General features: G+C 63.0%; 57 protein-coding genes and 2 riboswitches (1 of these 59 cut by a window edge). Of the genes, 19 read left to right on the top strand and 38 right to left on the bottom strand.

Annotated elements, in window-relative coordinates:
* Positions 1-374 carry the final stretch of a patatin-like phospholipase RssA gene (rssA, locus tag BN1119_RS03065; protein WP_041993660.1) on the top strand. The gene continues 505 nt to the left of window position 1, outside the view, so the window shows 374 of its 879 coding nt (coding positions 506-879); its start codon lies off the left edge, out of view; it ends in the stop codon at positions 372-374.
* Positions 375-455: 81 nt separating this feature from the next.
* Here rssA and BN1119_RS03060 read toward each other — a convergent pair whose 3' ends face one another.
* Positions 456-722: a helix-turn-helix domain-containing protein gene (locus tag BN1119_RS03060; protein ID WP_041993657.1), complete on the bottom strand. Its 267-nt coding sequence runs from the start codon at positions 720-722 to the stop codon at positions 456-458.
* 256 nt (positions 723-978) lie between these two features.
* Here BN1119_RS03060 and BN1119_RS03055 point away from each other — a divergent pair, with 256 nt between their 5' ends.
* From BN1119_RS03055 to BN1119_RS03040, 4 genes are all read left to right on the top strand, one after another.
* Positions 979-1,575 carry a hypothetical protein gene (locus tag BN1119_RS03055; RefSeq protein WP_041993654.1) on the top strand — a complete coding sequence of 199 codons (597 nt, stop codon included), beginning with the start codon at positions 979-981 and terminating at the stop codon, positions 1,573-1,575.
* Positions 1,576-1,864: 289 nt separating this feature from the next.
* Positions 1,865-2,899 (top strand): porin OmpA, encoded by a 1,035-nt coding sequence (gene ompA / locus BN1119_RS03050; RefSeq protein ID WP_041993651.1) that lies wholly within the window; start codon positions 1,865-1,867, stop codon positions 2,897-2,899.
* A gap of 398 nt (positions 2,900-3,297) precedes the next feature.
* Complete coding sequence (ompA, locus tag BN1119_RS03045) at positions 3,298-4,326, top strand: porin OmpA (RefSeq protein WP_041993648.1); 1,029 nt, start codon at positions 3,298-3,300, stop codon at positions 4,324-4,326.
* Between the two features lie 236 nt (positions 4,327-4,562).
* Complete coding sequence (locus BN1119_RS03040; protein ID WP_041993647.1) at positions 4,563-5,630, top strand: OmpA family protein; 1,068 nt, start codon at positions 4,563-4,565, stop codon at positions 5,628-5,630.
* Between the two features lie 73 nt (positions 5,631-5,703).
* Here BN1119_RS03040 and BN1119_RS03035 read toward each other — a convergent pair whose 3' ends face one another.
* Entirely contained in the window at positions 5,704-7,398 is a 1,695-nt protein-coding gene (locus tag BN1119_RS03035; protein WP_041993644.1) for an NAD-dependent malic enzyme, read from the bottom strand.
* Positions 7,399-7,475: 77 nt separating this feature from the next.
* Positions 7,476-8,321, bottom strand: coding sequence for an AraC family transcriptional regulator (locus BN1119_RS03030; RefSeq protein ID WP_374704026.1), 846 nt, complete (start codon positions 8,319-8,321; stop codon positions 7,476-7,478).
* Between the two features lie 152 nt (positions 8,322-8,473).
* On the opposite strand from BN1119_RS03030, the gene BN1119_RS03025 reads away from it, so the two are divergent.
* Together BN1119_RS03025 and BN1119_RS03020 are read left to right on the top strand one after the other, a co-directional pair.
* On the top strand, positions 8,474-9,853 hold the full coding sequence (locus BN1119_RS03025) for an MATE family efflux transporter (RefSeq protein ID WP_041993641.1): 1,380 nt from the start codon (positions 8,474-8,476) through the stop codon (positions 9,851-9,853).
* Between the two features lie 116 nt (positions 9,854-9,969).
* Entirely contained in the window at positions 9,970-10,218 is a 249-nt protein-coding gene (locus BN1119_RS03020) for a YciN family protein (protein ID WP_041993640.1), read from the top strand.
* 45 nt (positions 10,219-10,263) lie between these two features.
* On the opposite strand, the gene BN1119_RS03015 is transcribed toward BN1119_RS03020, so the two are convergent.
* Positions 10,264-11,379, bottom strand: coding sequence for a GGDEF domain-containing protein (locus BN1119_RS03015; protein WP_041993638.1), 1,116 nt, complete (start codon positions 11,377-11,379; stop codon positions 10,264-10,266).
* Positions 11,380-11,623: 244 nt separating this feature from the next.
* On the opposite strand from BN1119_RS03015, the gene BN1119_RS03010 reads away from it, so the two are divergent.
* Together BN1119_RS03010 and BN1119_RS03005 are read left to right on the top strand one after the other, a co-directional pair.
* Positions 11,624-13,015 (top strand): nucleobase:cation symporter-2 family protein, encoded by a 1,392-nt coding sequence (locus tag BN1119_RS03010; protein WP_041993635.1) that lies wholly within the window; start codon positions 11,624-11,626, stop codon positions 13,013-13,015.
* A gap of 96 nt (positions 13,016-13,111) precedes the next feature.
* On the top strand, positions 13,112-13,813 hold the full coding sequence (locus BN1119_RS03005; RefSeq protein ID WP_041993632.1) for a lipoyl protein ligase domain-containing protein: 702 nt from the start codon (positions 13,112-13,114) through the stop codon (positions 13,811-13,813).
* 87 nt (positions 13,814-13,900) lie between these two features.
* Here the strand turns inward: BN1119_RS03005 and BN1119_RS03000 are convergent, their stop codons facing one another.
* The gene (locus BN1119_RS03000) at positions 13,901-15,277 is read right to left on the bottom strand and encodes an alanine/glycine:cation symporter family protein (RefSeq protein WP_041993629.1); all 1,377 of its coding nucleotides are present in this window, start codon (positions 15,275-15,277) and stop codon (positions 13,901-13,903) included.
* 106 nt (positions 15,278-15,383) lie between these two features.
* A riboswitch (glycine riboswitch) is annotated at positions 15,384-15,492 on the bottom strand.
* A gap of 506 nt (positions 15,493-15,998) precedes the next feature.
* On the opposite strand from BN1119_RS03000, the gene BN1119_RS02995 reads away from it, so the two are divergent.
* The gene (locus BN1119_RS02995) at positions 15,999-17,150 is read left to right on the top strand and encodes a type III PLP-dependent enzyme (RefSeq protein WP_041993626.1); all 1,152 of its coding nucleotides are present in this window, start codon (positions 15,999-16,001) and stop codon (positions 17,148-17,150) included.
* Positions 17,151-17,217: 67 nt separating this feature from the next.
* Here BN1119_RS02995 and BN1119_RS02990 read toward each other — a convergent pair whose 3' ends face one another.
* From BN1119_RS02990 to BN1119_RS02960, 7 genes are all read right to left on the bottom strand, one after another.
* Positions 17,218-18,183 (bottom strand): calcium/sodium antiporter, encoded by a 966-nt coding sequence (locus BN1119_RS02990; RefSeq protein ID WP_041993622.1) that lies wholly within the window; start codon positions 18,181-18,183, stop codon positions 17,218-17,220.
* Positions 18,184-18,328: 145 nt separating this feature from the next.
* Positions 18,329-18,802 carry a peroxiredoxin gene (locus tag BN1119_RS02985; RefSeq protein WP_041993620.1) on the bottom strand — a complete coding sequence of 158 codons (474 nt, stop codon included), beginning with the start codon at positions 18,800-18,802 and terminating at the stop codon, positions 18,329-18,331.
* A gap of 69 nt (positions 18,803-18,871) precedes the next feature.
* Positions 18,872-19,360: an NUDIX hydrolase YfcD gene (yfcD, locus tag BN1119_RS02980; RefSeq protein ID WP_041993618.1), complete on the bottom strand. Its 489-nt coding sequence runs from the start codon at positions 19,358-19,360 to the stop codon at positions 18,872-18,874.
* Between the two features lie 150 nt (positions 19,361-19,510).
* Positions 19,511-20,254: an amino acid ABC transporter ATP-binding protein gene (locus BN1119_RS02975; protein ID WP_041993615.1), complete on the bottom strand. Its 744-nt coding sequence runs from the start codon at positions 20,252-20,254 to the stop codon at positions 19,511-19,513.
* Between the two features lie 12 nt (positions 20,255-20,266).
* Complete coding sequence (locus BN1119_RS02970; RefSeq protein WP_041993613.1) at positions 20,267-21,361, bottom strand: amino acid ABC transporter permease; 1,095 nt, start codon at positions 21,359-21,361, stop codon at positions 20,267-20,269.
* Positions 21,362-21,428: 67 nt separating this feature from the next.
* A complete protein-coding gene (locus BN1119_RS02965) occupies positions 21,429-22,616 on the bottom strand; it encodes an amino acid ABC transporter permease (RefSeq protein WP_041993610.1) in 1,188 nt (395 codons plus the stop codon).
* A 63-nt stretch (positions 22,617-22,679) separates the two neighbouring features.
* On the bottom strand, positions 22,680-23,699 hold the full coding sequence (locus tag BN1119_RS02960) for an amino acid ABC transporter substrate-binding protein (protein ID WP_041993608.1): 1,020 nt from the start codon (positions 23,697-23,699) through the stop codon (positions 22,680-22,682).
* Positions 23,700-24,073: 374 nt separating this feature from the next.
* Between BN1119_RS02960 and BN1119_RS02955 the strand changes: the two genes are divergently transcribed.
* Positions 24,074-24,289: a DUF1107 family protein gene (locus tag BN1119_RS02955; protein ID WP_041993856.1), complete on the top strand. Its 216-nt coding sequence runs from the start codon at positions 24,074-24,076 to the stop codon at positions 24,287-24,289.
* Between the two features lie 55 nt (positions 24,290-24,344).
* On the opposite strand, the gene BN1119_RS02950 is transcribed toward BN1119_RS02955, so the two are convergent.
* The 15 genes from BN1119_RS02950 to BN1119_RS02880 form a co-directional block, all read right to left on the bottom strand.
* Positions 24,345-24,662 (bottom strand): DUF2845 domain-containing protein, encoded by a 318-nt coding sequence (locus BN1119_RS02950; protein ID WP_041993606.1) that lies wholly within the window; start codon positions 24,660-24,662, stop codon positions 24,345-24,347.
* Entirely contained in the window at positions 24,647-25,660 is a 1,014-nt protein-coding gene (locus tag BN1119_RS02945) for an ABC transporter permease (protein ID WP_041993604.1), read from the bottom strand. Before BN1119_RS02945 ends, BN1119_RS02950 begins: the two co-directional genes overlap by 16 nt.
* A gap of 28 nt (positions 25,661-25,688) precedes the next feature.
* Entirely contained in the window at positions 25,689-26,570 is an 882-nt protein-coding gene (locus BN1119_RS02940) for an ABC transporter ATP-binding protein (RefSeq protein WP_041993601.1), read from the bottom strand.
* A gap of 116 nt (positions 26,571-26,686) precedes the next feature.
* Entirely contained in the window at positions 26,687-27,298 is a 612-nt protein-coding gene (locus BN1119_RS02935; protein ID WP_041993599.1) for a BamJ family beta-barrel-assembly machinery protein, read from the bottom strand.
* Between the two features lie 201 nt (positions 27,299-27,499).
* A complete protein-coding gene (locus tag BN1119_RS02930) occupies positions 27,500-28,222 on the bottom strand; it encodes a copper homeostasis protein CutC (protein ID WP_041993597.1) in 723 nt (240 codons plus the stop codon).
* A 43-nt stretch (positions 28,223-28,265) separates the two neighbouring features.
* Positions 28,266-29,168: an ROK family protein gene (locus BN1119_RS02925; RefSeq protein WP_041993595.1), complete on the bottom strand. Its 903-nt coding sequence runs from the start codon at positions 29,166-29,168 to the stop codon at positions 28,266-28,268.
* A 106-nt stretch (positions 29,169-29,274) separates the two neighbouring features.
* On the bottom strand, positions 29,275-29,733 hold the full coding sequence (locus tag BN1119_RS02920) for a GNAT family N-acetyltransferase (protein WP_041993853.1): 459 nt from the start codon (positions 29,731-29,733) through the stop codon (positions 29,275-29,277).
* A gap of 41 nt (positions 29,734-29,774) precedes the next feature.
* Positions 29,775-30,581: a M48 family metallopeptidase gene (locus tag BN1119_RS02915; RefSeq protein ID WP_041993593.1), complete on the bottom strand. Its 807-nt coding sequence runs from the start codon at positions 30,579-30,581 to the stop codon at positions 29,775-29,777.
* Between the two features lie 145 nt (positions 30,582-30,726).
* Positions 30,727-31,701 (bottom strand): PstS family phosphate ABC transporter substrate-binding protein, encoded by a 975-nt coding sequence (locus tag BN1119_RS02910; RefSeq protein ID WP_041993591.1) that lies wholly within the window; start codon positions 31,699-31,701, stop codon positions 30,727-30,729.
* A 184-nt stretch (positions 31,702-31,885) separates the two neighbouring features.
* Complete coding sequence (gene phoR, locus BN1119_RS02905; RefSeq protein WP_041993589.1) at positions 31,886-33,196, bottom strand: phosphate regulon sensor histidine kinase PhoR; 1,311 nt, start codon at positions 33,194-33,196, stop codon at positions 31,886-31,888.
* A 122-nt stretch (positions 33,197-33,318) separates the two neighbouring features.
* Positions 33,319-34,008 (bottom strand): phosphate regulon transcriptional regulator PhoB, encoded by a 690-nt coding sequence (gene phoB / locus BN1119_RS02900; protein WP_041993586.1) that lies wholly within the window; start codon positions 34,006-34,008, stop codon positions 33,319-33,321.
* Between the two features lie 95 nt (positions 34,009-34,103).
* Positions 34,104-34,520 carry a VOC family protein gene (locus BN1119_RS02895; protein WP_041993581.1) on the bottom strand — a complete coding sequence of 139 codons (417 nt, stop codon included), beginning with the start codon at positions 34,518-34,520 and terminating at the stop codon, positions 34,104-34,106.
* 154 nt (positions 34,521-34,674) lie between these two features.
* On the bottom strand, positions 34,675-35,397 hold the full coding sequence (locus tag BN1119_RS02890; protein WP_041993578.1) for a MaoC family dehydratase: 723 nt from the start codon (positions 35,395-35,397) through the stop codon (positions 34,675-34,677).
* 409 nt (positions 35,398-35,806) lie between these two features.
* Positions 35,807-36,742: a 23S rRNA (adenine(1618)-N(6))-methyltransferase RlmF gene (gene rlmF, locus BN1119_RS02885; protein ID WP_041993575.1), complete on the bottom strand. Its 936-nt coding sequence runs from the start codon at positions 36,740-36,742 to the stop codon at positions 35,807-35,809.
* A 158-nt stretch (positions 36,743-36,900) separates the two neighbouring features.
* Positions 36,901-37,389 (bottom strand): C40 family peptidase, encoded by a 489-nt coding sequence (locus BN1119_RS02880; RefSeq protein ID WP_041993573.1) that lies wholly within the window; start codon positions 37,387-37,389, stop codon positions 36,901-36,903.
* 274 nt (positions 37,390-37,663) lie between these two features.
* On the opposite strand from BN1119_RS02880, the gene BN1119_RS19610 reads away from it, so the two are divergent.
* Both BN1119_RS19610 and BN1119_RS02870 read left to right on the top strand, forming a co-directional pair.
* Positions 37,664-38,380, top strand: a complete 717-nt coding sequence (locus tag BN1119_RS19610; RefSeq protein WP_244463668.1) for a 4'-phosphopantetheinyl transferase family protein — start codon at positions 37,664-37,666, stop codon at positions 38,378-38,380.
* Positions 38,381-38,395: 15 nt separating this feature from the next.
* Entirely contained in the window at positions 38,396-39,244 is an 849-nt protein-coding gene (locus tag BN1119_RS02870; RefSeq protein WP_041993571.1) for a tetratricopeptide repeat protein, read from the top strand.
* Between the two features lie 189 nt (positions 39,245-39,433).
* On the opposite strand, the gene BN1119_RS02865 is transcribed toward BN1119_RS02870, so the two are convergent.
* Together BN1119_RS02865 and ribB are read right to left on the bottom strand one after the other, a co-directional pair.
* Positions 39,434-39,676 (bottom strand): Lpp/OprI family alanine-zipper lipoprotein, encoded by a 243-nt coding sequence (locus BN1119_RS02865; RefSeq protein ID WP_041993569.1) that lies wholly within the window; start codon positions 39,674-39,676, stop codon positions 39,434-39,436.
* Positions 39,677-39,899: 223 nt separating this feature from the next.
* Positions 39,900-40,553: a 3,4-dihydroxy-2-butanone-4-phosphate synthase gene (gene ribB, locus BN1119_RS02860; RefSeq protein ID WP_041993565.1), complete on the bottom strand. Its 654-nt coding sequence runs from the start codon at positions 40,551-40,553 to the stop codon at positions 39,900-39,902.
* 102 nt (positions 40,554-40,655) lie between these two features.
* Positions 40,656-40,803, bottom strand: a riboswitch (FMN riboswitch).
* Between the two features lie 183 nt (positions 40,804-40,986).
* On the opposite strand from ribB, the gene purU reads away from it, so the two are divergent.
* The gene (purU, locus tag BN1119_RS02855; RefSeq protein ID WP_041993563.1) at positions 40,987-41,823 is read left to right on the top strand and encodes a formyltetrahydrofolate deformylase; all 837 of its coding nucleotides are present in this window, start codon (positions 40,987-40,989) and stop codon (positions 41,821-41,823) included.
* 82 nt (positions 41,824-41,905) lie between these two features.
* On the opposite strand, the gene BN1119_RS02850 is transcribed toward purU, so the two are convergent.
* Together BN1119_RS02850 and cls are read right to left on the bottom strand one after the other, a co-directional pair.
* Entirely contained in the window at positions 41,906-43,174 is a 1,269-nt protein-coding gene (locus BN1119_RS02850; RefSeq protein ID WP_041993560.1) for a DUF945 family protein, read from the bottom strand.
* 75 nt (positions 43,175-43,249) lie between these two features.
* Entirely contained in the window at positions 43,250-44,731 is a 1,482-nt protein-coding gene (gene cls / locus BN1119_RS02845) for a cardiolipin synthase (RefSeq protein ID WP_041993558.1), read from the bottom strand.
* A gap of 96 nt (positions 44,732-44,827) precedes the next feature.
* Here cls and BN1119_RS02840 point away from each other — a divergent pair, with 96 nt between their 5' ends.
* A complete protein-coding gene (locus BN1119_RS02840) occupies positions 44,828-45,370 on the top strand; it encodes a YceB family lipoprotein (RefSeq protein WP_041993556.1) in 543 nt (180 codons plus the stop codon).
* Here the strand turns inward: BN1119_RS02840 and BN1119_RS02835 are convergent.
* A complete protein-coding gene (locus BN1119_RS02835; RefSeq protein WP_041993553.1) occupies positions 45,365-45,814 on the bottom strand; it encodes a GNAT family N-acetyltransferase in 450 nt (149 codons plus the stop codon). The genes BN1119_RS02840 and BN1119_RS02835 overlap by 6 nt on opposite strands.
* 283 nt (positions 45,815-46,097) lie before the next feature.
* Here BN1119_RS02835 and BN1119_RS02830 point away from each other — a divergent pair, with 283 nt between their 5' ends.
* Entirely contained in the window at positions 46,098-46,769 is a 672-nt protein-coding gene (locus BN1119_RS02830; RefSeq protein ID WP_041993550.1) for a lytic transglycosylase domain-containing protein, read from the top strand.
* Between the two features lie 66 nt (positions 46,770-46,835).
* On the opposite strand, the gene aqpZ is transcribed toward BN1119_RS02830, so the two are convergent.
* From aqpZ to BN1119_RS02815, 3 genes are all read right to left on the bottom strand, one after another.
* Positions 46,836-47,525: an aquaporin Z gene (gene aqpZ / locus BN1119_RS02825; RefSeq protein ID WP_041993547.1), complete on the bottom strand. Its 690-nt coding sequence runs from the start codon at positions 47,523-47,525 to the stop codon at positions 46,836-46,838.
* A gap of 282 nt (positions 47,526-47,807) precedes the next feature.
* On the bottom strand, positions 47,808-48,329 hold the full coding sequence (ruvC, locus tag BN1119_RS02820; RefSeq protein ID WP_041993544.1) for a crossover junction endodeoxyribonuclease RuvC: 522 nt from the start codon (positions 48,327-48,329) through the stop codon (positions 47,808-47,810).
* 117 nt (positions 48,330-48,446) lie between these two features.
* Positions 48,447-50,120 (bottom strand): sigma-54-dependent Fis family transcriptional regulator, encoded by a 1,674-nt coding sequence (locus BN1119_RS02815; RefSeq protein ID WP_041993542.1) that lies wholly within the window; start codon positions 50,118-50,120, stop codon positions 48,447-48,449.
* A gap of 236 nt (positions 50,121-50,356) precedes the next feature.
* Between BN1119_RS02815 and exaC the strand changes: the two genes are divergently transcribed.
* Positions 50,357-51,874, top strand: coding sequence for an acetaldehyde dehydrogenase ExaC (gene exaC, locus BN1119_RS02810; RefSeq protein ID WP_041993539.1), 1,518 nt, complete (start codon positions 50,357-50,359; stop codon positions 51,872-51,874).
* Between the two features lie 51 nt (positions 51,875-51,925).
* Here the strand turns inward: exaC and BN1119_RS02805 are convergent, their stop codons facing one another.
* Positions 51,926-52,720: an AraC family transcriptional regulator gene (locus tag BN1119_RS02805; protein WP_041993537.1), complete on the bottom strand. Its 795-nt coding sequence runs from the start codon at positions 52,718-52,720 to the stop codon at positions 51,926-51,928.
* A gap of 96 nt (positions 52,721-52,816) precedes the next feature.
* Between BN1119_RS02805 and BN1119_RS02800 the strand changes: the two genes are divergently transcribed.
* Entirely contained in the window at positions 52,817-53,704 is an 888-nt protein-coding gene (locus BN1119_RS02800) for a DMT family transporter (RefSeq protein WP_041993534.1), read from the top strand.
* Between the two features lie 145 nt (positions 53,705-53,849).
* Here BN1119_RS02800 and BN1119_RS02795 read toward each other — a convergent pair whose 3' ends face one another.
* Together BN1119_RS02795 and BN1119_RS20815 are read right to left on the bottom strand one after the other, a co-directional pair.
* Positions 53,850-54,611, bottom strand: a complete 762-nt coding sequence (locus tag BN1119_RS02795; RefSeq protein ID WP_244463667.1) for an aldo/keto reductase — start codon at positions 54,609-54,611, stop codon at positions 53,850-53,852.
* Positions 54,612-54,643: 32 nt separating this feature from the next.
* Entirely contained in the window at positions 54,644-54,832 is a 189-nt protein-coding gene (locus BN1119_RS20815) for an aldo/keto reductase (RefSeq protein WP_244463666.1), read from the bottom strand.
* A gap of 99 nt (positions 54,833-54,931) precedes the next feature.
* On the opposite strand from BN1119_RS20815, the gene BN1119_RS02790 reads away from it, so the two are divergent.
* Positions 54,932-55,189 (top strand): helix-turn-helix domain-containing protein (locus BN1119_RS02790; RefSeq protein ID WP_041993531.1); only part of this gene is annotated, 258 nt, incomplete at its 3' end.

Here is a 55,189-nt window from a genome sequence, read left to right as displayed (position 1 = left end):
CCATGGGGGCCGAGGTGGTGATCGCCGTCAACCTCAACACGGATCTGCACCAACCCTGGGGCCAGGAACAGGAGGAGGTCTTGCCTGCCCAGAGCAAGCTGTTCAGTCAGTGGTTCAATCGCAGCGAAGGCCCGACCCCGCCCGGCATGTGGAACGTGATGAGCAGCACCCTCAACATCATGCAGGAGCGGATCACCCGGGCCCGCATGGCGGGGGATCCCCCCGAGATCCAGCTCTGCCCTCGCCTGGGCGGCCTCTCCATCATGGACTTCCACCGGGCGGCCGACGCCATCGAAGAGGGGGAAGCCTGCGTCGAGCGCAACGCCCATCAGCTCAAGGATGAGCTGACCCGGCTCGGCCTGCTCTCCCCCTGAGGACGGCACCGCGCAGGGGAAACACGGACAAAAAAATGCCGCCCCTGGGGGCGGCATTTCTCACTGGAACGTTCTCAAGGCTCAGCCTTTGGTGAGATCGTCCGGACCAATCTGACCAATCTCGGCGACTTTCTTGTCGGCCAGCAGCCAGAGAGTGAACTTGTGCAGTTCCGGGTGATGAGCCAGGGCAACCAGGAAGGCGCCACCGACTTCACGGTAACCGAGTTCATAGTTTTTCAGGGTGGTGGGGGGAACACCCAGCAGATCGGCAAACTTGGGTCGGCTCAGGCCGACGGCTTCACGGATCTGGCGGATCTTCTTGCCAACAGTGTCAATGTTTGAATTCATAGTGGTTCCATACTCCGTATGGCGGATTGACTCCGCCTTATTTTTCGCGACGACTCGTAGTCAAGTGTATCAGTTTTGGACGGACTCGTTATGGTCGAGTCTCTATCTTATATACGCCTTCTGGCGACAACCCTTAAAAACCTCGGGGATGGTAATCGCTCAATCGCCCGAGGTAAACAGTCTCGAAAAGAAACCTTTATGGAGGCCCGATGAATCCTCCGTATAATCCCAGCACTACCCATAAAGAGTAATAAACATGGCGTTTCCCGGCATCATCTCCCGCCTCCACCCAAGTACCCGCCCCCAGGATCTGGCCCTGCAACTGCAACAAGGCCAGCACTATCGGGCAGAAGCTCTGCTGCTGCCGGCCACCATGACGGCACACGCCGCCGAGATATTGCAGACCCTGCCAGAGCGCATCAGCCTCTATCTGACCCAGCCAGAGCCGGGGCTTCCCCTGCGCAACCATGACGGCATCATGACAGGTGAAGGCCTCTTGACCCTGCAAGATGGGCGCGCCATGCCCCTGGCCAGCGAACCTGGACGAGGGATGCTGGTTCCCGAGTCCGGCCTGCGCGACATGGCACGCTGGCTGGAAGCCGGCCATCGCCACTTCGTCTGTCCCGCCGCCGTGCAGCCGGTCGCCCGCGCCATTCTCAACATCTGGCCCCTCGACCCCTACCTGGCCAAACATTTTTTGCTCAGCTTCACTCCCCTGCTCGACACCGCCACCGAGCAGGAACTGCTCGCCGTATTGTCAGCCCGTCTGGAGCCCGCCAGCCCTTGCTCCGCCTGGGTTGGGTCCTATATGAAGCTTGAAAAACGACTGCACAGGACCTACTTAGACCACTAAATCCCGACCCTGAACCGCCCCTGAAGCAAGCGACACAAATTGGCTCACCCCTGTTTTGTGAGCTTGATCATGGTTTGAAATGGGAATAAAGTGCGCATCGTCATCGGATTGACACCCTTTTTTGGTGGGGAAAATGTGTGCAAGCACACCCCGCTGGTTCATGGATGAGAGAGATCCTGGAACACGGGATCCCTGTCAGACTCCTTGCCATCGTTGGCAGAGCCTGCAGCTTACATAAATCAAAAAGTGCGAAGCACGTGACAACGTGTTGCTCAACGAGGATATATTTATGATGAAAATGGCCCCTTCCCTGATTGCCATCGCCATGGCAACCCTGGGTGCTACTGCTGCCCAAGCCGCTGACAACGATCTGTACCTGGGTGTTGGTGCCGGTGCTGCTCACATCAACGGTCTGAACAAGATCGATGGCGTGAAAGACGGTGAAGAAAACGCTGCTGCTGCCAACGCCTTCGTCGGTTACAACTTCACCGAAAACTTCGGCGCCGAGCTGGGCTACCAGTACGCCGGTCGTGGCAACACCAACGGCTCCCGTTTCGAAAACCAGGGCGCAACCCTGTCTGGTATCGGTCGTCTGCCGGTTGCCAAGGACCTGTCCATCTTCGCTGAAGGCGGTGCCTACTGGGCTCACACCGACGGTCTGGAAACCAGCGACACTCGCGTTTCCCCGCTGGCCGGCCTGGGTCTGACCTACAAGCTGAACGATGCCCTGGATCTGCAGGCTCGCTACCGCTACATGTGGAATGTCTCCGACATCTCCACCTCTGCTTACAACACGTCTGGCGACAACTACAAAGACAACCAGAGCATCGGTACCGTGGAAGTGGTTTACCACCCGTTCCGCACCTCCTATGTTGAGCCGGTTGCTGCCCCTGTCGTTGAAGAAGCCGCTCCTGCTCCTGTCATGGTTGAGAAGAACTTCACCATGAGCTCCGACGTGCTGTTTGCCTTTGGCAAATCCACTCTGAAGCCGGAAGGTGTTGAAGCCCTGAACGGTCTGTACCAGCAGATCATCGACGCTCAGCCGAAAGATGGCAGCGCCGTGGTTGTCGGTTACTCCGACCGCATCGGTTCCGACGCTTACAACCAGAAGCTGTCCGAAGCCCGTGCCCGTACCGTTGCTGACTTCCTGGTCGGTAAAGGCATGGCCGCTGGTAAAGTCGCCATCGAAGGTCAAGGCGAAGCCAACCCGGTCACCGGCACCCAGTGTGACGGCATCAAGGCCAAGGCTCAGCTGATCGCCTGCCTGGCCCCGGATCGTCGTGTAGAAGTTCGCGTTTCCGGCGTACAGGAAGTTCAACAGTAATCTCCACGAGATACTGATCAAAGGGGACGCATCGCGTCCCCTTTCGCTTTTTGGGGCCAGATTGCGACACCTCTTGTCGGAACGCCTCCGCCAAATCCCCTCCAATGCCCCCCTGTTGCCCCCTCGGATGCCGTCTATCTGTTCGATAACTTGATCAATGCGAGTCAAAAGAATACAGTTATTCCGCTTCTAAGGTATTGGATGAGTTATTAAAAGTGTCTCTACCGGTTAGTTGTCCACGGCTGCCTTTGGTGCCGTGAGTAGCCAGGAGTCCTTCATATTCGTTCATGCCATCCGTGCTACAACACGGAGATATGCCATTCGGGCTTTGCTCGGGTGAACAGCATATGACTAAGAGTGCGCGCCAATGGCACGGCAAACTCAACGAGGATATAACGATGAAAATGAAAGTGGCACCGACCCTGATTGCCCTGGCCCTGGCGGCCGCGGGCAGCACCGCAGCTCAGGCTGCTAACAACGACTGGTACACCGGCATCGCCGCCGGTTGGGCCTATACCCACGATCTGGAAGATTTTGGCAAGAACGCCGATGTGGACAAGGACGCTACCGCGCTGAGTCTGTTCGGTGGTTATAACTTCACCGAAAACTTCGGGGCCGAACTCGGCTATCTGTACGCCGGCAAGGCGGGCATCGATGGCGTCGATTTCACCAGCAAGGGCGCGACCCTGTCTGGTATCGGCCGTCTGCCCCTGGGTGATATCTTCTCCGTCTTTGCCGAGGGTGGTGCCTATGTGTTCCACGCCAACGGCAATGGCCAGAGCGACAACGGCATCGCCCCCCTGGCCGGCCTGGGCCTGACTGCCAAGCTGTCCGACCTCATCGACGTGCAGGCTCGCTACCGCTACATGTGGGACGTGGGTGACGAGAACAAGACCGGCAGCGACAACATGATCTGGGAAACCGACATGAGCGTGGCCACCCTTGAGCTGGTGCTGCACCCGAACCGTACCTCCTATGTCGCGCCGGTCGCCGCCCCCGTGGTCGCCGAACCCGAGCCCGTCATCGTTGACAAGAGCTTCTCCCTGAGCTCTGACGTGCTGTTTGCCTTTGGCAAATCCAGCCTCAAACCGGAGGGGATGGATGCCCTGAACGGCCTGTATCAGCAGATCGTCGAGATCCAGCCCAAGGATGGCAGCGCCGTGGTCGTCGGTTACACCGACCGCATCGGCTCCGACGCCTACAACCAGAAACTGTCTGAAGCGCGCGCCCGCACCGTGGCCGACTTCCTGGTCGGCAAGGGCCTGCCCGCCGGCAAGGTCGCCATCCAGGGTCAAGGGGAAGCGAACCCGGTCACCGGCAGCCAGTGTGATGGCATCAAGGGCAAGAACGAGCTGATCGCCTGCCTGGCACCGGATCGCCGCGTCGAAGTGCGCGTCACCGGTGTACAGGAAGTGCAGCAGCAGTAATGTTGCGTGTCTGACCCAGGTTCATCAGAAGAGGAGGCCCAGATGCCTCCTCTTTTTTATTGCCCCGTCTGCACCTGACCCTGGGTCTCCTTGCACCCGGGCCCCCTCCTCCCTTCCTGGGATCCGGCTCACAGGACACGCTGCCAGATGGGTACCAGGCCACGCAAAACCAGAGGGGGTGGCTATAACTAGATGGTGCGTAACAACTTTTGCACAACAACAAAAGAGGATAAGCGATGAAACCAAGCCTGTTATCCGCACTGATTGCCGTGGCTCTCACATCAGCTGCCAGCCTTCCCGTCCAGGCCAACGACTGGTATCTCGGGGGAGGTGGCGGCGTTGCCATCGGCCATGATATCGGCGATCTCGGCAAGGATGTCGACAAGAACGATACCGCCTGGAGCCTGTTCGCCGGGTACAACTTCAACGAGAACTTCGGCGCCGAGCTCGGTTACCTCAACACCGGCGACTGGCAGGTCGACAACGAGCAGTTCAGCAGCCAGGGGGCCACCCTGTCCGCCATCGGTCGCCTGCCGATCGGGGATGTCTTCTCGCTGTTTGCCGAGGGGGGTGCCTACCTCTATCAGGTGGACACCATCAATGGTTCCGACAATGACTATGCCCCGCTGCTGGGACTGGGCATGGGCGCCCGGCTGACCGACTGGCTCGATCTGCAGGCCCGTTACCGCTACATGTTCCGGGTCGGCGACGATGTCGACAACGGCAAGCTGGGCAGTGGCACGGATCGCTGGGTGACCGATGTCAGCGTCGCCACCCTGGAGCTGGTGTTCCACCCGAACCGCCATGCCTATGTGGCCCCCGTGGTCGCCCCCATGGTCGCGGCACCCGAGCCCGTCATGGTCGACAAGCGCTTCTCCCTCAGTTCGGATGTCCTGTTCGAGTTCAACAAGTCCTCCCTGCGGGCCGAGGGCAGCAGCGCGCTGGCGGATCTCTACCAGCAGATAGTCGCGGTCAACCCCAAGGATGGCCAGATCACCGTCATGGGCTACACGGATCGCATCGGCTCGGATGAGTACAACCAGACACTGTCCGAAGCCCGCGCCCAGACGGTGGCCGACACCTTGATAGGCATGGGCCTGCCGGCGGACAAGGTCGCCATCCAGGGCATGGGTGAAAGCAGCCCGGTCACCGGCACCCAGTGTGACGGCATCCAGGCCAAGAGCGAGCTGATCGGCTGTCTGGCGCCGGATCGCCGGGTCGAGGTGCGTGTCACGGGCATCCAGTCCGAGCAGACACCGGCCCCGGTGACGGCGGCGCCTGCCACCGAACCCATGGATGGCTGATCGGGCACTGTCCCTTGCGTTGTGCAAATGAAAGAAGGGATGCCGAGGCATCCCTTCTTGCTTGCCCTCCCCGTCAGAAGGAGGTGCGACGATAGCGCCGGTACTCCGGGCGCCAGAAGTTCGCCTCTATGGCCTTGTCGATCACCTCGTCCGGGGTCTGCACCGCCTTGCCCTGCAGCATGGCGGTCTTGGCCACCATCTTGGCGATGTAGCGGGACACCTCGTGGATATCCGCCAGATCCGGCAACAAGGATCCCTCCTCTCCCTTGACCAGGGGCGAGCACTCCGCCAGGGCGCGGCTGGCGGACATCAGCATGGCATCGGTCACCCGCTTGGCGCCGGAGGCGATGACCCCAAGACCTATCCCCGGGAAGATGAAGGAGTTGTTGCACTGGGCGATGACGTAACGCTTGCCCTTGTACTCCACCGGTGCGAACGGGCTGCCGGTGGCCACCAGCACCTGACCGTCGGTCCAGCGGATGAGATCCGCCGGCGTCGCCTCCACCCGGGAGGTGGGGTTGGAGAGGGGGAAGATGATGGGGCGGGCACAGTGCTTGTGCATGGTCTTGACCACCTCTTCGGTGAACAGACCCGGCTGGCCTGAAACCCCGATCAGGATGTCGGGGCGGCCGTGCTCCATCACCTCCAGCAGGGAGATGTTGTCCCCCACCGGCCAGTCGGCGATCCGCTCCACCGGCTGGGAGAGACGGCGCTGGAAATCGAGCTGGTTGGGGATCTTGTCGGTGATGAGGCCGAAACGGTCCACCATGAAGACCCGGCCGCGCGCCTGGGCATCCGTCAGCCCTTCGGCCTTCATCTGGGCCACTATCTGCTCGGCGATGCCGCAGCCGGCGCTGCCGGCGCCGAGGAAGGCGACCCGTTTCTCGGAAAGCTTGGCCCCCGAGGCCTTGCAGGCGGCGATGAGGCTGCCGAGCGTCACCGCGGCCGTGCCCTGGATGTCATCGTTGAAGCAGCACAGTTCGTCCTTGTAGCGATTGAGCAGCGGCATGGCATTGCTCTGGGCGAAGTCTTCGAACTGCAACAGAATATCGGGCCAGCGGCGTTTGACCGCCTGGATGAAGGCGTCGACGAACTCGTAATACTCCTCCCCCGAGATGCGCGGATGACGCCAGCCCATGTAGAAGGGATCGTTCAGCAGCTGCTGGTTGTTGGTGCCGACATCCAGCACCACCGGCAGGGTATAGGCCGGCGAGATGCCGCCACAGGCGGTGTAGAGGGAGAGCTTGCCGATGGGGATGCCCATGCCGCCTATGCCCTGATCCCCCAGGCCCAGGATCCGCTCGCCATCGGTCACCACTATCACCTTGACGTTCTGCTTGGTGGCGTTTTGCAGCATGTCATCGATCCTGTCCTTGTCGGAATAGGAGATGAAGAGGCCACGGGCCCGGCGGTAGATGTTGGAGAACTCTTCACATGCCTTGCCCACGGTCGGGGTATAGATGATGGGCATGATCTCGGTCAGGTGATCCCGGATGAGCCGATAGAACAGGGTCTCATTGGTGTCTTGAATGTTGCGCAGATAGATATGCTTGTCCATATCGTTGCCAAACGCCATGAACTGGCGATAGGCACGTTCCACCTGCTCTTCTATGGTCTCTATGTTCTGGGGCAGCAGACCTTCCAGGTTGAAGTTGCTGCGCTCCTCGCTGGTGAAGGCACTGCCCTTGTTGAGCAGCGGGGTCTCCAGCAGGGCGGGACCGGCGTAGGGGATATAGAGAGGACGTTTCTGATTATTATCTTCAAACATGGATCGGGTACCTTGACGATGACCTGGACAAAGGAGTCCGCCGATCCTAGGGGCTTGGGCCAACAATTTCAAAGGGTTTACACCTCCGTTGCCACAGGTTTGCGACCCAGTCGGCGAAAGGCCCCCGGGGTCTGACCAGTCAGACGGCGAAAACGGTTCGCAAAGTTGGCGCCATCGCTGTAACCGACCCGGCTGGCCAGCTCATTGAGGGGCCAGTCGGTATAGAGCAATAGCTGGCGCGCCTTCGCCATGCGCAGCCCGGTCAGCCAGGCCATGGGCCCCATTCCGAAGCCCTGCTGACAGAGGCGGTGCAGGTGGGGAGGCGAGCAGGCCAGCAGGCTGGCGAGCCGGGCCACCGTCCAGGGTTCATCCAGCCGTCCCTCCACCAGACGTTGCAGGTGTTGCAGCCGATCGAGAGAGGAGCCCCGCGTCTCCCGCCGCAGCACCCGATCCAGCAGGGCCAGCAACAGGGAGAGCAGCTGGGGTTGCAGGGTGGAGCGGCTCCCCTCCCTGTGCATCAGTTGCAGCAGATGGTGCAGCGACTCCCCCTCGTCACTGACCCGGCAGCCATGGCCCAGCCGGTGCAGATGGTGCCAGCGCGGCACATCGTCGAGCAGGATCCAGCTGATGCGCCAACTGTCGCCATCCAGCCGAAAGCCGCCGGGCAGGGCGGCGGGCAGAAACACCAGGGCCCCGGCCGGGATGGGGCTCTCCCCCTGCTCGGTCAGCAGGACGCCCCCCTCGCTGTGACTGATCAGCAGGATGTGAAAGGCGGGGCAGTTGCGCTGGATCAGGTAGTGCTCCCGCAGCTCCGACAGACCGGTCAGGAAGATGCCGGCCTCCCCCAGCAGGGGCAACCCCTCCCGTCCCAGCATCCGCTCCTCGCAGGCCGGGGCAATCTCCAGACACTCACGGGCAAACATCTTGCGCCTCCCAATCGATGCGATGTCGAAAATGAATCGACAATGGATAGTTTTGCACAAAGAAGACGATAGCCGCTCACAGCGGTCATTTCAGCAACAGCGCCTATGATACCGGCTATCTACTTTGGCTTTCCAGCACCCGGTTAACAGCGATGAACTATTGGCAAGCGATTTTCAAACAAACCACCGACAAGGCGTTCATGGGCAGGCTGTGGCGACTGGCCCTGCCCGTCTCCCTGCAATCCATGATGTTCTCCCTGCTTGGCCTCATCGACATCATGATGGTGAGCCAGCTGGGGGCGACCGAGGTCGCCGCCGTCGGCTTGGGAAACCGGGTCTTCTTCTTCAACCTGCTGGTGATAGCCGGCCTCTCCGGCGGCGTCTCCGTGCTGGCGGCGCAATACTATGGTCGCGGTGACATGGGCGGAGTACGCCGGGCCCTCACCCTGGCCCTGCTGGGATCCCTGCTGGTCAGCCTGCCCTTCGCCCTGCTCTATACCTTCTCCCCCGGCAGCGTGCTCGGCTTCGCCAGCCAGGATCCCGTGCTGCGCCCCCTGGCGGATCACTACCTGATGATCACCGGGGCCACCATCCTCTGCACCGCCCTGGTGGTGCCCCTGGAGGCGGCGCTGCGCTCGGTGGGCAACGCGGCGGCCCCGACCCGGATCGGGATCATTGCCATCATCGCCAACGTCATCCTCAACTATGCCCTCATCTTCGGCCACTTCGGCTTCGAGGCCATGGGAGTGGCGGGCTCGGCCTGGGGCACCACGCTGTCGCGCCTGCTGCAAACCGCCCTGCTCATCGGTTATGTGATGCACAAGGAGGGGCGCCTGCTGCCCCGTCGCCCCGACTGGCTGCTGGCCCTCTCCCACAGGGAGGTGCGCCGCTTCGTGCTGATCGCCCTGCCCCTGCTGCTCCACGACGGGCTCTGGGCCTTCGGCATGCTGCTCTACGGCTTCCTCTATGCCCACCTGGGGGTCGATTCCCTGGCCATCATGACCACCCTCGGGGCCCTGGAGGGGATCCTCATCTCCCTCTTCTTCGGACTGGCGGTGGCCTGTGCCACCCTGCTCGGTCACCGCCTCGGTGCCGAGGAGTACGAGGCCGCCTGGCAGGAGTCCCAGCTGCTGCTGATGCTGGCACCGCTTGGCGCCCTCCTGGTCGGCCTCTTCGTCTGGTTCATGCAGGCGCCCCTGCTGCTCTGGATTGGCAACCTGCCCGCCGACCTGCTGCCCGAGGCCGGCCAGGTGCTCGGCATCCTCTGTCTGGGCATGCTGATCAAGGTGTTCAACATGGTGGGGATCGTCGGGGTGCTGCGCTCCGGGGGCGACGTCAACTACAGCATCCTCATCGACATCATCGCCATGTGGTGCATAGGGCTGCCGCTGGCCTGGGTCGCGGTGAGCTGGCTCGGCTGGCCGCTGACCTGGGTCGCCGCCGTGGTGCTGCTCGAGGAGGTGAGCAAGATGTGGCTGGTCCAGCGCCGGGTGCGTCGCCGCCGCTGGCTGCGCAACCTGGTCATCAACTAGGTTGCGCCACGGGCACAAGTTGCAGCAAATCAAAGAGTGGCCGGGCTCCCCGGTGTATGCTGATGGCCGATACTGTGACGGGCGGCCCCAGGGCGGCCCAGGTTAGGAGAGAGACGATGCAGACACAAAGAGAGACCCTGAGTCAGGAGGCCCTGCTCACCCTGGCCAACGAGCTTATCCGCAGCCACGAGGATTTCATCCACGGCATGCGCGCCGACGCCGTGGAGCAGCGCGGGGACGTGCTGGTGTTCAAGGGGGAGTATTTCCTCGACCAGGATGGCACACCCACCCCCAAGACCATGGCGGTGTTCAACATGTTCAAGTACCTGGCCCACCGGCTCTCGGACAAGTACCGACTGGCCTGACGGCAAGAGGGGATGCCATGGCATCCCCTCTCCATCCCGCCCGCCTCAGGCGACCCGCGCCGCCGCGGCCTCCGGCCCCACCACGCAGTTGCGGCCCGCCACCTTGGCCTGATAGAGCCGCTCGTCGGCCCGGTTGAGCAGGCTCTCCACCGACTCGGATGGCTGCATCATGGCCACCCCTATGCTGACGGTCACCTCCAGCAGCTCCTCGCTGGTCGGACTCTTGATGAGACGCGCCTCCACCGCGAGCCGCAGCCGCTCGGCAAACTCCCTCGCCTGTCCGGCCCCCTCGCAGCGAGGCAGCAGGACGGCAAACTCCTCGCCGCCGTAACGCCCCAGCACCATGCCCGGCTCCAGCTGCTCCGCCAGGCTGGCGGCCACCTCCTTGAGCACCGCATCCCCCGCCAGGTGGCCGAAGGTGTCATTGATCCGCTTGAAGCGATCGAGATCGAGCAGCAGCAGGGCAAAACCCTGCTGCTGGTAGAGGAAGCGGGCGCGGGCCTGCTCCAGCCGTTTCATCAGCAGGCGCCGGTTCATCATGCCGGTCAGCTCGTCGGTGGTGGATTCCCGATAGAGCTGCAGCAGCATATTGAGCTGGCCGCACTGCACCCAGGCACTGGCCAGGGCAAACAGGCAGAGCAGCCAGACCTGATCCAGGGTGGCGCCACCGAGCAGAGGCTGGCCCAGCAGCAACCAGTTGCCCCCCAGCATGGCCAGCAGGATGCAGGCCGCCAGTTGCAGGCTGAGGGAGAGGGGCACGGGGAAGATGGCAAACAGGCTGATGAGCAGATAGGGAAAGGCGCTGTAACCGGCCTGCAGCGGCTGATCCGGTCCAAAGCTGGCCAGACAGAACAGGGAGAACAGCATCATCACCGTCATCAGGTAGCCGAGCGCCAGCTTCATCCGCTCCCGGCGAAAGTGGATCAGGTAGGAGAGCGGGATCAGGGGGGAGAGGGCCAGCAGGCAGAAGGCCCGCGCCTTGATCAGCTCACCGAACTGCGCCTCGTCCAGGGTCAGCCAGTCCACCAGACCCCAGGCGGGAATGCCGACCATCAGCAGGCAGGTGAGCAGTCGCAGCCTGACCGTCATGAACCCCATCCGGGTCAGGGTAAAGTCTTCCGAGTGGGCGCGGGCACTCCAGAACTCCGACAACTTCAGCATCCAGCGTCTCCAGATCGCAAAGAGGGGCTCATTTTACGCCGATGCGCGGCAAAAAACCCGGGTCATCCCGCGATTTTTACCGATCGGGCCGGACGCAAACCGGCGGATCATATTACTGGCACGCAAACGTTTCAACCTCGCGACAAATAAACCCGTTGAGCGCCATTTGCCGCTGGATCTCCCCCCTTCAGTCACTACAATAGCCGCCAAAATTTCTCCCCACTCCCAGCACACAGAGGTATTTATGGAACAGGCTGTTCCCCAGCGCGCGACCGACCAGTCCGAACGACGCCCCCATCCGGATCTGGTCTACGGCATCAACGAGGTGCCTCCCCTGCCCCAGACCCTGTTCGCCGCCCTGCAACACATGCTCGCCATGTTTGTCGCCATCATCACCCCGCCCCTCATCATCGCCAATGCCCTCGGCCTGCCCGCAGACGACACCCGCTACATCGTCTCCATGTCCCTGGTCATGTCCGGCATCGCCTCCTTCATCCAGACCCGCCGCCTCGGCCCCGTCGGCTCGGGACTGCTGTCGGTGCAAGGCACCAGCTTCAACTTCCTCGGCCCCATCATCGCCTCCGGCCTCGCCCTCAAGCAGGCAGCCATGCCCACCGAGGATCTGCTCGGCACCCTGTTTGGCACCATGCTGGTGGCCGCCCTCACCATGGTGGTGCTCAGCCGCTGCCTGCATCTGGTGAGCCGGATCATCACCCCCCTGGTGACCGGCATAGTGGTGCTGCTCATCGGCCTGACCCTGATCAAGGTGGGCCTCATCAGCATGGGGGGCGGCTATGGCGCCCTGGCCGACGGCAGCTTCGCCAGCCACTCCAACCTCTTCCTCTCTTTGCTGGTGCTGGGCCTCATCGTGCTGCTGCAACGCAGCCACAACCCCTGGCTGCGCCTCTCCGCCATCATGATCGCCATGCTGGTCGGTTACGGCGTCGCCCTGCTGATGGGCAAGGTACAGGCCCCTGTCCTGAGCGGGCCCCTGCTGATGATCCCGGCGCCGCTGCGCTATGGCCTCGGTTTTGACTGGCAACTGTTCGTGCCGCTCGCCATCATCTTCGTGGTGACGGCGCTCGAAGCCATCGGCGACATGACGGCCACCTCGGATGTCTCGGGGGAGCCGGTCAGCGGCCCCCTCTACATGAGCCGCATCAAGGGCGGCGTGCTGGCGGATGGCTGCAACTCCATGCTGGCGGCTCTCTTCTCCACCTTCCCCATGTCCACCTTCAGCCAGAACAACGGCGTCATCCAGCTGACCGGGGTCGCCAGCCGCCACGTCGGCCTCTTCATCGCCGCCATGCTGGCCCTGCTCGGCCTGTTCCCGGCGGTGGCGAGCCTGGTGCAGCAGATCCCCGAACCCGTGCTCGGCGGCGCCACCATCGTCATGTTCGGCACCATAGCCGCGGCGGGAGTGCGCATCATCTCCCGCGAGGAGCTGGACCGCCGCGCCCTGATGATCCTCGCCGTGTCGCTCGCCATGGGGCTGGGGGTGGCGCAGGTGCCCGAGGTGTTGCAGCACCTGCCCGAGCTCGCCAGGAGCGTGCTCTCCTACGGCGTCGCCACCGGCGGCCTCACCGCCATCCTGCTGAACCTGCTGCTGCCAAAGCGCGCTGGCGCCCAGGCCTGACCCCTCAATGAACCGGTAAAGCCCCGCCGTGCGGGGCTTTACCTCTCCTCCCGTCGCGGGTACTGTGCTTGCCAGCCCAAGCGTCAGGATGCCTTCATGCCTTATACCCTGCTGCCCCCACCTCCCGCCCACCAGACACCCGACCAGATCCTGGCCGAGGAGCAGCGCTGGCTGCAGGTGTGTGCCCGCGACACAGTGGCCCGTGCCCATCTCTGGCAGGGGCCCCAATGCCTCATCGTCACCCGCAAGGACACCCGGCTGCCCCGCTATCAGGCGGCCTGCGAGCGGCTTGCAAGGGAAGGCTGGCCTGTGTTTGTGCGCGACAGCGGCGGCACCGCCGTGCCCCACGGTGCCGGCATCCTCAATCTGTCGCTCATGCTGCCCCGCACCAGCACGGATCTTGGCCACTACTACCGGCTGCTGGGGGCCCCGCTGCTAGGTTTGCTGGCGCAATACGGCCTTGCGGGGAGCTATGACTTCGTGCCCGGCTCCTTTTGCGACGGCCAGTACAATCTGGTGATCGGAGGTCGCAAGGTGACCGGCACCGCCCAGCGCTGGCTGGCGCCGGGCCAGGATCACGCAGGCGCCGTGCTGGCTCAGGCCATGGTGCTGGTCGAGGGGGACGTGGACGAGGGTACCCGGATGGCGAGCCGCTTCTATGAACTGGCTGGCGGGGAGCTGCGCTTTGTACCCGGCACCTCCACCACCCTGGCGCAAGCCCTACAGTGGCAGGGGAGCGATGGCGAACTGGTGACAGAGATCAGCCACCGACTGCAGCAGCGCCTGACGGCTGACTAGCCCCTCCTTTGCCCACGCCCTTCTACAGGCCAACAAAAAAGCCACGACCCGAGTCGTGGCTTTCATTTTGAATGGATGGTCGCGGGATCAGGCCGTCTGCGGCTCGGGCTCGGACTCTGTATCGCTGTCCCGACGGAAGTAGGCCCGGGTCTCGGCGATCACCACGTGACGCAGACCAATCAGGCCGATGAGGTTGGGCACCGCCATCAGGCCGTTGACGATGTCGGCCAGCAGCCAAATCAGATCCAGATGGAGGAAGGCCCCGCTCGCCACCAGCGCCAGATAGACGAGGCGATAGGGCTTGATCCCCTTGACCCCGAACAGATACTCGGTGCAGCGCTCGCCGTAGTAGTTCCAGCCGAGGATGGTAGTGAAGGCGAAGAACAAGAGGCCAATGCTCACCAGATACTGGCCGATCCGGGCATCCAGCCCCTGGGCGAAGGCGGCGCTGGTCATGGCGGCGCCGCTGAGCTCGCCACTCCAGGCCCCGGTCACCACCAGAGTCAGCCCGGTCATGGTGCAGATGATCAGGGTGTCGAAGAAAGTGCCCGTCATGGAGACCAGCCCCTGCTCCACGCAGGAGTTGGTCTTGGCCGCCGCCGCCGCTATGGGGGCCGAACCCAGACCCGACTCGTTGGAAAAAACCCCCCGCGCCACCCCGGACTGGATCGCCAGCATGATGCCGGCGCCGACGAAACCGCCGGTGGCCGCATGGCCGGTGAAGGCGCTGTTTATGACCAACATCACCGCTTCGGGCAGGGCGCCAGCGTTGTTCACCAACACACCGGCGCAGGCGAGGATGTAGAAGATGGCCATGAAGGGCACCACCTTGCTGGCCACGCTGGAGATGGAGCGAATGCCTCCCAGGGTCACCAGGGCCACAGCCAGGGTCAGCACCACGGCGGTCGCTTCCCGGGGTACCGAGAAGGAGAGGCTCATGGCGTCCGAGATGGCGTTGACCTGGGGGAAGGTGCCGATGCCGAAGAAGGCCACCCCTATGCCGAACAGGGCGAACAGCCTGGCCAGCGGCCTGGAGCCGAGCCCCTTCTCCAGATAGTACATGGGGCCACCGGCCATCTGGCCGTTGGCGTCGGTCTGGCGATACTTGACCGCCAGCAGGCACTCGGCGTACTTGGTGGCCATGCCAAACAGAGCGGCCATCCACATCCAGAACAAAGCGCCCGGGCCCCCCAGCTTGATGGCGGTAGCGACCCCGACTATGTTGCCTGTGCCTATGGTGGCCGAGAGGGCGGTACAGAGCGCGGCGAAGCTGGAGACGTCCCCCTGCTTGCCCTGGCCCTGATCGCGGCCAAAGACCAGCTTGAGGGCGAGCGGCAGCCGCACCAGTTGCAGCAGGCCGAGGCGAAAGGTGAGATAGACACCGGTCCCGACCAGCAGGATCAGCAGGGGCGGACCCCAGACAAAGCTATCGATGGCGGCAAGCGCCGATTGAATTGATGACATGCATCCTCCTTAAAAAACAACGATTAAGGAGGAGAAGGATGATCTTCCCAAATAGTCGCGATCACCAGAGGGTGATCGGATGCGGGCCAAGCCCAGGTACAACCATCCCATCCCCTCTGTCCTTTTGCCTGAGAGTTTCCGGCCTGAATATCATTGATAAACAAGGCCTTGCTCCTTCGGCGCCCGATTGAACGGGTCTCTCCAGAGTATCGTCCAGTAGCAGTCCACACCGGTTGCCCGGTACCTGAAAGATTCACTTCTTCGGTGGATGGTTGCCCATCGCTCTCCTGCTACCTTCATCCGAACTAGTTTTGGATTAGGAGGCGGCATAGTAATCGAAAATATTGTGATCTGTCTCGCAACAATCCCTTTTTTTCGCCCTTGGCCACCACATCCGGCCAAAGGTAAATAGATTGTTAATTATCAGATGGTTAGACCGCGTCTCACCAGAGCCCGCCTCCCCCCTCCTCTCCTTCTCTTTTTTCCTGGGATATCAATTTTCCCTTTCGTCTCGACCAGAAAAACTTGCCGACATAGCCAATCAAAATGCTTGCATGACAAGTCAATAAACCGATAATTGCGCGCATATCCAAGCAGCAATCATGGAAGTTATGCAACCTGCAGGATAGGTCCCTTCCGGACCGCTCGCCTGAGCCGGCCGTTGCCGTCTCAACAAACCAAGGCTAGGGCAGACCCGCCCCCTAAGGATGATCAAAAGACAATGAAAGAGACCCTTGTGGCGCAAGATTACCGCCAGCTGGTTGAACAATTCGGATCCCCCCTGTTGCTGCTCGACAAGGCCGCCGTGCGCCGCCAGTATCGGGCCCTGTCTGCCGCCCTGCCCGAGGTGCGGCTGCACTATGCACTCAAGCCCCTGCCCCACGAGGCGGTCGTTTCCGTGCTCAAGGAAGAGGGAGCCTGTTTCGATCTGGCCACCAATGGCGAGGTGGATCTGGTGCGCTCACAAGGGGTGCGGCCGGGCCGCTGCATCCACACCCACCCCATCAAGCGCGACAGCGATATCCGCTATGCGCTGGAGTATGGTTGCACCGTCTTCGTCTACGACAATCCCCTGGAGCTGGAGAAATTCCTGCCCTACAAGGACGAGGTGCAGCTGCTGTTGCGGGTCAGCTTCCCCAATCCACACACCAAGGTCGACCTCTCCAAGAAGTTCGGCTGCACCCCGGAGCAGGCTCTGCCGCTGCTGCAACTGGCCCAGGCCAAGGGGATCAAGGTGATGGGGCTCTCCTTCCACGTCGGCTCCCAGGTACCCAACAGCGATCGCCACGTACAGGCCATCGATGCCTGCCGCGACATCATGGAGCAGGCCTGGGCGCTCGGGCTCAAGCCCTGGGTGCTGGATATCGGCGGTGGTTTCCCGGTCGACTATGATGGCGGCGAGTTCGACATCGACGGCTTCTGCGCCCCGATCCGCGCCGCCCTGGCCAAGCTGCCCGCTACGGTGCAGAAGATTGCCGAGCCGGGCCGCTTCATCAGCGCGCCAGCCATGACCTCGGTCGCCAGCGTGATGGGCAAGGCCCACCGCGGCGACAAGATCTGGTACTACCTGGATGACGGCCTCTACGGCAGCTACAACGGCCAGCTCTACGATCACGTCACCTACCCGGTGAGCACTCCCTATGCCCGCGGCGAACTGCACAATGCGGTGCTGTCCGGCCCCACCTGCGACAGCGTGGACGTGATCCGCGACGGCATCATGCTGCCGGACCTCGAGATCGGCGAGCTGGTGATCGGCAAGGTGATGGGGGCCTATACCTGGGCCTCGGCCTCCACCTTCAACTTCTTCCCCAAGGCCAATATCCTGATCCTCGATAGCGCGGCCCAGGGCCAGAAGCTGGTGGCCGCCGCCTGAGACGGGCCGGCCCATGACAAGAGGGGGAGCCACTGGCTCCCCCTCTTCGTTTCGCTCATGGCGTGGATCAGAACTGGCTGGCCAGCAACCAGCCGGTGTAGCCGATGAAGACGCAGAGCAGCAAGCCCCCTTCTACCCGGTTGATGCGGCCCTGGCCCTTGCGGCCCAGGCACATCACCAGCAGCAGCAGGGTCAGCCCCATCATCAGGCTCCAGTCACGGGAGAGCACGGCCGGGTCCACATCCAGGGGCGCGATGCCGGCGGCGATGCCGACCACGGCCAGGGTGTTGAACAGGTTGGAACCGAGCACGTTGCCCAGGGCCAGGTCATGTTCCTTCTTCTTGATGGCCATCAGGGAGGAGGCGAGTTCCGGCAGGGAGGTGCCGATGGCGACTATGGTCAACCCGATGACGAGATCGCTGATGCCAAAGCCCTGGGCTATGGTCACCGCGCCCCACACCAGCAAACGGGAGGCTCCGACCAGCAGCACCAGACCCACCAGCAGCCAGAAGATGGCCTTCTTGAGCGGCATGGCCTCGCTGTCTATCTCCACGTTCACGTCCGCATCCAGGGCATCCCCCTTGCCGGTGATCCCGGCCCAGATGGACCAGCCCATCAGCACCACAAAGACCAGTCCCAGGATCAGGGCGTCGGTGCGCCCCAGGTGACCGTCCATCAGCAGGGCGCCGGAGAGCAGGGTGATGCCGAGCAGGATGGGGATCTCCTTGCGTACCACCTGGGAGGAGACGGCGATGGGGCTGATGAGGGCGGTCAGGCCCAGGATCAGGGCGATATTGGTGATGTTGGAGCCATAGGCATTGCCAAGGGCCAGCCCGGGGTTGCCTTGCAGGGAGGCCAAGGCGGAGACCACCATCTCGGGGGCCGAGGTGCCAAAGCCGATGATCACCATGCCGATGAGCAGGGGCGGCATGCCGGCGTAACGGGCGGTGGCGGCGGCACCATCGACAAACTTATCCGCGCTCCAGACCAGCAGGGCCAGTCCGGCAATCAGGGCAACAAAAGCCAGGGTCATACGTCTTCTTTCCAGTCGGGGTTGTGCTTGGGGGCGCCGTGGTCATCACGGCATCAACAGGGGGCGCCTGCCCAGAGGGCCGTGCCGGCGCCAGTGTAACCGAGCAAAGGCGGTTTTCAAGGGGTAACTAAGCCTTGATTAACCGTCACACCAGGGTGAGCAGACTGGCGGCATCCGAGACCTCGAACTTGCCCGGCTCCTCTACCCGCAGCGCCCTGACCACCCCATCCTCGGCGATCAGGGCAAAACGCTGGGCCCGCACGCCGCCAAAGGCCCCCGTCTCCTTCTCCAGCCCCAGGGCGCGGGTCCAGCTGGCATCGCCGTCCGCCAGCATGGTGATGGCCTGCGCCCCCTGGGCGTCCCGCCACGCCTTCATCACGAAGGCATCGTTGACCGAGAGGCAGTAGAGGGCATCGACCCCCCGGGCGGTGAACTCGTCCGCCAGCACCACATAACCGGGCAGGTGGGCGTTGGAGCAGGTGGGGGTGAAGGCGCCGGGCACGGCGAACAACACCACCTTCTTGCCCGCGAACAGGGCCCGGGTATCCAGGGTCTGCCTGCCCTCGTCCGTGATGATGGTGAATTCGCCCGCGGGCAGTGGCTGGCCAATGGCTATCATGATGGGTCTTCCTGACGGTGAATGATGACTCGCAGTCTACCCCAGATGCGCGCGCCGTGCAGGCTAGACTCAGGCGCCGCCCCTCGCCTGCCAGTGGGCGAGGGCTGTCAGGGAGTCGGGGGTGAACTCGGCGGCCCGGCTGGCTATCTCCGTCAGGCTCATCCAGTGCACGGCGCTCACCTCCTCGGCCTGCAATTGCAGCGGCCCCTGGTAGCGACAGCTGTAGAGGTAGCCCCACACCCGGTAATGGTCCCCTTCGGCCAGGAAGCGACCATGGTCATGGAGCACCACCCCGTCTATCCCCAGCTCCTCCCCCAGCTCGCGCAAGGCGCTGGCCAGGGGTTGCTCCCCCACCGTCATGACGCCGCCGGCGCAGGCGTCCAGCATGCCGGGACAGAAATCCTTGCCGAGGGTACGTCGCTGTACCAGTATCTGATCCCCCTCCCCCAGCACCAGTATGTAACTGGCGCGATGGCGCAGATTCTCCCGGCGCACCCGCGCCCGATCCGCGACCTCGATGACATTGTCCTGCTCATCGACTACGTCGACCCACTCCATTGCCGTTCTCCGAAACATGCTGCTGACGCCGCAGTATACATGGCGCGGCCCCTGGCCGGATCCGCCTTAGCCCCTTTTCCTCGCCCTCATGGGCCAGTGCCCGCCATGAAAAAGGCGCCTGTCGGCGCCTGCGTGATGACGATGCCCGCCTCAGTTGTGCAAGATCTGGGACAAGAACAGCTTGGTGCGATCGGATTGGGGGTGCTCGAAGAAGGCTTCGGGCTCGTTCTCCTCGATGATCTGGCCCCTGTCCATGAAGATGACCCGGTCGGCCACCTGCTTGGCAAACCCCATCTCATGGGTGACGCAGAGCATGGTCATCCCCTCGTTGGCCAGCTCCACCATGACGTCCAGCACCTCCCGCACCATCTCGGGATCCAGCGCCGAGGTCGGCTCGTCAAACAGCATCACCTGGGGGTTCATGCACAGGCTGCGGGCGATGGCGACCCTCTGCTGCTGGCCGCCGGAGAGCTGCCCCGGATACTTAAGGGCCTGCTCCGGGATCCGTACCCGCTCGAGAAAGGTCATGGCGATCTGCTCCGCCTCCCGCCTCGGCAGCTGCTTGACCCAGATGGGCGCTAGGCAGCAGTTCTCCAGCACCGTCAGGTGGGGAAACAGGTTGAAGTGCTGAAACACCATGCCCACCTCGCGCCGCACCGTCTCTATGTTCTTGAGATCCGAGGTGAGCGCCATCCCCTTGACCAGGATGTCACCCCGCTGGTGCTCCTCCAGCCGGTTGATGCAGCGGATCATGGTGGACTTGCCGGAGCCAGAGGGGCCGCATATGACTATCTTTTCCCCCTTGCTCACCTTGAGGTTGATGTTGCGCAGCACATGGAACTCGCCATACCACTTGTTGACACCCTTGAGTTCGACCACATAGTTGTTTTCCATAATCGACAGCTCCTAACGCTTGTGGCCCGTGTGCAGCTTGCGCTCCAGGTAGATGGAATAACGGGACATGCCAAAACAGAACATCCAGAAGATCAAGGCGATGAACACATAAGCCTCGGTGGAGAAACCGAGCCATTGCGGGTCCGCCAACGCCACCTTGGAGATGGCCAGCAGATCGAACAGACCGATGATCAGCACCAGGCTGGTGTCCTTGAACAGGGCGATGAAGGTGTTCACCAGGGAGGGAATGGTGATCTTGAGGGCCTGGGGCATGATGATGAGCCCCATCACTTTCCAGTAAGAGAGCCCAAGGGCATCCCCCGCCTCGTACTGCCCCTTGGGGATCGCCTGCAGGCCGCCGCGCACCACCTCGGCCACGTAGGCCGACTGGAACATGATGATGCCGATCAAGGCCCGCAGCAGCTTGTCAAACTCCACCTCTCCCGCCACGAACAGCGGCAGCATGACCGAGGCCATGAACAGCACGGTAATGAGCGGTACCGCGCGCCAGAACTCGATGTAGACGGTGGAGAGGCTGCTGATGATGGGCATGTGGGAGCGGCGCCCCAGCGCCAGCAAGATGCCGAAAGGCAGAGCCACGGCGATGCCCACCACCGCCAGCACCAGGGTCAGCATCAGACCGCCCCAGAGGTTGGTTTCCACCTGGGATAGCCCCAAGCCGCCATGGAGCAGCACGAAGGCTATGCAGGGAAACACCAGCAGGGTAAAGAGTGCCAGCCAACCCTTGTGCGGCGTTCTGGGCCAGATCAGCAGTGCCAGCAAGCTCGCCATACCAGCAAATACGATGTTGACCCGCCAGCGTTGATCCACCGGATAGAAGCCATAGATGTACTGGCCGAAACGGCTCTCGATAAACAGCCAGCAGGCCCCTTCCTGGCCACAGTCGGCCCGGCTGCTGCCACTCCAGGTCGCGGAGATCAGGGCCCAGTCGATCAGATGCCAGATGGCGGGCAGCAGCAGATAGATCAGTGCCAGGGTCACCAGACCGTTCCACCAGTTGGGAAACAGATTGGCCCTCAACCAGGCGAGCAGGCCGCGCCGACCCGAGGGGGGCGGCAGTGCCTCTTGCAACTCATTGACGTACATGGCGCCCCCCTCTCATCTGCCGATGAAGGCCAGAGGTGATACCTTGGCTGCATCTCATGGGATCTCCTCAGCGCTCCACCAGCGCCATCTTGCGGTTGTAGAAATTCATCAGGATGGAGGTGCCGATACTGATGACGAGATAGACCCCCATGGTCATGGCGATCACCTCGATCGCCTGCCCGGTCTGGTTGAGGGTGGTGCCCATGAAGACGGACACCAGATCCGGGTAACCGATGGCGGTCGCCAGGGACGAGTTCTTGGTCAGGTTCAGATACTGGCTGGTGAGGGGCGGTATGATGACCCGCATGGCCTGGGGGATGACCACCAGCTGCAAGGTTCTGGAGGTGGATAGCCCGAGTGCCGAGGCCGCCTCCGTCTGGCCATGGCTGATGGCCAGGATGCCGGATCGCACTATCTCGGCGATGAAGGCCGCCGTGTAGATGGTCAGTGCCAGCAGCAGGGCCACCAGCTCGGGCAGCACCGTCAGGCCGCCACGGAAGTTGAACCCTTGCAGGGTGGGCAGGCTCCAGCCTATGGGGCTGCCCGCCAGCCAGAAGGTCGCCAGCGGCAGTAGCAGGATCAGCGCCAGGGCGCTGAGCCAGACCGGGAATGCCTTGCCGGTCAGCTCCTGGCGGCGATGGGCCCAGCGCCTCAACCCCCAGCTCAGCGCCAGCGCCAGCAGCAAGGCCCAGAGCACGTAGCCAAAGCCCTCCTCAAACAGGGGCTTGGGCAGATAGAACCCCCGCACGTTGAGGAAGGCCAGCCCGCCAAGATCCACGCTCGCGCGCGGCGACGGCAGGGTGCGCAGCACGGAGAAGTACCAGAAGAAGATCTGCAGCAACAGGGGGATGTTGCGAAAGGTCTCGATATAGATGGTGGCAATGCGCGACACCAGCCAGTTTTTCGACAGACGAGCCACCCCCAGCACGAAGCCGAGCAGGGTCGCCAATATGATCCCCAGCGCGGAGACCAGCAGGGTGTTGAGCAGGCCGACCAGGAAGGTACGGCCGAAGGTGTGGGTCTCATCGTAGGGGATCAGGCTCTGCAAGATGCCGAAACCGGCCGTGTTGCCGAGAAAGCCAAACCCTGTGGTGATGCCGCGGGCCTCCAGGTTGGCCAGGGCATTACTGATGATGTAGAACAGGAAACCGAGGACAGCCGCGACGGCCAGACACTGGAAGATCAGCGCCCTTACCTTCGCGTCATACCACCAGCGGCCCTGTACTTTCCTCTGGTCGTGCGGATGTGACGCCATAGGGATTTACTCCGACAAAGCCAAGGCAAGAGGGAAAACGGGGGGCCTTGGCCCCCCGCACTGCTAGCGAATGGGAGGCGCGTACATCAGGCCACCCTTGTTCCACAGCGCATTGATGCCGCGATCTATCTTGAGGGGAGATCCGGCCCCCACGTTGCGCTCGAATATCTCGCCGTAGTTGCCGACCTGCTTGATGATGTTGTAGGCCCACTTGTCATCCAGGCCGAGCACGCCGCCCTTGGGATCCTCGAGCCCCAGCAGACGCCGCACATCGGGGTTGGGAGATTTGAGCATCTCGTCCACGTTGGCACTGGTGACCCCGGCCTCTTCGGCGTTGAGCAGGGCATTCATGCTCCAGCGCACCACCTTGAACCAGGGTTCATCCCCCTGGCGCACCACGGGTCCCAGGGGCTCCTTGGAGATCACCTCCGGCAGCACGACGGCGTTCTCCGGCTTGGAGAGCTTGATCTTGAGGGAGTAGAGCTGGGATTGATCCGAGGTCAGCACGTCGCAGCGTCCAGCCTCGAATCCCTTGACGGTCTGATCCGAGGTATCAAACACCACGGCACTGTATTTCATGCCGCCATTGGCGCGGAAATAGTCGGCCAGGTTGAGTTCTGTGGTGGTACCGGACTGGATGCAGACGGCAGCGCCATCAAGCTCCTTGGCACTCTTGACCCCCAGAGCCTTGGAGACCATGAAGCCCTGGCCATCGTAGTAGTTGACCCCGGCGAAGGTGAGACCAAGGGAGGCATCCCGGGTCAGGGTCCAGGTGGTGTTGCGCGAGAGCATGTCCACTTCACCGGACTGCAGGGCGGTGAAGCGCTCCTTGGCGGTCAGGGAGACATATTTGACCTTGTTGGCATCGCCCAGCACGGCGGCGGCGACGGCGCGGCACACGTCCACATCCAGGCCGGTCCAGGTGCCTTTGGCGTCCGGGTTGGAGAAGCCGGGCAGACCGTCCCCCACCCCGCACTGCACGAACCCCTTCTTCTTGACCGTATCCAGGGTTCCCTCGGCCAGGACGCTGGCTGACGCCAGCGACAACGCCACCAATACACCAAGCTTATGTATCTGTTTCATATCACTCTTCCCTGTGGTTCGACTCGAATAGACATCACCGCAACCTGCCGATGACCTTCTCCCTTCCCTCACTTTTTTGCAGCTTATCCAGCCCGAAAAAAGCCTGTCAATCGGTGCAAACCGGCACAGAAATGGTGCAACAGCACAACATCACTTCCAGGCCCGATATACACCTTATGAATAAAAAATAGACCCATGTTGACCAAATAACATACCGAACTTTCCCAGCCATACCGTGTGGATATTTTTCCCGCTATTTTTGCCCTGCCCCATAAGTGGGCAGGTTTTTTATTACAACTGACTCAGATGATTCATATTTTTGTCATGGGATGCGGCCATAGTGTGCCCTGTCCAAACGAGAGGGTATGGTCGTGATGAAGGTGTTCAAGAGTTTGTCCCCCCGCCAGATAGCGCGTTACGTGAAGAGTTTTCACCGCGGCAGTTTCATGGTCGAGGAGATGGGCCAGTTTGAATTTACCGGGGGCGAGATCAATCTGGAGAGCCTGAGTTGCCGGCAGACCTTGAGCCTGGCGATGAGGGTAAACCGGGCGGTTCGCTGCCTGCGTCAGGACAGCCAGCTGTTGGGATAACTTCCGCGAGTCTTATTGGTCCTTTGCTTCCATCTGATTTTTTTCGGCTCGCCGGTCACTGACCGCGCGGGCCATCTTCTATGGCGGTGATCACCCCGTTCTCGACGGTGACGAACTGCATGAACTGACTCTTGCCGAAGTTGTAGGTCCAGCGTTCGGCATACTTGACCGTCATGCGCACGCCAAAGCCGTTCTCCTCATAACGGGTCAACTCCTCCTTGAGCATGGGCTGGCCGCAGCGCACCAGCAGCAGGGCCGTGCTGTCCCCCTCGGTCAGCAGGTCGCTCTTGCAGCGCAGGGTGGCGGCAAAGGCGGGGAGCGTCAGGGCAAGCAGCAGGCAAGACGTGATCAGTCGTTTCATGTGGCGTTCCATCTGAACAGGGCGGCACCCAGGGTGACGCAGACCAGGGTAAACAGGGCGATCTGAGCCAGGGGGCTCGCCACCTCCTGCCAGCCGGCCCCTTCCAGCATCACGGCCCGCGCCGCGGCGATGATCTGGGTCAGCGGCAAACGGTCCGCCACCCCTTGCAACCAGGCGGGCGCCCCCTCCAGAGAGAACCAGACACCGGACAAGAACATCATGGGCAGACTGATGAGATTGAGCAAACCGCTGGCCAGCTCTTCGTTCTGGAGGCGGGCCGCCACCAGCAGACCCAGGGACGCCATGGCCGCCCCACCCAGCAGGGCGATGAGCAGCAAGAGCCAGCCAGAGCCGAGCAGAGGTGCCCCCAGCAGCCAGTGGGCGACCAGAAATACCAGCAGACTCACCACCAGGGTGATGGCAAGGCGCGACAACAGCTGGGCGCAGAGAAACTCGGCGGCACTGAGCGGGGTCGCCCTCAGCCGCTTGAGCACCCCGTTCTTGCGATACCGCACGATCACATACCCGACGCCGAACAGGCCCGAGAACATCAGGTTCATGCCGATCACCCCGGGCAGCAGCCAGTCCCCATAGCGAATGGCCTGACCGGGCAGGGTATCGCGCACCAATGGCGTCAGGCTGTGTCCCTTGAGCAGGTATTCGGCCAGCCCTCCCCCCGGCGAGTCCGGATTCACCCAGTAGTTGCCCCCGGCCGGATTGAGCAGCAGATCCAGCTGATGGTGGCGCACCTTGCGCTGGGCCGAAGCCAGGCTTTCGTACTCCACCAGCCTGAGCTGGGGAATGGTCTCCAGGGCCTGATAGGCAGGAGGCAGGGGCCCCACCACCCCGAGCTGCAACAGAGGGCGCTGGTTGCCTGAGAAGATCAGGGAGAACCCCAGCACCAGCAACAGGGGCACCAGCAGATTCCAGGCCAGGGCGGCCCTGTCGCGCACGAACTCCAGGTTGCGGGCATGGAAAAGCGCGCCGATGCGCCTCAGGCTGTCGCTCATCTTGGACTCCTCAGTGTCAGGCCCAGGTTCATGCACCGCTCCTCAGGCTGTGGCCGGTCAACTTGAGGAAGAGATCCTCCAGGTTGGGAGAGCGGATCTGCATGCCGGTCAGGGGCACCTGCAACGCCAGCAGGCGCGGCATCAGACTCGCCACGTCGGAGCAGACCAGCTCCACCTGTCCTCCCTGCCGGGTGCAAGGCAGCCCCAGACTGGCCAGGGCGGGGTGATCGGACAGGCGCACCAGCACCCCCTCGAAATGCTGGTCCAGCAGGGCCTGGGGGGTATCCAGGCTGAGCAGATGGCCATGGTCGACGATGGCGATGCGATCGCACAGCTGCTGCGCCTCGTCCATGTAATGGGTGGTCAGCACTATGGTCTTGCCCTGGGCCTTGATGGCCTTGACCCTGTCCCAGAAATGGTGACGGGCCTGGGGATCCAGCCCGGTCGTCGGTTCATCGAGAAACAGCAGCTCGGGATCCCCCAGCAGGGCCAGAGCCAGCAGCAACCGTTGACGCTGGCCGCCGGAGAGGCGACGACTGTCCCGATCGACGAAATCCTCGAGGGCGCAGAGGTGGATCAGCAGATCGAGGGGCAAGGGCCGGGGATAGAGGCGGGAGAAGAGGCGCAGGGTGTCGCGCACGGTCAGGAAATCCTGCAGCGCCGTATGCTGGAACTGGATGCCGATGCGGCCACGATAATCGGCACCGGGCGGCGCGCCATGGAACAGGATGCGGCCGCTGTCCGGGGTGAGGATCCCCTCCAGCAGCTCTATGGTAGTGGTCTTGCCGGCCCCGTTGGGACCGAGCAGGCCGAAACAGCTGCCCGCCGCTATGGCAAAACTGAGCCCATCCACCGCCTTGACCCCGGCGAAATGCTTGACGAGATCGACGACCTCTATGATGGCTGGCATGGCTTCCTCCCCTGGCTCATTCGACTATAACGAAAACCGGGGATCCGTCCCATCTTTGCCGCAGGCCAAAAACAAACGGCGACCCCAGGGTCGCCGTTTGCAGCAAGCAGGCTGGATCACAGAATGTCCAGCAGCTCCACTTCGAATACCAGGGCAGAGTACGGCGGGATGGAGCCGGCACCACGGGCACCGTAGGCCAGATCCTGCGGGATGAACAGCTTCCACTTGGAGCCAACCGGCATCAGTTGCAGCGCTTCAACCCAACCGGCGATGACGCCGGTGACCGGGAACTCAGCCGGCTCGCCACGGGCGACCGAGCTGTCGAATACGCCACCGTCGGTGAAGGTACCGTGGTAGTGCACACGCACGGACTGGCCGGCAACCGGCACGGCGCCATCGCCTTTAACCATGACTTCATACTGCAGGCCGGAATCGGTCACCTGCACGCCATCGCGCTTGGCGTTATCGGCCAGGAAGGCTTCGCCTTCGGCGGCGGCGGCCTTGGCGGCCACTTCCTGCTCGGCCTGCATGCGGCTGGTGATCACCTGGAAGGCGTCATTGATATCGTCGCGGCTGACCGCGAACTCCAGACCGTTCAGGGCATCTGCCAGACCCTGTTGCAGGGCGGGGATATCCAGACCGGCGAAGGCTTGCTGTGCCAGTTGATCACCCATGTTGCGGCCGATGCCATAGCTGGCCTTCTGTTCGATAGAGTCGTATTGGGACATTGAGATTCTGCTCCGGGTCCATGTGTCAAAAGAGCGGGAATGATAACAGAGTTTTTACCCGGGTGCTGCCGTCAGGGCTCCCCGTCCTGCGCCGGACCCACCCGGTCCACTCCGACCAGGGGAAGCCGCGGGGCCAAGGGCCTGGCCACCGCCGGCACCAGGGTCAGCGAGGATGACCCCGATCGAGTCTGAACTCAACCCCTACTGATCCAGCAGGGCCCGCACCGCCGATACCTTGGCACCGTCGGTGATATTGACGCGGCCGTCATCCGAGGTCCCCATGTTGACGCCATGGGGCACCATGCCGCCACGCCAGCCCATGCCGGACATATGGACCTCGTTCACCCCGGTGAACTCCAGTATGGTGCGCACGTTGTCGGCATTGACGCCGGCCCCCGGCATCAGGCTGGCACGCCCCGCCAGGGCCTGGGCCATGGCCTGCAGCGTCTCCAGCCCCGCCAGGGCGGTCGGAGCATGGCCGGAGCTCAGGATGCGTTCGCACCCCGCCCCCACTATCACCTCCAGATCCGCCCGCCAGTCGCTGCACAGATCGATGGCGCGGTGAAAGGTGACCCCCAGGGGGCCGGCCGCCGCCACCAGCTGCCTCAGCCTGTCTCCTGGCACCCGCCCCTGCGGGTCGAGCAGGCCGACCACCACCCCCTGCAGGCCGGCGGCGCGGGCGGCGGCTATGTCTTGCAGCATCAGCTCGAACTCGAGCTCGCCAAAGCAGAAATCCCCGGCCCGGGGACGGATCATGGCATAGATGGGAACACGGCCATGGCGCGCCGCCTGCTGCATCAGGCCATAGGAAGGGGTGAGACCGCCGAGGGCGAGGGCGGAGCAGAGCTCGATACGATCGGCCCCGGCATCCTGGGCGATGAACAGGGACTCCAGGTTGTCGATGCAGACTTCGAGACGGGTCATGATATCTCCTCGTGATGGGTGAGGTGAGACCCGTTGTCGAGTCTCACAGATGAAGCAGGGCCGCACCGCGCACCCCGCCCGCGCCGCCAAACCGGGCCTGGCGGATCTCGGGCAGGGCGACACCGGGCAACAGATGACCCGGCAGGCGCAGCGGCAATTGTTCGTAGAGTGCGGGCAGGCCGCACAGGCCGCCACCGAGCACCACCACCTCGGGATCCAGCACGGAGAGGGCGGTGGCCAGGCCCGCCGCCATGATCTCCAGCCAGCAATCCAGGGCAGTGACGGCGTTCGGCTCCCTGGCTTCGAAGCGGGCCACTATCTGCTGGCCCGAGATGCGCTCGCCGCTTCGCTGCTGATAGAGGCGCTCGAGACCGGTACCCGAGGCATAGGTCTCGAAGCAGGCAAGCCGGCCGCAACCACAACGCGGGCGCGGCAAGTCGGGGTATTTCATCAGAATGGTGCCGGGCAACGGGTAGTGGCCTATCTCTCCCGTCAGCCAGTTGCGTCCCTGCACCAGGCGCCCGTTGACGTAGACGGCGCCGCCGATCCCGGTGCCGATGGTGACAGCCAGGGCCGACTCGGCCCCCTCGGCGGCCCCTTGATGCACCTCGGACCAGAGGAAGCAGTTGGCGTCGTTGTCGACCCGCACCTCACGGTCGAGCAAGGCACTCAGATCCGCCCCCAGATGACGGCCATTGATGCAGGGCAGATTGGCGGCCACTATGCTCTTGTCGCTGCGATTGAGGATGCCGGGAAAACCGATCCCGACCATGCCACGCACGCCATAGCGCTTGTCCGCCGCCAGCACCCTGTCGAGGATCAGCCGCTGCAGCGCCGCGTAATCGTCTCCCGGCGTCCCGAGCCGCTCCTCGTGACACAGGGCCAAGGCGCCGTCATAGATGGCGAATGCCACCTTGGTGCCGCCGATATCGAAACCGTAATACATGCCCACACTCCCTTGCTGCTTGAGAAAACGACGCTATTCCTGAGCGGGTCATTGTATTAATTCGCAAAAAAAATAAAGTGACCCACACCGTAAAACTGGCGGCCCGTCACAAGAGGCGGCACATTTTTCGCTGCAGGCAGGGCTGGCCCCGCTGGGTCAGGGTGCGCTGCTCCCCGTCGAAGCGAAAGCCGCGCCTCAAGTAGAACCCCTCCCCGACCCGATTGCCCGCCAGCAGCCAGAGACTGACCCGCTCGAACCCCGCTCGCCGCATCTGCATCGCCACCGCCTGCCACAGCCGTTTGCCGTGACCCTGGCGCCAGTGGGCCGGGTGCAGGTAGAGGGCGCGGATATGGGCCTCGGGCCCGGTCTCCCCTTCCTGATGCTGCCAGTAGAGCAGGCCTATCACCCTCTGTTCGATGCAGATCAGCATGGGTTTGGGATCGTCCCCCGCGAGCCGCCGACGCCACAGCTGCAAGTGGACCCCGGGCGCCAGCGCATCCAGCAGCTCGGGGCCCAGTACCTCGCCATAGGCCGCCAGCCAGCTGGCCCGTTGCAGCACCGTCATGGCGGCGGCATCTTGCAGCCGGGCCAGACGCAGGGTCGCCGTCAGGGTTTGCACTGGGGCGTGAGTCCGGCGGCGCGGGCCTGCTGATAGAGGGGGGTTGCCGTGGCCAGCTCGGCGCGCAGCTCGGCGATGCGGTTCGCATTGCTCGGGTGGGTGGAGAGCAGCTCAGGGGGAGCCTTGCCCCCGGCGGCGGCCCCCATGTTCTGCCACAGCGGGATCGCCTCTGCCGGGTTGAAACCGGCGCGAGCCATCAGAGCCAGTCCCAGCCGATCCGCCTCGCTCTCCTGCTCGCGGCCATAGGGCAGGGCTATCCCCACCTCGACCCCGAGCCCAAGCGCCGCCATGGTGGCGCCGCGATACTCGCTGGTGCCAAGGGCGATGTCCGCCGCCGCCAGCCCCAGTCCCGTGATCTGGCTGCGCGACAGCCGCTCGTTGGAGTGCTGGGCCAGCACGTGGGTCAGCTCGTGACCGATGACGGTGGCCAGCTGATCCTGATTACTGGCCACGTCGAGCAAGCCGCTGTAGACCCCTATCTTGCCACCGGGCAGGGCGAAGGCGTTGACCTGTTTGGAGTCAAACACCACCACTTCCCAGTCGCTGATGCCATAGCTGCTCGGCACCTGGGCGGTCACCGCCTGGGCGACGCAAGAGACATAACCATTGACCCTGGCGTCCTTGCTCAACTTCTCCTGCTGCTTCATCTGGCTGAAGGAGTCCGCCCCGAGCTGGTTCATCTGCTGGGGAGAGAAGAGCAGCATCTGGCTGCGGCCCGTGGGGGACTGGGCGCAGGCACCGAGCAACAGACCGGCGGCGGCCAGCAGGCCTGCCTTGGTGAGGAGTGAGGTCATCGACGGAGTCCTTGTGACGGAGAATGCCTTATTCTCGGGAAAGCGCGCACCGGGTGCAAGTCGGTCAGCATGACCTGCGGCTTGCGGCCATAAAAAAAACGAGCCCGAATGGGCTCGTTTTGGCAAGGCTTGCCGCGGGGCGGTATTACATCAGGCCCAGCTTCTTGAGGTCGGCCTGAACCACCTTGGCCGGAACCGGCACATAACCGTCCTTGGCAACGATGGTCTGACCGGCCTTGGAGAGGATCAGCTTGACGAACTCCTGCTCCATGGGGGAGAGCGGCTTGTTCGGGTGCTTGTTCACGTACAGGTAGAGGAAGCGTGACAGCGGATACTTGCCGGTGATGGCATTGTCGGCAGTGGCCTCGACGAAGGTGGTGCCATCCTTGGAGAGCGGTACGGCACGCACCCCGGAGGTGACATAGCCGATGCCGGAGTAACCGATCCCGTTGAGGGAGGCGGAGACCGACTGCACCACGGAGGCGGAACCCGGCTGCTCGTTCACGCCGCTCTTGAAGTCGCCGTCACACAGGGCGTGCTCCTTGAAGTAGCCATAGGTGCCGGAGACGGAGTTGCGACCGAACAGTTGCAGATCCTTGCCAGACCAGCTGCCATCCAGGCCCAGGTCGGACCATTTGCTGGCGGCCTTGGCTTCGCCGCACTTGAGGGTGCTGGAGAAGACGGCATCAACCTGCTGCATGGTCAGCCCCTTGATGGGGTTGTCCTTGTTGACGAACACGGCCAGGGCATCGACGGCGACGCGAATGGCGGTCGGCTTGTAGCCGTGGCGCTTCTCGAACGCTTCCTCTTCACCGGACTTCATGGCGCGGCTCATGGGGCCGAACTGGGAAGTGCCTTCGGTCAGGGCGGGAGGGGCGGTGGAGGAGCCGGCGGCCTGGATCTGAACGTTGACGTTCGGATAGACGCGCTTAAATTCTTCGGCCCACAGGGTCATCATGTTAGCCAGGGTATCGGAACCCACGGACGACAAGTTACCCGAGATGCCGCTGACCGGCGCATATTCGGGCAGATCCTTGTCGACGCCGTAAGCCATAGAGCCGGCAGAAAACAGCACTGCCGCAGTAACACCGATCACACTGGCCAATTTGTTGAGTTTCATCCAATCTCTCCAAAATTACAGAAGGTCCGTTCTTTAAGACGGCGCCAGTATCCGACCTGGCAGTGACAAATTTATGGCGTGATCATGACGCTTTCATGACAACCAGCCAGATAAGCATAAAAACGGGGAGGGCCACCACTGTGGCCCTCCCCCTTGTCGTCAACCCCTTGATGTTCAATGAGGTCTACTTCGCCATCGCCAGCTTGGCCACCACCAGCCGCGCCGGGATCAGGAAGCTGAAGCGGCTCCCCATACCCACCCGGCTATCGATGTCGAGGTGGGTATCGTGATGGCTCAGGGCATGCTTGACGATGGCAAGGCCCAGCCCGGATCCGCCGGTGTGACGGGAGCGCGCCTTGTCGACCCGGTAGAAGCGCTCCGTGAGCCGCGCCAGATGGTCCGGAGTGATCCCCTCCCCTTCGTCGCTCACCGCGAACAAGGCCTGATTGCCCTGACGGCGCCACTCCACCTGGATCTTGCGGCCCGGCGGCGTGTAGTGAATGGCGTTGTAGACCAGGTTGGACACGGCGCTGCGTAGCTGATCCTCGTCCCCGAGCAGCCAGAGATCCGGCTGCACCAGAAACTCGATGACATGGGCGCGATCCCCCGACAGGGCCCGCGCCTCCTGCTCGAGCAGGGAGAGCATGGCCGGCATGTCGACGCGATGGGACAGGTCGATATCCGGCGCCGCCTCGATGCGCGACAGGGTCAGCAGCTGGTTCACCAGATTGTCCATGCGCACCGTCTGCTCCATCATCACCCTGTGGGCCTTGGCCCACATGGCGGGCGGCGGCGGCTCTTCCGTCATCTCCAGGTACCCCTTGAGCACGGTGAGCGGGGTGCGCAGCTCATGGGAGACGTTGGCCACGAAGTGCTTGCGAGTCTTCTCCAGGCTGCGCAGCCGGGTCACGTCCCGCACCACCAGCATGGCCTGATCCTCGGCGTAGGGCATGATGCGAAACTCGAGAAACTTCTCCTCATTGATGGGGGAGTGCATCTCGAAGGGCTCATCATACTCCCCCTTGCCCAGGTAGCTGACGAAGGAGGGCTGGCGGATCAGGTTGCCGATGTGCTGGCCTGCATCCTCCGGCCAGCGAAAGCCGAGCAGCTGCTCCGCCAGCCGGTTGCACCAAAGGATGCTGCCGTCGGTGCGAAACACCACGGCGGCATCGGGCAGAGCCTCGGCCCCCTCCCTGAAGCGGCGGATGAGGCCCGCCAGCTCGCGCCGCCTGGCCCGATGGCGCTGCTGCAGCTTGTAGATGCCGTTGAAGATGTATTCCCAGCTGCCGCTGCCACTCGGCGGTACCAGGCTGCGGTCATGCCATAACCAGTCCGAGAGCCGCTTCTGGAAGCGGTAGTGCCAGCCAAGGTGCAGACAGGTTGCCACCAGCAGGCAGAGGGTCAGACTCTCCGTCAGCCAGCCAAACAAGGCGAAGGGCAGATAGAAAAACGCCATCCGCCACAACTGTCGTCGCCAGGCATAAGGTTGCAACATTAAGATCTCCTAGAGACAGCAAAGAGCAGAGCTCACTCCCGGCAGGCATGAGATTGCCCGATCATCCAGAGACTGCCAATGGCAACAAGCGCCAGCCAGGGTGAGATTGCAGCACAGGGCCCCTAGAGACGGGTGGAGAAGCGGTAACCTGCCCCGCGCACCGTCTGGATCAATCTGTCGTGGCCCGATCCCTCGACCGCCTTGCGCAACCGGCGGATATGCACGTCCACCGTCCTGTCTTCCACATAGACGTTGGTGCCCCAGACATTGTTGAGCAGCTGCTCGCGGCTGTAGACCCGCTCCGGATGCGTCATGAAGAAATGGAGCAGCTTGAACTCGGTCGGCCCCATGTCCAGCGCCTTGTCCTCGGCACTGACCCGGTGGGAGACGGGATCCAGCCTCAGCCCCTGTACCTCGATCACCTCGTCCACCGAGGTGGGGGAGACCCGGCGCATCACGGCATGGAGACGGGCGGTGAGCTCCTTGGGGGAGAAGGGTTTGGTGATGTAGTCGTCGGCGCCCGCTTCCAGGCCGCGTACCTTGTCCTCTTCCTCGCCCCGGGCGGTCAGCATCACCACGGGGATCTGGCGGGTCATCTCGTCTTGCTTGAGCTGCTTGAGGAACTGGATGCCGCTGCCCCCCGGCATCATCCAGTCCAGCAGGATCAGCTCGGGATAGGGTTCACACACCTTGGCCAGACCGTCGGCGAAGTCCGCCGCCTCTATCGCTTCATAACCTTTTTGCTCCAGTACAAAACAGAGCATTTCGCGGATCGGCGCCTCATCCTCGACCACCAGTATTCGCTTTGCCATATCCCTTCTCTCTCCTCATGAAGATTGGTGCGCCAATTATTAGAAGTTTGTATGACATTTTTATGACTTTATGACAGGGAGGATAATAAACGTTTTCAGTCGCGACTGTCAGCGCGGTGCGCCAGCAGATCCCAGCGGTTGCCACTGATGTCCTCAAACACCACCACTGTGCCGTACTCCTCTTCTCGTGGCTGTTCACAAAAATGGACACCGGCGGCGCGCATCCGCTCATAGTCACCCCAAAAATCCCGGGTCTCGAGGAAGAGGAACACTCGCCCGCCTCCCTGCTTGCCGATCTGGGCACGCTGCTCGTCATTGGTGGCCCGGGCCAGCAACAGGGCGCAACCCGGCTGACCAGAGGGGGCCACCCTGACCCAGCGCTTGCCGGGCTTGCCAGGTTCATCGAGGGCGCTGTCTTCGAGCAGGGTGAAGCCGAGGGCCTGGGTGAAGAAGTGGATGGCGGCATCATAATCCGCCACCAGCAGGGTGAGGGCGCCGAGGTGGGAAGCCATGGGGGGTACCTTGTCTGACGATGGGAAGTGGGCAGAGTGTGCCCCACTCCTCTGTCAGATAGCAAACAGGGCCGAATGGCCCTGTTTTTTCGCGTCGGCCCGGGGCCGATGGCAGACCGTCAGCCGCCGCCAGTGCTCGGGATGACGGGGCGCCTCAGAAGTAGAGGCGGGTCACGGACTCTATGACGCAGCCGGGGCGACGCACGCCCTCGATCTCGACCTTGATCTCCTTGAGCAGCTCCAGCCCCCCCTTGACCGGCGTCACACCAATCAACCTGGTGCGGGCGCGCACCTGGCTGCCCACCTTGATGGGATAGGGGAAGCGCACCTGATCCAGACCGAAGTTGACCACCATGCGGGCCGTGGGGAACTCGGGGTTCGCCTCATCCACGGAGCCGGTAAGCCTGGGCAGGAGCGCCAGGGTCAGGAAGCCGTGGGCTATGGTGCTCTTGAAGGGCGACTCGGCGGCGGCGCGCTCGGGATCTGTGTGTATCCACTGGTGATCGCCGGTCACGGCGGCAAACTGGTTGACCATCTGTTGACTGATGTGGAGCCAGTCACCGACATGGGTCTCCTCGCCGAGCTGGGCCTGCAGGCGCTCGAACACCAGGGCCGCCTCCCCTTCGAGGACGATCGTCGGCGCCTGGGGAGCCATGGCCTGACCGTTCACGGTCTGGCGCTGCTCGCCCTGCTGTTCTGCCTCGGCAACCGGCTGACCATGGGCGTCAAGCACCCGCCCCAGCAAGGGGTGAAGGTGTGCTTTTTGCTGAAACTCACGCCAATAGTCGCGGATGGCCGGTGAGAGCCAATCCTTGAGCTCGAAGGGGTGCTGCGCCAGGATTTCACGCTTGCGCTTCAGAAAATCGACCACTTTCATTAACCGATCCCTATCTCTAATTAACCAGTGAACAGGTCTAACCAGTATCATTTTATGAAAGTTTCAACTGCAAGTGCAAAAAAATCTCAGCGTACAACTGTACCGGAGGTGAAAGTGATTACTCACAGGGACTCGCGAGAGCGAGCCACGACGGGCAGGAAAACGCTTGCCTTGGGGAAGCTTGAAGGGAAAATGCGGCTGATGCCATGACCTGGCCGGGCCATGTCACTCCCCCACCCTCACCACGCCATCACAAGATGGGCCAGACACTCGCACCATCACACAGCACGGACAGCCACCCGCCGGTGGCTTGAGTAAAGGACGAGGAGGCAATGGGCGGCGGCGCAGCCTCAGGTTGCGCCCTCGGGGAGTGAGGCCGGTCGGCTCGCAGGGAGCGGGGCGAGCGGGTTCAGTCAGCCCAGCGGTTGTCTTCCTGAAAGCTCCAGGCCAGGATCCGGCTCTGCTTGTTGCCCAGGTTCATCTCTATCACCCGCACCCGCCTGGCTTCCAGCCGCTTGAGTCCCTGCCTGGCCGCCGCCAGATTCTCCTTCTTCGACACCAGGGAAGTGAACCAGAGACACTGGCCGGCAAACGCCCGGCTCTCGCGGATCAGGGAGGCGAGGAAGGCGGCCTCGCCGCCATCGCACCACAGCTCCGCCTTCTGGCCACCAAAGTTAAGCACGGGTGCCTCACTCGTCTCCTCTCCCCCCTTGCCCAGATTGCGCAGCTTGCGCCGGGTGCCGGCGCTGGCCTCGGCCAGGGAGGCATGAAACGGCGGGTTGCACAGGGTCAGGGTAAAGCGCTCCTTGGGCCCTATGATGCCGTGGAACACCCGGCGGGGATCGGCCTGCAGGCGACACTCTATCTGCTTGCCCAGACCGTTGCTGGCCGCCAGCAGGCTGGCCGCCTTGACCGAAACGGGATCGATGTCGGCCCCGACGAAACGCCAGCCATATTCTCGGCTGCCGAGCAAGGGATAGATGCAGTTGGCCCCCACTCCGATATCCAGCACTCTCACCCCCTTGCCGGTGCGCGCTGCCTCCAGCCCCTCGCTGACAAGGTCGGCCACGTGATGCAGATAGTCGACCCGGCCAGGGATAGGCGGGCAGAGATAGCCCGCGGGCAGGTCCCAGTGGCGGATCCCATAGTGCAGCGCCAGCAGCGCCTGGTTGAGCGCCTTGACCGCCGCCGGATCGGCGAAATCCAGGGTGCGGCAGCCATGCTCGTTGGTGAACACGAAGGGCGCCAGTGCGGGGGTTCGCTGGCTGAGCGCCGCCAGATCATAGGGAGCCTGATGGCGATTGCGGGGGTGCAAGCCGGCTTTGAGGGGAGTCTCTTTGGTCATCTGAGGCCTGATCTGTCTGGCAAAAAGCGGGCCCACACTATAGAGAGTCGCGCGGCAAAAGTCTAAACGGGGGTCATGAAAAACCGGGCCGCCAGGGCCCGGTTTGAGTGAGGTTGGAAAAACGGTCCGTACTGCGGGCGGTTTGTCCAGCCTGGCTCTTAGATCTCGATGCGGCGCGCCTGCCAGAACTTGTTGCGCCAGTACTGATTGTCCAGCCGTGAACGTGTGACGCCGGCCCGGGTCGAGGCGTGAATGAACTCGCCGTTGCCCACATAGATGCCGACATGGTTCAGTCGACGATTGATCTTGAAGAACACCAGGTCTCCCTCGACCAACTCCTGCCTGGACACCCGGGTCCCCTCGTGTACCTGGGAACGGGTGTCGCGGGGCAACTCTATCCCCACGGCATTGCGATACACTTCACGGGCGAAGGCGGAACAATCGATACCGCGCTCACTGGTTCCACCGAAACGGTATGGGGTACCACGCCACTCTTTGAATACGGTCAGAATTTCATTTACATCGGGTGTCTGGTTGACTTCCGGTTCAACCACGGGCTCCACCATGGAGACTTCGATCTTGCTTGCGACATCCGGTTGGGGTGCCGAGGCACAACCCACCATGCCGAGCGAGATCAGCAGCAGCATCAGGTAACGCAATCCTTTATCCCCGCAAATGTTAAAACTTGTTAAAATACAGCCTTTGGCAGGCTATTGATGAAATGCAACAGTTCTCGACTATATCCAAGTATTCTATCGAGGCAAGTGAAAATCCCTATCAAGCTCACATTCTTGCAATAAAATGCGTTATTTTTCAGCATTGATGTGACGACAGCCAGACAAGATGCCATGCCAGCATGCCGCACCACCTCTCTTGTTGGGTGATATCAACTCCTGTTTTATCGACTTTCTTAAGTGAATAATGATGACAATCACGGATCTGTTTTTGTTAAATAGCGCCACCCTGGCTCCTGCTCTGGTACAGACGCTGGAGTCCGAACTCAATCCGGTTCAGCACCTGCAGTGGCAGGGAGTGGTGCAGCCCCATAGACGCCGGGAATTTCTGATAAGTCGGGTGGTGATTAACCGGCTGTTGGCCCAGCGTCTGGGTCAGGATCCGCAAAAACTGCAGTTTTGCAGTGGCCCCCACGGCAAGCCCATGCTCGCCGGTCAGGGGGCACAGCGCTGCCACTTCAACCTGAGTCACAGCGGCGACTGGCTGGCCATCGCCATCGGCGAACAGGGCCCCATTGGTGTCGACCTCGAACTCGGCCGCCGGGCCCGCTCCCCGCTCCCCCTCGCCCAGCGCTTCTTCGCCCCCGCCGAGTATCAATACCTGGCCGCACTGCCCAAGGCGCAGCAGGCCGGCAGCTTCTATCGCTTATGGTCACGCAAGGAGGCGGTGCTCAAGGCCCATGGTGGCGGCATCGCAGCCGGATTGGAGAAGGTGGAGTTCGTGCCGCAGCAAGGATGGCGTCTGGTCAATCGCCTCGACGGGATCGACTATCGGGTGCAGGACTGGCACTGGCAGGGGGGCTGGCTCAGCCTCGCCGGCCGCCAGGATGACGTGCGCCTGCATCGCCTCGACGAACAGCTTGAAATCGTGGCGCTGCAACCCCATCTTGATGAAAACCCTTAGCAAAGAGCCCGCCTCATGATCGTTGACATCCATCCCCAGAATTTCCAGCATGAACTGCTCGATGCGTCCATGCAAAAACCGGTCGTCATCTACTTCCATGCTCCCCAGATGCCGGAGTGTCAGGGCATGACGCCGCTCATCGAACAGCTGGTGGGCGAAAACAATCCCCAGGTCACCCTGGCCAAGGTGGACATGAACGACCCCCAGCTGCAACCGCTGGCCGGACAGCTCGGCTTGCGTGCCCTGCCCGCTCTGGTGCTGTTCCATCAGGGCCGCCCGGATGAGCAGGCCTTCCTGGAGGGCCCTCAGGACGAGGCGACCCTGCGCGGCTACTTTGCCGCCTTCTCTCCCAAGGAAGAGGAACTGCTGCTCAAGCAGGCGCAGCACGATCTGGCCGAGGGCCGGTTTGAGGAGGCCTACGCCCAGCTCGCCAAGGCCCATCAGCTCGCCGCGGATCGCCACGATATCCATCTCTGGCTGATCCAGGCCGCCCTCGAGCTCAATCGCCTCGACGAGGCGGCGCAGCGCATCGCCCAGATCCCCATGGCCGCCCAGGATGAGCACTACCAGACCCTCAATGCCCGGCTGGCCCTCGCGCAACAAGCGGCGGAGAGCCCGGAGCTGCGCGCCCTGGAAGAACGTTATCAGCAGACCCCGACCGATTTTGCCCTCGCCCAGGAGCTGGCGGTGCTCTACAACCAGGCTGGGCGTCAGGAAGAGGCATTGACCCTGCTGCTGACCATATTGCAGCGTGACCTCGCCTTCGGTGAAGCCAAGAAGACCTATCTCGACATACTGGCCACCATGGGAGCCCATCCGGCCGCATCAGGATTCAGAAGAAAACTATATAGCCTGCTCTACTGATAGCCGACCAGCATGAAGCACAACCGGGCTATGTCAGGCACCCCTAGGTGAGGGACATGGCTCTTGTTGTCAAAACCTGATGCCCGTAAGAGGGTAGGCAGAGGGAGTGCGAAGCAGAGTGAGGAGAGGGAGAGGCAAATTTTAGGCAAAAAAAAATGGCGCAGTGACTGCGCCATTTTTTCGCATGAATTACTTCTTGTAGGAAGTAGCCATGTTGTCCAGACGCTGGTTAGCGCGCATGGCTTCTTGGTTGGCTTGAGCAACATCAGCGGCCATTTTGGATTGATCAGCACGAACAGCGCTAACATCTTGAGCCAGTTGGTCAACTTTGTTAGACAGATTCTGTACGGAAGTTTCCAGTTCGCTGGTGTTTGCACAACCGCCCAGCAGGGCAGACAGACCAACAACACCTACCAACAACATTTTTTTCATTTTTAAAGCTCCCTTGAACTCGCCAGACGTTTAGCAAGCGGCGTGATTATGGCACAAAAAAATATGACTTTGGATAGGCCCCATCACAGATAAATGCATTAAAACCCTCATTTTTTTTTCCACTTGCACGACTTGAGCAAATTTCAATCAAAACGGGGCCCCAGTGATGGAGTTCGCACAAAGCGTAACCAAAAAAAGCCCTTATTACAATTTCGTATGGAACTTAAGCCGAACGCTCAGTCAACATCTGACGATACTGCACCAGGTCTTCGATGGTCAGCACCGGCAACCCGTGCTGACGACCAAAGGTGACCAGGTCAGGCAGTCGTGCCATGGAGCCATCTTCCTTGGTCAGTTCGCACAGAACGCCGAAGGGTTTGAGACCCGCCAGCTGCATCAGATCCACGGTCGCCTCGGTATGACCACGGCGGGTCATGACGCCCCCGTTGCGGGCCCGCAGCGGAAACACATGGCCGGGACGGTTGAGGTCGGACGGCTTGGCGTCATCGGCGATGGCGGCGCGTATGGTGGTGATGCGATCGGCGGCGGAGACCCCGGTCGTCACTCCTTGGGCGGCCTCTATGGTGACGGTGAAGGCGGTCTGATATTGGCTGGAATTGGCCTCGACCATCATGGGCAGCTCGAGCTGGCGTACCCGTGCCTCCGGCAGGCAGAGGCAGACGATGCCGGAACACTCGCGGATCATCATGGCCATCTGTTCCTGGGTCATGGACTGCGCGGCGAAGATGAGATCCCCTTCGTTCTCGCGATCTTCATCGTCGGCGACCAGTACGCCTCGGCCGGCGCGCAGGGCTGCCAGGGCCGCTTCGACCCGTTCGATGGGATGACCAAATTCACTGAGTAAAGACTGATTCATGGTAAGACTCCGTTGACTTCACAAGTACCAGAATCAGGGCATGGAGCAGACAGAGAGAGGCATGCGGCGGCCACCCGAAAGGGCCACGCGTGGAACAGTCTGTCTTATCCTCTTTCATCCGGACTATGACCGTCGGCTCCGGCATCTCACCGGATCTGCTGACCCCGACCTGTGGCCGGGCGCTCGCGGGCTCCCCGAATCGCATCGGGATACCGCCGGTGGGGAATTTCGCCCCGCCCTGAGAATAAGCCCGCACAGACTAAAGGCATTGTGCTTCGGATACCAGCCCGGGACGGCAAAAATCGGGATCGTGGAGATTTCGCCGCCGGGCTGTCCTTTGACTTTTCGTTTATGGCATAGTGCCTTAAAAAAGCGCGGCCAGTGGGCATCAGCCCGCCCCGGCAGCCATCACACAACGGAAACGATGACAGACATGGAAAAGAAAATACTGCTGACGGATTGCCCCGATGCCAAGGGCCTCATCGCCAAGATCACCAACATCTGCTACAAGCACCAGCTCAACATCATCAAGAACGACGAGTTCGTGGATCACGAGAACGGCCGCTTCTTCATGCGCACCGAGCTGGAGGGGCGCTTCAATGACGAGACCCTGCTGGCGGATCTCGACGATGCCCTGCCCTCCGGCGCCCAGCGTCGCCTGGTCAAGGCCGGCAAGAAGCGCATCGTCATCCTGGTGACCAAGGAGACCCACTGCCTCGGCGACATTCTGATGAAGAACTACGCCGGCGCCCTGGACATGGACATAGTGGCGGTGATCGGCAACTACGACACCCTGGCGGAGCTGACGGGCAAGTTCGACATTCCGTTCCACACCGTCAGCCATGACAACCTGAGCCGCACCGAACACGAGGAGCAGGTGCGGGCCATCATAGATGGCTATCAGCCCGACTATGTGATCCTGGCGAAGTACATGCGGGTACTGACCCCGAGTTTCGTCGCGGCCTACCCGCGCAAGATCCTCAACATCCACCACTCCTTCCTGCCGGCCTTCATCGGGGCGCGCCCCTATCGCCAGGCGTTCGATCGCGGCGTCAAGCTCATCGGCGCCACCGCCCACTTCGTCACCGACGATCTGGACGAGGGCCCCATCGTCGAGCAGGACGTGATCCACGTCGGTCACACCTTCAGCGCCGACGACATGGCCAAGGCGGGCCGCGATGTGGAGAAATCCGTGCTGAGTCGCGCCCTGGCACTGGTTTTGAGCGAACGGGTCTTCGTCTACGGCAACAAGACGGTGGTGTTCAAGTAAATCCGCTTCAAGGAACCAACAAAAAAGGCCCATACGGGCCTTTTTTCATGGGGTGCTTCTGGTGAGGGCCATGGGGCCCAGCTCAGAGCGGCAGTTCGTTGACCGTGAGTCTGCCCTGCTGCAGCTTGAGCTCGGCCTTGAGGTCGCTCTGCTGTGGCTTGAGGTAGCCGAGTTGCTGGAGCTGCTGCAGCATGGGGGCCAGCTGAGGCACCGCCTCCCCCATTCCCTCGCTCAGACTGAGCTGGAGCAGGCCGGAGAGCGCCTTCACGCCCTCCTGCTCCTCTGCCAGTGTGGCCAGGCTGGTCGGCGCCAGGGTCAGCTCTCCCGACAGGGAGGCGGGCTCGCCATTGAGCCGTGAGCTCAATTCGGTCAGGGTCAGGGTCAGGCCACGGCCCAGCACCCGATCCAGCGCCTCCATCAGGGCCTGCTGATCCAGGCTGCTCTGGGCGCTCAGCTCCTGCAATGCCTGGTAACCCGCCAGATCCAGCCCCCTGACCTCGAGGTCGAGGCGGGCATCGGTCAGGGCGAGTCTGTCGCTGTCATTGGCCATGTCCATGGCCGCCAGCTGGATCTGATAATGGTTGGACAGGGTTTCGGCCGCCTCCCCTTCCAGCTGGCTCTGGCTGGTCAGCCGTTGCAGGGAGACATTGACCCCTTCCTGGGGCTGGGTCAGGGAGAAGGTCTCCAGCGCCATCTCGCTCTGGGGCGAGAGCCAGTTGCCGTTGACCTCCCTCAGCTCGGCGCTGCCCCTCAGCTGGCTCAGCACCATATCTGCCTGGCTCTGGGTTTCATGCAGCGTCATGCCGGCCCAGTCGAGGGCCATGTATCCATTGCCCGCAAGATCGCCGCTGTAATCCGCCTGCAATGGCTGGAACGTCATCTGGCCCTGCTCGTGCTTGAGGCTGAATGCCCCTATGTCCAGCTTGCTCTGATTATCCCGGGTCCAGAGGTTGGTGAGGCTGGTCAGGGTCAGGCGCCACTCCTTGAGCCCCTGGGCCGCCAGCAGGGGGGCCAGCGAGCCCTGCTCGGTATCGAGCAGGATCTCGTTTCTGACATAGAGGGGAAGGATCAAGCCCTTCACCTTGAACGCCAGCACGATGGGTTCGGCCTGGCTCAGTTCTTCATCGAGCCGGGCCAGGGCCGCCGGGCCTATCACCAGCTGCATCTCCCCATCGCGCCGCCACAGGGTGCTGCGCCCAGGTTGCCACTGCAACGCGATCCCGCTCTGCTCACGCAGGGTGACGATCTGCTCGGCCAACTGGCGATCGAACGCCTGGCCGGTCATCCAGCAAGCCCCCAACCCCACCCCTGCCAGCGCCGCACCGGCGACGCCCCATACCCACTTTTTCATCCCATTGTCCGTTTTCAGCACGTCTTGTCAGGCACTTTACGGGGCTAACCTCGCGCCAGCAAGAACGGCGCATCCTTACAGCAGCGGGCTGAAGAGGTAAAAGATGTTTTCCATGACCCGTTTGTACCAGGGGCGGGCGCGCCACTGGGCGAGGGTCATGGGGGTTGCTTCGCTCATATAGCCTTCCACCAGCTTGCTCAACTCGCCGACGAACTCGGGGTTGTCCACCAGCAGGGTCACCTCGAAGTTGAGCCAGAGGCTGCGCCTGTCCAGGTTGACCGTGCCCACCAGGGCAAAGTCGTCGTCCACCAGCACGCTCTTGGTATGCAGCAGGCCGGCATCGTAGCGATACACCTCCACCCCGGCCTCCAGCAGCTCCTCCATGAAGGCGTTGCAGGCATGATTCGCCATCAGGGAGTCGTTGCGGGCCGGCAGGATCAGCTGCACCTGCACTCCTCGCGCCGCCGCCGAGGAGAGGGCCGCCGCCAGGGGATCATCGGGCACGAAGTAGGGGGTCGTCAGCACCAGGTGGTGACGGGCCTGATAGATGGCGAGCAGCAGGCTCTGCTGGATGCAATCGCCGCCAACGAAGGGGCCGGATGGGATCAACTGGGCACGATAATTGTTCTGGGGCCAGGACTCGGGCTCGTGCTGCAGGCTGTCGAGCAGGCGTTCCCCCGTCTCCATCTCCCAGTCCCACACGAAGATGGACCACATCAGCGGCACTATGGGCCCCTGCACCCGAATCATGATGTCGACCCACTGGCCAACCCCGGCGTTCTGCTTGAAGAAGCGGGGATCCACCATGTTCATCGAGCCTGTGTAGCCCACCCGATCGTCTATCACCACCAGCTTGCGGTGCATGCGCAGATCCTGACGCTGGAAGGGGATGCGCCAGGCGCCGACCGGCAGCACCTCCACCAGCTTGACCCCGGCCTTGCGCAGCGCCTTGGGCCAGGCGGAGCGAAAGAAGCCCTTGCTGCCCACCGAATCGAGCAGCAGACGACAATCCACGCCGCGCTGTGCCACCTCGCACAAGGCCTCGCACACCTCGTCCGCCCAGCCCCCCGGGTGCCAGATGTAGAACTCCAGGTAGCAGGATTGGGTGGAATGGCGGATGTCCTGGGCTATCTCCCGCAGGATGGATTCGGGCTGACTCAGCAAGGTCATGCGATTGCCCGAGAGCATGGGCATGGCGAGCCGCCCCTGGATCAGGTCATGCAGCGGTTGCGCCTTCTCGCCCACCTCGCAGGCGTGCTCGGGAAAGAGGCGGGCCAGCTGGCGGATCCACTTGGCATAAGGGCGATACATGGCCTGGGCCCGCTCGGCGCGGCGCTTGCCCAGACGCACCTCGCCAAACAGCACGTAGAACCCCACCCCGGCAAACGGGATGGCGTAGATGAGGGCGAGCCAGGCGAGGGAGACACCGATGGGACGCCGTTTCATCACCACCCGCAGGGAGACGCCGGCGACGATGACGGTGTGAAACAGCAGCAGCAACAGACCCAAGAAGCGGGAAAACAGCAGATGAAGATCATATTCCAGGGTGTTGAACACGGAAGCTCCTTTGGAGATGGGGTGGGGCGGCCAGGAGATCCCGCCGAGCTGGGATGATATGCTGTCGGGCCAATTCCATTCAATCAGGACACAAGCATGATCCTGCACACCATGCTGCTCAGCCTGGCCATGTTAGGGCAAGGCTCATATGACATCAATGAACAGCAGATCAATCAGTACCTGCAATCCCAGGTCCAGGTGGACAAGCAGCTGGAGCTGCCCGGCATCATCAAGGCTCACGTCAAGCTCGAGCAGAGCGATGTCCAGATAGGACGCCAGAGCCCGGATACGGCCCGGGTCTTTGGCAAGGGCAAGCTCAACGTCAGCCTGCCGGACAACACCCAGTATGACGCCCACCTCACCATGACCTACGAGGCCAGGCCAAGGTATGACAAGGCTCAGGGCGCCCTGTTTCTCGACAACATGAAACTGATCGAATACAAGCTGGAACCCTTGGCGGCGGAGCAGAAGTTCGGCTTCATGCTCAACATGCTGCTCAAGAGCATGGAGAAGCGACTGGAGACCCAGCCCGTCTATCGTCTGGACGACAAGGATCCCCAGCAGGCCTGGCTCAAGGAGAATCTTGTCGGTCTGGAGCTGACGCCGGGCACCATACACCTGCTGACCAAGGGATCATGAGGGCAGGGCACACGCTTCGGCTTCGGGATGGCGGATCAGCAGCTCTATCTGATATCCCTGCCGATGCTGCTTGATGAAATGGGCATGGAGGGGCCCCTTGAGCTCCTCCAGTGCCAGTGCGACAAACCCCACCTTGTGGTAGAAGGGCTGCTCGAACGGCAGGGCATGGCAGACGATGGGTTTGCTGACGAGATCGCGGCACGCCAGCGCGAGCAGGCGCGAACCCAGCCCCAGAGACTGGTAATGGGGTAGCAGGCGAAACCCGCACAGGTGGTAATACTCTTCCTCTTCCCGCAGCCGCACGGCGCCCACCAGCCAGTGCGCGTCGCGCACCACGAACACCCGCTCGCTCAGATCGGGCACATAGTAGGAGAATGTGGTTTCGTAGTAGTCCCTGATCAGGGACAGGTCCGCATCACAATACTCTTCGAACGTGAGCTCCATGGCTCGGCCATCCATCACACCACACTCCCCTGCCCGCACTGCAGCTGTCGACAACCCCAGACCGGTCTGATCAGACCAGCCAGCGGGAGAAGATAACACGGGGCTGAGCGACAAAACAGCCGGCACTGCGCGGTTTGTGAATAAGCGCGGATCCCCCCGCTCGCGGCCGGCATCCGTGGTGCTGCCGGCGGCATCCCGCACCGCAGCAAGTCCCTTGTTCTTCCCGGGCCAGGCTGCTTTACTCAACGGGCATGGATGCAAGGAGAGACCCGTGAACACAAGGATGTCGCTCACCCTCATACTCGTCATCGGCCTGCCTGTCTGGGCCCAGTCCCCTCCCCCTGCCGAGGTGGTGATGGTCGGGGCCCAGGCCCGGGAGCCCGCGCCCGGCAAGCCGTTTCAGGTCTACAAGTCGCAACAGCGCAATGGCGTGACGCGCTATTCGGACATCAAGCCGGAAGAGGGGCACTACGAGGTGATGCAGTTCAACGACTGCTTCGCCTGCAACCCCAAATCCAGGGTCGACTGGAACACCACCGGCCTCTTCCTCCATGACTACGCCAGCACCATACAAGCCGCGGCGCACGCCTATGAGGTGGAGCCGGCCCTGATCCGCGCCCTGATCCACGCCGAGTCGGCCTTCAACCCCGTCGCCGTCTCGCGCAAGGGGGCCATGGGCCTCACCCAGCTGATGCCCGCCACCGCCCGCGAGCTGGGGGTGGGCAACCCGCTGCTGGCGGAGCAGAACATCTTCGGCGGGGTCAAATACCTCGCCGGCCTGCTCAAGCAATACAAGGGAGATGTGGCCCTGGCCAGCGCCGCCTACAATGCCGGCGCTGGCGCCGTGCAAAAATATGGCGGCATCCCCCCCTATGCCGAGACCCGGGCCTATGTCCATCGGGTGCAACTGCTGCATCAGCGCTACCTCACCGTGATGAAGGCCAAGGGACTCTGATCTCCCCATCAACACGAAAAAAACACGCCGGATGGCGTGTTTTTTCGATGCACGGATAAATCCGGGTTATTTCTGCTCGGTCGCCACCAGGCGATAGGCCAGTGCCCCCAGGATGCCGCCCACGATAGGCGCCACCCAGAACAGCCACAGCTGGCTCACCGCCCAGTCTCCCACGAACAGGGCAACGCCAGTGCTGCGCGCCGGGTTGACCGAGGTGTTGGTCACCGGGATGCTGATCAGGTGGATCAGGGTCAGGCACAGACCGATGGCGATGGGGGCAAAGCCCGCCGGTGCCCGGCTGTCGGTGGCCCCCATGATGACGAACAGGAAGAAGGCGGTCATCACCACTTCACACACCAGTGCCGCCAGCATGGAGTAGCCACCGGGGGAGTGCTCACCGAAGCCGTTGGAGGCAAACCCGCCACTGACATCGAAACCGGCCTGACCGCTGGCGATCACGAACAAGACGGCACCGGCCGCGATCCCGCCCAATACCTGGGCCACTATGTAAGGGGCGACACCGGAGGCCGGGAAGCGGCCACCGGCCCACAGGCCAACGGTCACCGCCGGATTGAGGTGGCAACCCGAGATGTGACCGATGGCAAACGCCATGGTCAGCACGGTCAGACCAAACGCCAGGGAGACCCCGAGCAGACCGATACCCACATCCGGAAATGCCGCCGCCAGCACGGCGCTGCCACACCCGCCCAGCACCAGCCAAAAGGTGCCCAAAAACTCTGCTGCATATGGTCTCACGATAATTCTCCTGATTGATCAATCTCTTCTATGGCAAGAGCCTCACAAGGGGCCGCCATCTCAGCAAGTGTATTATCGGGATATGAAGACGAATGACGAGCTACCCAGTTTCCGGCAAAAGTGTGACACCCATCACAAGTTATTGTTCTTACAGCGATATATCCACAATATGAAAAAGGGATTGAACAATGGCGTCGGGGGAGAGCGACAAGAGGTGTCCAAATGAATCAAAAAACCGTCAGAAGCGGGCTGGAACCCGCCACTGGACGGGGCGCCAGCAGCCTATCGGTAGCGACCCCGCGCGGCCCCGGAGACCCGGCCCGCCATCTTGATCAGACTCTGGCGCGTATGGAAATGGCACAGGGCGACGCCGAGGGCATCGGCGGCATCGGCCTGAGGAGTGGCGGAGAGCTTGAGCAGATGAGTCACCATGTGCTGCACCTGCTCCTTGGCGGCGCCCCCCGTTCCCACCACGGCCTGCTTGATCTGGGTCGCCGAATATTCACTCACCGGCAGATATGCGTTCACCGCCGCGACGATGGCACTGCCACGGGCCTGCCCCAGCTTGAGGGCCGAGTCCGCATTGCGGGCCATGAAGACACGCTCGATGGCAAACTCGTCAGGCTTGAACTGGGTAATGATCTCGCAGACGCCGTCATAGACCTGCTTGAGCCGCTCTGGCAGCTCGCCACAGTCGGTGCGGATACAACCGGACCCCAGGTAGCTGGCCTTGCCGGCAACGATACGAATGACGCCGTAGCCGGTGATCCGCGAGCCAGGATCGATTCCCAAAATGATACTCATGACAGCCGTTGTTCCAAAAAACCATGATGGGCGCCAAGATAGCAAACTCGAGGCCCCTGCGCTTGCCCAAGCCATCACTCAGGTGCGCTGGCAGGCGAAAATCCGGCTGCGCCTCCCCTATTCCCGCCCCTCCCTCGCGAGGTGGCGATAGAAGGTGGTGCGGCTGATGCCAAGCCGGCGCGCTGCCTCGCTCACGTTGCCGCCGCACTCTGCCAGGGTCTGCTGCACCCGCTGCCGGCTCTGCTCGCGCAGGGTGCTCCCTCCCTGAGGTGAGCTCTGCCCCCCCGCCACGGCGGGTAGATGCAGATGGGCGGGGTCAATCCAGCCCTGCCCCTCCGCCAGCACGCAGGCCACTTCCAGCGCCTGCTTGAGCTGGCGCACGTTGCCGGGCAGGGGGTGGGCCAGCAGCCTCTGCTCCGCCTGCGGCGTCAGTTGCAGGGCCGGGTCCATCTGGGCGAGCAGGTTCAGGATCAGCCCCTGGCGCTCGGGCACCGGCCAGGCCCGCAGCGGCGCCAGTTGCTGGCGCCAGCCGCAGATGCGGTAGTAGAGATCTTCGCGAAACGTCCCGGCCGCCACCATGGCCGCCAGATCCCGATGGCTGGCGCTCACCAGCCAGAAATCCACCGGCTCGGGTCTGTGGCTGCCCACCGGGGTGACGACGCGCTCCTGCAACACTCGCAGCAGCCGGGTCTGGGCCGGGAGCGGCAACTCGCCAATTTCGTCCAGCATCAGGATTCCCCCATGGGCGGCGCGCAGATAACCCTGGCTGCCCTGGCTGCGGGCACCGCTGAAGGCGCCCCCCACGTAGCCAAACAGCTCGGCCTCTACCAGCTCCGCCGGCAGGGCGCCGCAGTTGACGCACACCAGAGGCCGCTCCCGACGGCTCGATCTGGCGTGCAGGGTGCGCACCAGGTGCTCCTTGCCGCTGCCGGTCTCCCCCTCGATGAGCAGGGAGATGCCGCGCTCCAGCATCTTGAGGGGCACCCCGGCGGTGGCGGACGGCGTTGCCGGCAGGGACTGGGTTTCGGTTTTAATCACCACGGGATCGGGCACCAGCCGCAATCCGCGTCGATCCCGCAGCAACTGCTGGCCGTCGAAGGGGTGTTGGCCGAGCCAGAGTCGGCCTGCCCGGTTGGCCCCGAGCAGCTCGCCCCCCTCCCCCAGCAGCAGGCGGGCGGACCAGAGGCTCTGGGGATCGAGATCCACCAGCCAGCCCGGCTGGCGCGCCAACAGGGCGTTTTCCAGGGTCATGGCCAGGAGCCGCACCGTGCCCAGCATGTCGCCGTCGTGATGGGCCGCATCGGTGGAGATGTCGAGCACGCCGAGCAGTTGCCCGTCCGGCCCGAGCAGGGGGCAGGCGCTGCAACTGAGGAAGCTGTGCTGGGCGAAGAAGTGCTGGGCCCCCAGCACCTGCACCTCGCTCTGTTCGGCCAGCGCGGTACCGATGGCGTTGGTGCCCTTGCTCGCCTCACCCCAGCGGGCGCCGCTGCGCAAAAAGATCCGCTCGGCATGGCGGGCAAACCGGTCGTCTCCACTGACAGCCAGAATGGCCCCCTCACCGTCGCACAGCAGCAGGCGACAGGGCCTGCCCGCCAGCAACTGGGCAAACAGCGGCAGCACGAAGCGCTGAAAACAGGTAATCAGCGTCCTGTGTTCCTCCTGGCGAGCCGACAACTCCCCCTGGGGCAGCAAGTCCAGCTCGGCGCTCTGCTGGCGCAGCAGGCCCTGATGCAGGCAGCGCTGCCAGGAGCGCTGGATCGGGCTGGGACTGGGTTGAAGTGACTCACTCATCACGCCTCCTGTTCACAAAGGGCACAGTGTCACGGCCACTGTCCAGAAACGGCACAGTCTCATCGGCACCACCGCGGTCACTGGTTAATCAAGATACGCCGCCGCACCCCGTTTGATAACGTTTTTGTAACTTTTCGCCCTCTGGTCAGACCCTCTGGCACGGCCCTTGCGATACGGAGAAGCAACCGGACTGCCCGCCAGGCCGGTCAGGACCACACACACATAAGGATGATGAGATGATTTATACCGCTCCCGGTCAGGCAGGTGCCCTGGTCAGCTTCAAATCCCGTTACGACAACTTCATCGGTGGCGACTGGGTGGCGCCGCGCGCCGGCCGCTATTTCGAGAACATCTCGCCGGTGGATGGCCGGGTGTTCTGCGAGGTGGCCAGATCCGACGCCGCCGACATCGAGCTGGCGCTGGACGCGGCCCACAAGGCGTTCGCCAGCTGGAGCAAGACCAGCGTCACCGAGCGCAGCAACCTGCTGCTGCGCATCGCCGATCGCATCGAGCAGAACATAGAGGTGCTCGCCATCGCCGAGACCTGGGAGAACGGCAAGGCGGTGCGCGAAACCCTGGCCGCGGATCTCCCCCTGGTGGTGGATCACTTCCGCTACTTCGCCGGCTGCATCCGCGCCCAGGAGGGCTCCGCCGCCGAGCTGGACCAGAACACCGTCAGCTACCACTTCAAGGAGCCCATCGGCGTGGTCGGCCAGATCATCCCGTGGAACTTCCCCCTGCTGATGGCCGCCTGGAAGCTGGCCCCGGTACTGGCCGCCGGTTGCTGCAGCGTGCTCAAGCCCGCCGAGCAGACCCCGGTCACCATCATGCTGATGATGGATCTCATCAAGGACATTCTGCCCCCCGGCGTGGTCAACGTGGTCAACGGCTTCGGCGCCGAGGCGGGCCAGGCGCTCGCCACCAGCGACCGGATCCAGAAGCTGGCCTTCACCGGATCCACCGAGGTGGGGGCCCATATACTGCGCTGCGCCGCCGACAAGCTCATTCCCTCCACCGTGGAGCTCGGCGGCAAGTCCCCCAACATCTACTTCGCCGACGTGATGCAGCACGAGAGCAGCTACATCGACAAGGCGGTGGAAGGGATGCTGATGACCTTCTTCAACCAGGGCGAGGTGTGCACCTGCCCCTCCCGCGCCCTGGTGCAGGAGAGCATCTATGACGACTTCATGGACCGTGTGCTGGCCCGCGCCCGCAACATCGTGCAGGGCAACCCCCTCGACACCACTACCCAGGTCGGCGCCCAGGCGTCCCGCGAGCAGTTCGACAAGATCCTGAGCTATATGGAGATCGGCCGCGGCGAAGGGGCAAAAATGCTGATCGGCGGCGGCCCGGCCAAGGTGAGCGGGCTGGAGGGGGGCTTCTACATCCAGCCCACCATCTTCCACGGCCAGAACAAGATGCGGGTGTTCCAGGAGGAGATCTTCGGGCCGGCGCTCGGGGTCACCACCTTCAAGGACGAGGCGGATGCGCTGGCCATTGCCAACGACACCCAGTACGGGTTGGGGGCGGGCTTGTGGACCCGGGACAGCAACCTGGCCTGGCGCATGGGGCGTGGCATCCAGGCCGGTCGGGTCTGGGTCAACTGCTACCACGCCTACCCGGCCCACGCGGCCTTCGGCGGCTACAAGAAGTCAGGGATCGGCCGCGAGACCCACAAGATGATGCTGGACCACTACCAGAACACCAAGAACCTGCTGGTGAGCCACGACATCAACCCGCTCGGCTTCTTCTAAGCCCATCCCATGATCCACAAGGGCGCCTGCGGGCGCCCTTTTTCATGCGGTTCAGGCCACGGGTTGGGCCAGCTGCTGGCGATAGCGCTGGGGGGCGCAGCCCTGTTCGCGCTGGAACATGGCGATGAAGGCCGAGGTGGAGGCGTAACCGAGGCGCCAGGCGATCTCCTGCACCGGCATCTCCCCCCGCAGCCAGTCCAGCGCCTTCACCAGCCGCAGCCGGGTACGCCACTGGCCGAGGCTCATGCCAAGCTCCTTCTGGCAGCGCCGCGCCAGGGTGCGCTCCGTGGTGTGCAGCGCCCTGGCCCACTCCACCAGCGTGCGGTTGTCCTCCGGCGCCGCCTGCAACGCCGCCAGCAGGGGGGCCAGCAGGCGATCCCGGCTCTGGGGCAGGTAGCTCGGCTGGCAGCGGGTGCGGGCCAGCTTCTCGATGAAGAGCGCCCCCTGGCGCGCATCCCACTCGTCCTCCATGTGACCGACCCGGCGCTGGGTGAAATCCTCCAGCAGGGCCCGCAGCAAGGGGGTGAGGGCCAGCAGCTGGGGCTCCGCTGGCAGGCGCGGCGCCAGCGCGTGGCTCACGTAGATGGAGGTGTAATCCAGGGTCTGCTCGTTGAAGGCGCTGTGGGGCAGGTTGGCCGGCACCCAGATGAGGTAGTCCGGGGGCGCCACCAGCCGCTCTCCTCCCACCTCCACCACCATGACCCCCAGGCTGATGAGGCTGAGCTGGCCCCAGGGGTGGGCATGCTCGGCGCAGGCGTTGCCCCCCTGGATCTGGCTGTAGCGAAAGTAGAGGGGATTGGGGTCGGCCAGCAGGCGATCCTGCTCGGCCAGGGTGAGGGTGCCCATGCAGATTGTCCCAAAGCGGTTATGACATGTCTTATTTACGCTACTTGCCTCGTTCAAGACAAGGCTAGACTCTCGTCATCGTATCAAGGAGTGCCTATGCCCTTTCTCTTCCCCCTGCTCGCCATCCTGATCTGGGCCGCCAATACCGTGGTCTCCAAGGCCGCCGCCGGCGTGCTGGATCCCGCCGCCATCTCCTTCTACCGCTGGGTGCTCGCCGCCCTCGCGCTCTCTCCCTTCTGCCTGCCGCAGCTGTGGCGCCGCCGGCGCGATCTCCGCCCCTGGCTCGGCAAGCTGCTGGTGCTGGCAGCCCTTGGCATGGTGCTCTTCCAGTGCCTCGCCTACTACGCCGCCCACAGCACCTCGGCCACCAACATGGGGGTCATAGGCTCACTGATCCCGCTGCTCACCCTGCTCATCGGGGCCTGCTGCTTTGGCCAGAAGCCGGGCAAGCAGGCGCTGCTCGGCATGAGCCTCTCCCTGTTCGGGGTGCTCTGGCTGCTGGGTCAGGGCAACCCCCTGGCGCTGCTGCACAGCGGCATCAACCCCGGCGATGGCATGATGCTGCTGGGGGCGGCCAGCTATGCCCTCTATGGCCTGCTGATCCGCCGCTGGCAACTGCCGTTCGGCCCCTGGCTCAACCTCTACCTGCAGATCCTGCTGGCGGTGCTGCTGCTCATCCCGGTGGCCCTGAGTGCGGACTCCCTGGCGGTGCCTGCCGAAGGCTGGGGTCTGGTGCTGTTCGCCGGGCTCGCCTCCTCCATCTTCGCCGCCTACTGCTGGATGCGCGGCCTCGCCACCCTGGGGGCGGAGCGCACCTCGGTCTTCATGAACCTGATGCCCCTGTGCACGGCCCTCATCGCCGTCATCACCCTGGGAGAGCCCATTCACGGCTATCACCTGCTGGGGGGCGGCCTCATCCTGAGCGGGGTCATGCTCTCCCAGCTCAGGCCGAGGGTACGCCGCCCTCTGCCGGAAGGGGCATGATCCGGCCTGCACCATGAAAGAAGGGAGCCTCGGCTCCCTTCTTGCTGCCCTGGTCAGAGCAAATCTGACCTTGTCGCCATGGTGGCGTCTCATGGTGTCCTTGCCCCACAGCGCCCTCATGGGCAGCGAAGGCCCTTCGGGCCGCTCAGGCGTTCACCCCCTTCATTCCCTCGGCGGTGTAGCGCTCCCCCGCCACCGGCAGGGTACGGATGGCCTGGCCCAGGGCCCCGAGCTCCGCAGGGGAGAGGCGCACCGAGAGGGCGCCGAGGTTATCCTCCAGGTGGGTCAGGCGCCGGGTGCCGGGGATGGGCACTATCCCCTCCCACTGCGCCAGCAACCAGGCCAGGGCTATCTGAGCCGCCGAGCATCCCTTCTGCCGGGCCAAGGCCATGATCTCCTGCACCAGGGTGCGGTTGGTGGCGAGATTCTCCCCCTGAAACCATGGCAGACTGGCCCGAAAATCCCCCTCCTCGAACACCGCCTCCTGCTGGTAGCGCCCAGTCAGAAACCCGCGCCCCAGGGGAGAATAGGCCACCAGACCTATCCCCAGCTCCCGGCAGGCGGGGAGCACAGCTTCCTCCACCTCCCGGGTCCAGAGGGAGTATTCGGTCTGCACCGCCGCTACCGGGTGTACGGCATGGGCGCGCCTCAGGGTGGCCTCGCTCACCTCGCACAGGCCGATGCGGGCTATCTTGCCCTCCTGCACCAGCTGCGCCAGCCCGGCCATGGTCTCCTCGACGGGATGGGCCGGATCGAGCCTATGCACATAGTAGAGATCGATCTGCTCGATGCCGAGACGGCGCAGGGAGCCCTCGCAGCTCTGACGGGCATAGCGGGCACTGTTGTCGAGAGTGCGCCTGTACTCCCCGTGCTGGCGCACTATGCCGAACTTGGTGGCGACCTTCACCTGCCCCCGCCGGGTCGCGAGAAAGCGTCCGATCAGCGCCTCGTTATGGTGGGGCCGTACATGTCGGCGGTGTCGAGCAGGTCGATACCACGCTCCACCGCCTCCGCCAGCACCCGCAAGGAGGCGTCGTCGTCCCGCGGCCCATAAAACTCACTCATGCCCATGCAGCCGAGGCCCATGGCGGATACGTCCAGATCAGTTCCCAGTGTTCGTCGTTGCATCGCTTTTTCTCCCTGACAAGTTGCAGGGGAGTATGGTCTTCCGAAAATGAATGAGATATAGAGATAACTGGCAACCCATATTCCGATAATGGAAAGACTATGCACGATACCCTGCTCTGGGACGACGCCCGCGTCTTCCTGGCCATCGCCCGCAGCGGCACCCTGAGCGGTGCCGCCCACGCCCTTCCCATGGGGGTGGCCACCGTCTCCCGGCGCCTGGACAGGCTGGAGGCGGCCCTCGGCCTGCCCCTGTTCAGCCGCCACCAGCAGGGCTATCGTCTGACCGACGACGGGGAGGCCCTGCTGGAGCGGGCCGAGGCGCTGGAACATGCGGGACTGGCCTTTGGCGAGGCGGGG

The sequence above is a fragment of the Aeromonas bivalvium genome (genome assembly GCF_000819765.1).
Taxonomy (GTDB): Bacteria; Pseudomonadota; Gammaproteobacteria; order Enterobacterales; family Aeromonadaceae; genus Aeromonas; species Aeromonas bivalvium.
The sequence above is the reverse complement of the archived record's forward strand: the minus strand, read 5'-3'. Positions and strand labels throughout refer to the sequence as shown.

What these genes read in the sequence shown, in the direction of transcription:
- BN1119_RS02815 (WP_041993542.1), bottom strand. Translation starts at nt 50,120, where the DNA reads ATGAGTGAGTCACTTCAACCCAGTCCCAGCCCGATCCAGCGCTCCTGG.
- purU (WP_041993563.1), top strand. Translation starts at nt 40,987, where the DNA reads ATGGAAAAGAAAATACTGCTGACGGATTGCCCCGATGCCAAGGGCCTC.
- ruvC (WP_041993544.1), bottom strand. Translation starts at nt 48,329, where the DNA reads ATGAGTATCATTTTGGGAATCGATCCTGGCTCGCGGATCACCGGCTAC.
- ompA (WP_041993651.1), top strand. Translation starts at nt 1,865, where the DNA reads ATGATGAAAATGGCCCCTTCCCTGATTGCCATCGCCATGGCAACCCTG.
- BN1119_RS02880 (WP_041993573.1), bottom strand. Translation starts at nt 37,389, where the DNA reads ATGCTGCTGCTGATCTCGCTCGGCATGGTGGGTTGTGCCTCGGCACCC.
- BN1119_RS02945 (WP_041993604.1), bottom strand. Translation starts at nt 25,660, where the DNA reads ATGAGCGACAGCCTGAGGCGCATCGGCGCGCTTTTCCATGCCCGCAAC.
- BN1119_RS02800 (WP_041993534.1), top strand. Translation starts at nt 52,817, where the DNA reads ATGCCCTTTCTCTTCCCCCTGCTCGCCATCCTGATCTGGGCCGCCAAT.
- BN1119_RS03005 (WP_041993632.1), top strand. Translation starts at nt 13,112, where the DNA reads ATGCCTTATACCCTGCTGCCCCCACCTCCCGCCCACCAGACACCCGAC.
- BN1119_RS02975 (WP_041993615.1), bottom strand. Translation starts at nt 20,254, where the DNA reads ATGGAAAACAACTATGTGGTCGAACTCAAGGGTGTCAACAAGTGGTAT.
- BN1119_RS02925 (WP_041993595.1), bottom strand. Translation starts at nt 29,168, where the DNA reads ATGTATTACGGTTTCGATATCGGCGGCACCAAGGTGGCATTCGCCATC.
- BN1119_RS02840 (WP_041993556.1), top strand. Translation starts at nt 44,828, where the DNA reads ATGATCCTGCACACCATGCTGCTCAGCCTGGCCATGTTAGGGCAAGGC.
- BN1119_RS02830 (WP_041993550.1), top strand. Translation starts at nt 46,098, where the DNA reads ATGTCGCTCACCCTCATACTCGTCATCGGCCTGCCTGTCTGGGCCCAG.
- BN1119_RS02850 (WP_041993560.1), bottom strand. Translation starts at nt 43,174, where the DNA reads ATGAAAAAGTGGGTATGGGGCGTCGCCGGTGCGGCGCTGGCAGGGGTG.
- BN1119_RS02935 (WP_041993599.1), bottom strand. Translation starts at nt 27,298, where the DNA reads ATGTCCCAATACGACTCTATCGAACAGAAGGCCAGCTATGGCATCGGC.
- BN1119_RS03035 (WP_041993644.1), bottom strand. Translation starts at nt 7,398, where the DNA reads ATGTTTGAAGATAATAATCAGAAACGTCCTCTCTATATCCCCTACGCC.
- BN1119_RS02915 (WP_041993593.1), bottom strand. Translation starts at nt 30,581, where the DNA reads ATGACCTCACTCCTCACCAAGGCAGGCCTGCTGGCCGCCGCCGGTCTG.
- BN1119_RS02950 (WP_041993606.1), bottom strand. Translation starts at nt 24,662, where the DNA reads ATGGAACGCCACATGAAACGACTGATCACGTCTTGCCTGCTGCTTGCC.
- BN1119_RS03010 (WP_041993635.1), top strand. Translation starts at nt 11,624, where the DNA reads ATGGAACAGGCTGTTCCCCAGCGCGCGACCGACCAGTCCGAACGACGC.
- BN1119_RS02940 (WP_041993601.1), bottom strand. Translation starts at nt 26,570, where the DNA reads ATGCCAGCCATCATAGAGGTCGTCGATCTCGTCAAGCATTTCGCCGGG.
- BN1119_RS02930 (WP_041993597.1), bottom strand. Translation starts at nt 28,222, where the DNA reads ATGACCCGTCTCGAAGTCTGCATCGACAACCTGGAGTCCCTGTTCATC.
- BN1119_RS02835 (WP_041993553.1), bottom strand. Translation starts at nt 45,814, where the DNA reads ATGGAGCTCACGTTCGAAGAGTATTGTGATGCGGACCTGTCCCTGATC.
- BN1119_RS02995 (WP_041993626.1), top strand. Translation starts at nt 15,999, where the DNA reads ATGAAAGAGACCCTTGTGGCGCAAGATTACCGCCAGCTGGTTGAACAA.
- BN1119_RS02970 (WP_041993613.1), bottom strand. Translation starts at nt 21,361, where the DNA reads ATGTACGTCAATGAGTTGCAAGAGGCACTGCCGCCCCCCTCGGGTCGG.
- BN1119_RS02870 (WP_041993571.1), top strand. Translation starts at nt 38,396, where the DNA reads ATGATCGTTGACATCCATCCCCAGAATTTCCAGCATGAACTGCTCGAT.
- BN1119_RS02895 (WP_041993581.1), bottom strand. Translation starts at nt 34,520, where the DNA reads ATGGCTTCCCACCTCGGCGCCCTCACCCTGCTGGTGGCGGATTATGAT.
- exaC (WP_041993539.1), top strand. Translation starts at nt 50,357, where the DNA reads ATGATTTATACCGCTCCCGGTCAGGCAGGTGCCCTGGTCAGCTTCAAA.
- BN1119_RS02920 (WP_041993853.1), bottom strand. Translation starts at nt 29,733, where the DNA reads ATGACGGTGCTGCAACGGGCCAGCTGGCTGGCGGCCTATGGCGAGGTA.
- phoB (WP_041993586.1), bottom strand. Translation starts at nt 34,008, where the DNA reads ATGGCAAAGCGAATACTGGTGGTCGAGGATGAGGCGCCGATCCGCGAA.
- BN1119_RS19610 (WP_244463668.1), top strand. Translation starts at nt 37,664, where the DNA reads ATGATGACAATCACGGATCTGTTTTTGTTAAATAGCGCCACCCTGGCT.
- BN1119_RS03060 (WP_041993657.1), bottom strand. Translation starts at nt 722, where the DNA reads ATGAATTCAAACATTGACACTGTTGGCAAGAAGATCCGCCAGATCCGT.
- yfcD (WP_041993618.1), bottom strand. Translation starts at nt 19,360, where the DNA reads ATGGAGTGGGTCGACGTAGTCGATGAGCAGGACAATGTCATCGAGGTC.
- BN1119_RS02990 (WP_041993622.1), bottom strand. Translation starts at nt 18,183, where the DNA reads ATGACCCTGGCTTTTGTTGCCCTGATTGCCGGACTGGCCCTGCTGGTC.
- BN1119_RS20815 (WP_244463666.1), bottom strand. Translation starts at nt 54,832, where the DNA reads ATGCAACGACGAACACTGGGAACTGATCTGGACGTATCCGCCATGGGC.
- BN1119_RS02890 (WP_041993578.1), bottom strand. Translation starts at nt 35,397, where the DNA reads ATGAAAGTGGTCGATTTTCTGAAGCGCAAGCGTGAAATCCTGGCGCAG.
- BN1119_RS03000 (WP_041993629.1), bottom strand. Translation starts at nt 15,277, where the DNA reads ATGTCATCAATTCAATCGGCGCTTGCCGCCATCGATAGCTTTGTCTGG.
- BN1119_RS02805 (WP_041993537.1), bottom strand. Translation starts at nt 52,720, where the DNA reads ATGGGCACCCTCACCCTGGCCGAGCAGGATCGCCTGCTGGCCGACCCC.
- BN1119_RS02960 (WP_041993608.1), bottom strand. Translation starts at nt 23,699, where the DNA reads ATGAAACAGATACATAAGCTTGGTGTATTGGTGGCGTTGTCGCTGGCG.
- BN1119_RS03030 (WP_374704026.1), bottom strand. Translation starts at nt 8,321, where the DNA reads ATGTTTGCCCGTGAGTGTCTGGAGATTGCCCCGGCCTGCGAGGAGCGG.
- BN1119_RS02910 (WP_041993591.1), bottom strand. Translation starts at nt 31,701, where the DNA reads ATGAAACTCAACAAATTGGCCAGTGTGATCGGTGTTACTGCGGCAGTG.
- rlmF (WP_041993575.1), bottom strand. Translation starts at nt 36,742, where the DNA reads ATGACCAAAGAGACTCCCCTCAAAGCCGGCTTGCACCCCCGCAATCGC.
- phoR (WP_041993589.1), bottom strand. Translation starts at nt 33,196, where the DNA reads ATGTTGCAACCTTATGCCTGGCGACGACAGTTGTGGCGGATGGCGTTT.
- ompA (WP_041993648.1), top strand. Translation starts at nt 3,298, where the DNA reads ATGAAAATGAAAGTGGCACCGACCCTGATTGCCCTGGCCCTGGCGGCC.
- BN1119_RS02985 (WP_041993620.1), bottom strand. Translation starts at nt 18,802, where the DNA reads ATGATAGCCATTGGCCAGCCACTGCCCGCGGGCGAATTCACCATCATC.
- BN1119_RS02865 (WP_041993569.1), bottom strand. Translation starts at nt 39,676, where the DNA reads ATGAAAAAAATGTTGTTGGTAGGTGTTGTTGGTCTGTCTGCCCTGCTG.
- BN1119_RS03040 (WP_041993647.1), top strand. Translation starts at nt 4,563, where the DNA reads ATGAAACCAAGCCTGTTATCCGCACTGATTGCCGTGGCTCTCACATCA.
- BN1119_RS03020 (WP_041993640.1), top strand. Translation starts at nt 9,970, where the DNA reads ATGCAGACACAAAGAGAGACCCTGAGTCAGGAGGCCCTGCTCACCCTG.
- BN1119_RS02955 (WP_041993856.1), top strand. Translation starts at nt 24,074, where the DNA reads ATGAAGGTGTTCAAGAGTTTGTCCCCCCGCCAGATAGCGCGTTACGTG.
- BN1119_RS03015 (WP_041993638.1), bottom strand. Translation starts at nt 11,379, where the DNA reads ATGCTGAAGTTGTCGGAGTTCTGGAGTGCCCGCGCCCACTCGGAAGAC.
- BN1119_RS02965 (WP_041993610.1), bottom strand. Translation starts at nt 22,616, where the DNA reads ATGGCGTCACATCCGCACGACCAGAGGAAAGTACAGGGCCGCTGGTGG.
- BN1119_RS03055 (WP_041993654.1), top strand. Translation starts at nt 979, where the DNA reads ATGGCGTTTCCCGGCATCATCTCCCGCCTCCACCCAAGTACCCGCCCC.
- BN1119_RS03025 (WP_041993641.1), top strand. Translation starts at nt 8,474, where the DNA reads ATGAACTATTGGCAAGCGATTTTCAAACAAACCACCGACAAGGCGTTC.
- ribB (WP_041993565.1), bottom strand. Translation starts at nt 40,553, where the DNA reads ATGAATCAGTCTTTACTCAGTGAATTTGGTCATCCCATCGAACGGGTC.